The organism is Thermomonas hydrothermalis, assembly GCF_900129205.1.
Taxonomy (GTDB): Bacteria; Pseudomonadota; Gammaproteobacteria; order Xanthomonadales; family Xanthomonadaceae; genus Thermomonas; species Thermomonas hydrothermalis.
This window is the reverse complement of sequence record NZ_FQUK01000012.1, coordinates 1-56,045: the sequence shown is the minus strand read 5'-3', so window position 1 is coordinate 56,045 and position 56,045 is coordinate 1. Positions and strand designations below refer to the sequence as shown.

Genomic DNA, 56,045 nt, shown 5'->3' with positions numbered 1-56,045 from the left:
CGGTTTTCTCAACCTTGCGCTGCTGGAGGGGGTCGTGACCGACACCCATTTCAGTGAGCGGGCTCGGCTGGGGCGGCTGGTTGCGTTTTTGACCAAGAGCGAACAGCTGGCGGGGCGTCCCTTGTTAGGGCTGGGCGTAGATGAGAATGCCGCACTGGCGGTCGAGGCCGATGGGCGTGCGCGTGTGTTCGCTACCGCCCCAGGGGCTGGTGCAATCGTTGTGCATGGTGGCTTCGATCGTAAAGTGAAGGACGGCGCACCACTCCAGATCGAGCAATTGCGGGTGGTCGGGGCGGACACCAATTCGGTCGTGCATCTGCCGTCGGGCGAGGTGGAGCGGCCAGCCTTCCTCCGTCGCTACGCGGTGCGTGAAGGCGTGCTGGTCGCATTGGATCAGTCCACCCTGGTCATCCACGGCGGTGCTGGTGTTGCACCCGGCGATCTCACGCCAGAGGAGGAAGCCCAGGCGCGGGCGGCGCTGGAAGCGGCGCTGCGCGCAGGCTATGCCCGGTTGCAGGGCGGCGGCACGGCGCTGGATGCGGTGACGGCGGCGATCACGCTGCTGGAGGATGCGCCGCAGTTCAATGCCGGGCGCGGTGCGGTGTTCACGCATGACGGCCGCAATGAGCTGGACACTTCGATCATGGATGGTGCCACCGGCAACGCCGGGGCTGCGGCCGGGCTGCATCGGGTCAAGAACCCGATTTTGCTGGCGCGGGCGATCATGGAGAAATCGCCGCACGTGATGATGATCGGCGCAGGCGCCGAGCAGTTTGCCGAAGCGCAGGGCATCCCGCTGGTCGATCCCGCCTATTTCCGCACGGAAAAACGCTGGCAGCAGCTGCAAAAAGCGTTGCAGGCGGAGGCGCGCGCGCAGGCCTCGAACCAGCCGCTGGTGCTGCCGGGTAAGGCCTACTTTGGCACCGTCGGGGCGCTCGCCCTGGATGTGCAGGGGCATCTGGCAGCGGGCACCTCCACCGGGGGCATGACCAACAAGCGCTACGGACGTGTCGGTGATTCGCCGATCATCGGCGCCGGCACCTGGGCCGATACCGGCTGTGCGGTCTCGGGCACGGGCTGGGGCGAGTACTACATTCGTGTCGCTGCCGCGCACGAAATCTGCGCCCGGGTGCGGCTGGCCGGCGAGCCGCTGCCGAAAGCGGCCGAGGCGGTCATCAATCAGGTCATTCCGCGCATGGGGGGCGACGGTGGTGCGATCGCATTGGGTGCCGATGGCGTGTTCGCGTTTCCGTTCAATACGCCAGGCATGTATCGCGGCTGGATCGGCCCCGATGGGGTGCCGCACGTCGCCATCTACCGCGACGACCCACTGCCGATGCCGGTTCGCTAGTGCCTTTGCGGGCAGGCGAAAAAGTGCCCAGGCGGTCAGCGTTCGGAATGGCCGCTTTCGTCATAGCCGCGCGGGGCCAGTGCCTGCGGCTGGATCAGGCCGATGAAGGCACGAGCCTGCGGTGACAGCACCTTGCCGCGGCGAACCACCACGCCATAGCTGCGCGAAGGAAACCAGCGCGCCAGCGAGCGTGCGGCCAGCCGCTGCCGGTCGGCGTCGGTCAGGCAGATGGCGGTCACGATGCTGATGCCCAACCCCATCGCCACGTACTGCTTGATGATCTCCCAGCCGCCGACTTCCAGCGTCACCGTGTAGGGCACCCGGTTCTGCTGGAACACCAGATCGATCAGCCGGTAGGTGGTCAGCCGTTTCGGCGGCAGGATCAGGCCATAGGGCGACAGATCCTCCAGCGCCAGATCGGGTTTGTGGGCCAGGGGATGGTCGGGTGGGGTGATCAGCATCGGCTCGAACCGGTAGGCCGGGCTGTACACCAGGTCGGCCGGCACCTCCAGCATCGACCCCACCGCCAGATCCACCGCGTCGTTGCGCAGCAGATCCAGGCCACTGGCACCGGTGACGTTGTGCAGGGTCAGCCGGACTTCGGGGTGTTGGCGGCGGAACTTTTCCACGATTTCCGGCAGCAGGTAGAGGATGGTGGAGCTGCCGGCGGCCACGTTCAGCTCGCCGGCATCCAGCCCACGGAGTTGCTCACGAAAGCGGGTGTGCAGGCTGTCTAGCGCCTCGACCAGCGGCCGCGCCATCTCGTACAGCAGCTCGCCTTCCCGGGTTGGGGTTAGGCGACGACCACTGCGCTCCAGCAAGGGCACGCCCAGTTCCCGTTCCAGCGCCTGAATCTGCAGCGTGACCGCCGGCTGGCTCAGGTACAGCGCCTCGGCGGCGCGACTGATCGACCCCAGCCGGGCGACCTGGCAGAACGCACGCAGCGGCTTGAGCCGGGAACCCTTGTAGGAAAACCGGGGAGTGGCGTTCTGGCGAGTCATTGGATTCAAGTATTTTCAAAACTAATACTAATCATTGACAAAACTCGTTTGTCAAATACCACACGGCAGCGGATGGTAGCGCCCCACGTGTCACCCAAGGAGCGCATCACGATGTCGGCAGTGCTGAACCAGATCCCACAGGCAGAGTTTGATGCAGGAATCGACGTGACCGGCCGGGTGCAGGGGCAACAGGCCCTGCTCACTCCGGCTGCGCTGGCCTTCCTGGCCGGCTTGCACCGGGCCTTCGAGCCGGCCCGTCAGGCCCGGCTGGCGGCCCGGCAGGCACGCCAGCAGGCGTTCGATGCCGGTGCGCTGCCGCAGTTCCGGGCGGATACCGCGCATCTGCGCGCCGGCGACTGGACGGTGACGCCGGCACCCGCGGCGCTGCGCGACCGCCGAGTGGAGATCACCGGCCCGGTCGATCCCAAGATGGTGATCAACGCGCTGAACTCGGGCGCCAACTGCTACATGGCCGATTTCGAGGACAGCACCAGCCCCACCTGGGCCAACCTGATCACCGGCCAGCAGGCGCTGCGCGCGGCGATCAGCGGCGATCTGGTCCATGAAGCCAACGGCAAGCGTTATGAACTGCGTCCGCAGGCCGAACAGGCGGTGCTGATCGTGCGGCCACGGGGTTGGCATCTGGACGAAAAGCACGTCCTGGTCGATGGCCGACGCATGTCGGCGGCCCTGTTCGATGCCGGCCTGTTCTGCTTCCACAATGCAAAGGCGCTGGCCGAGCGCGACCGTGGCCCCTACCTCTACCTGCCCAAGCTTGAGTCGATGGAGGAGGCAGCGCTGTGGGGGCAGGTGCTGGATGACATCGAGGCCCGGCTGGGGCTGCCGCACGGGCAGATCAGGGTCACCGTGCTGATCGAGACGTTGCCGGCGGCGTTCGAGATGGACGAGATCCTGTACGCCCTGAAAGACCGCATCGTCGGCCTCAACTGTGGCCGCTGGGACTACATCTTTTCCTACATCAAAACCCTGCGCCGGCACCCTGACCGGGTGCTGCCGGAGCGCGGCCAGGTGACCATGACCCAGCCGTTCCTGCGCGCCTATTCCGAACTGCTGATTCAGACCTGCCATCGCCGTGGCGCCCATGCCATGGGCGGCATGGCGGCACAGATCCCCATTCGTGACGATGCGGCCGCCAATGCCGCCGCGCTGGCCCGGGTGCGCGCCGACAAGCTGCGCGAAGTGACCGCAGGCCACGATGGCACCTGGGTGGCGCACCCGGGGCTGATTGCAGTGGCACGCGAAGTGTTCGATGCCCGCATGCCTGGCCCGAACCAGCTCGACAACCGGCGCGAGGACGTCCACGTGGAGGCCGCCGATCTGCTGCAGCCCTGCCTTGGCACGATCACCCGCGCTGGCTTCGAGAACAACGTCGAAGTCTGTGTTCGCTACCTGGCCGCCTGGCTGGACGGCAACGGCTGCGTGCCGATCCATCACCTGATGGAAGACGCTGCCACGGCCGAAATCGCCCGCGCCCAGCTCTGGCAGTGGCTGCATTTCCCCGAGCTCGGCGGCGGCCTGCTGCATCTGGATGACGGCACGCCGGTCGATTTCGCCCTGCTGGAGCGCGCGCTGATCGCCCTGCCTGGCCGGCTGCGTGCCGAGCCCGGGCTCCCTGGCATCGCGCGCGTCAGCGAGGCCATCGGCCTGCTGGATCGGCTCACCCATGCCGAGACGCTGGCGCCCTTCCTCACCCTGCCGGCCTACGAACGGCTGGACTGATCTGTCGATGTCCCTCACCACCACCGCCCATCACGAGGTGCCTGCCATGTCATACCGCCTGCCGACCGCCGAACAACTGCAACAGGACTGGGCCAGCAATCCGCGCTGGGCCGGCATCACCCGCCCCTACACCGCCGCCGACGTGGTGCGTCTGCGCGGCACCGTGCCCATCGAGCATTCGCTGGCGCGACTGGGCGCTGAAAAGCTGTGGCGTTATCTGCACACCGAGCCGTTCGTCAACGCGCTGGGCGCGCTTACCGGCAACCAGGCCATGCAGCAGGTCAAGGCCGGGCTGAAGGCAATCTATCTCTCCGGCTGGCAGGTGGCTGCCGATGCCAACCTGGCGGGCGAGATGTACCCGGATCAGTCGCTGTACCCGGCCAACTCGGTGCCGCAGGTGGTCAAGCGCATCAACAACACCTTGCTGCGCGCCGATCAACTGCATCATGCCGAGGGCGATGACAGCATCGACTTCCTGCAGCCGATCGTGGCCGATGCCGAAGCTGGCTTTGGTGGCGTGCTCAATGCCTACGAGCTGATGAAGGCGATGATCGAGGCCGGTGCCGCCGCCGTGCATTTCGAAGACCAGCTGGCCAGCGTGAAGAAGTGCGGTCACATGGGTGGCAAGGTGCTGGTGCCTACCCGCGAGGCTGTCGAGAAGCTGGTGGCCGCGCGTCTGGCGGCGGATGTGTGCGGTGTGCCGACGCTGATCATCGCCCGTACCGACGCCGAGGCGGCCGATCTCATCACCTCCGACATCGACGACAACGACACGCCGTTCTTGACCGGCGAGCGTACCGTCGAAGGCTTCTACCGCACCAAAAAGGGCCTGGATCAGGCGATCAGCCGCGGCCTGGCCTATGCGCCGTATGCCGATCTGGTCTGGTGTGAAACCGGCAAGCCGGATCTGGCGTTTGCGCGCAAGTTTGCCGAGGCGATCCACGCCAAGTTCCCGGGCAAGCTGCTGGCCTACAACTGCTCGCCGTCCTTCAACTGGAAGAAGCACCTGGACGACGCCACCATCGCCAACTTCCAGAAGGAACTGGCGGCGATGGGCTACAAGTTCCAGTTCATCACCCTGGCCGGCTTCCACAGCCTCAACTACGGCATGTTCGAGCTGGCCCACGGCTATGCACGCCGGCAGATGAGCGCCTTCGTCGAGCTGCAGGAAAAGGAGTTTGCCGCCGCCGAACGCGGCTTCACCGCGGTCAAGCATCAGCGCGAAGTCGGTACCGGCTACTTCGACGCCATCACCCAGACCATCCAGGGCGGACAAAGCTCCACGGTGGCGCTCAAGGGCAGCACCGAGGAAGAGCAGTTCCAGGACGCCCGCCGCGCCGACGCTCGCGTCGCGGCCTGACGCCGCAGCCAGGGCATGCCACGCCGGTGGGCGACACGCCCGCCGGCGGTGCTATGCTTGATCTGCCCGGAATGGGCAGATGCACCGGGGGGGCGTGTGGGCGCAGGGGCGCACGACGGTGAGGCATGGACGCAGGGCGGGGCTGGCATGTTTGCGCTGGAGGATGGCGAGTACGCACTGTTTGCCGAAATGGCGCGGCCCTGCCAGGCCGAGGCCGGGCAGTACCTGTTCCGCCGCGGTGAGTCGGGCGATGTCATGTATGTCATCGGCCGTGGCCGCATCGAGCTGGATTTCGGGGACGACCAGCTACGCAGGTGTCTGGGCGCCGGCGCCTGTTTCGGCGAGCTGGGGTTTCTGATCGGCAAGCACCCGCGCAATGCCGATGCGCTGGCACTGGAAGACAGTGCGCTGCTGGCCCTTGGCCGCGATGTTTTCGAGACGCTGGCCCGCCGCGATCCGCATGTGCTTGCGCAGTTCCTGCGCCGCATCACCTTGCGGATGCTGCTCAACGAACACAAGCTGATTGGCCGCCTGCGCCGGCGCAATCAGGCGTTGCAGGAAACGCTGGATGCGCTGCAATCGGCCAGCCACCGCCTGGATCAGAGCGAAGCCCTGGCGCGCACCGACGAGCTGACCGGGCTCACCAACCGGCGTGGTCTGCTGCTGCATCTGGAGCGGCTCCAGCGCGAAGGTCGGCTGGCCAGTCACGCCTTGATCCTGGTCGATTGCGACCGCTTCAAGGCCGTCAACGACGTGCATGGGCATCTGGTGGGTGATCGCGTTCTGCAGAGCGTGGCCAACCTGCTGCGTGCCGTCGCTGGCAACGACGATCTGGCGTGCCGCCTGGGCGGCGATGAGTTCTGTCTGCTGCTGCAAGGGCATGACCGCGAGCAGGTTGGCCGGATCGCCGGGTATATCGTTGACAGCGCGCGCATGTTGGAGCGCATGCATCGCCATCCGCCGCAGATGGTGACGCTCAGTGTCGGCGTCTGCATGATCGATCCCGAGCATGCCACGAGCTGGGAGCGCTGCTATGCCCGGGTCGATCAGGCGCTGTACCGTGCCAAGCGGCGTGGTGGCGGCCAGGTGCAGTGGCTGGAGTGAGACAGCAGCAAAGGCTGCTTGCGGTCATGCCGCCGGCCGCGCACGGCCGCGCTCCAGGGCGCGATAGCCGATCGCTTCGGTCAAATGCGGGGTTTCGATCGCCGTGCTGCCGGCCAGATCGGCGATGGTGCGGGCCACGCGCAGGATCCGGTGCAGCGAGCGTGCCGACAGTTGCAAGGCATCCACCGCGCGTTCCAGCAGGGCGCTGTCACGGGCGGACAGTCGGCAACAGGCCTGCATTCCGGTTTGATCGAGCTGGGCATTGAGGACGCCGGATCGGGCCAGCTGGTGTTGCCGTGCCGTCACCACGCGCTGACGGACGCTGGCACTGGATTCGCCCGGCGGAGCATCGGTGCGCAGCTGGGCGGGCGGCAGGCGGGGGACTTCGACATGCAGGTCGATGCGTTCCAGCAGCGGGCCGGAAATGCGGGCGCGATAGCGGCGGATGGCCTCGTCATGACACAGGCAGCGCCCGGACGGATCGCCTGCCCAGCCGCAGGGGCAGGGATTCATCGCGGCCACCAACTGGAATCGCGCCGGGAACTGGCAATGGCGGGCCGCTCGCGCGATGTGGACACAGCCGGATTCCAACGGTTCGCGCAGTACTTCCAGTGCCTGCCGGTTCCACTCCGGCAGCTCGTCCAGAAACAGCACGCCGTGATGGGCCAGTGAGATTTCTCCAGGGCGGGGGTCGGCGCCGCCGCCGACCAGCGCCACCGCGCTGGCGGTATGGTGCGGTGCGCGGAACGGCCGCTGGCGCCAGCGCTCGAGGTCCAGCCCGCGGCCGCTGGCCGAGGCAATGCTGGCGGCTTCCAGCGCTTCGGCATCGGTGGGCGGCGGCAGGATGCCGCACAGGCGCGAGGCCAGCAGGGTCTTGCCGCTGCCCGGTGGGCCGATCAGCAACAGATGGTGGCCGCCGGCAGCGGCAATCTCCAGCGCACGCCGGGCCTGGGCCTGGCCGCGGACATCGGCCAGATCCGGCATCGACGCCTCGCTGCAGGGGCGCGGGGTGGGCCGGGGCAGCGGCCGGTCGGCCTGCAGGGCGGCGCAGACTTCCAGCAGTGTGCGCGCGGTGCGAACGTCCACCTGCTGCGCCAGCGCCGCTTCTTCGCCGTTGCCGGGGGCGACCAGCAGGCGACGGCCGGTTTGCGCCACCGCCAGCGCGACCGGCAGCACCCCATCGACCGGGCGCAGCTCACCGGTCAGAGCCAGTTCGGCGACGAACTCCCAGCCGTCCAGCGCTTCGACCGGAAGCTGCCCGCTGGCGGCCAGGATCCCCAGGGCGATGGCCAGGTCGTAGCGGCCGCCATCCTTGGGCAGGTCGGCCGGGGCCAGGTTGACGGTGATCCGGCGCGCCGGAAACTCCAGCTGGGCGCACTGGATGGCGGCACGAACCCGGTCCTTGGCTTCGCGCACTGCGGCCTCGGGCAGGCCGACGATCGACATCGCCGGCAAGCCACCGGCCAGGTGCACTTCGACCCGGACTTCGGGCGCATGCACGCCGACCCGTGCACGGCTGTGCACGATCGCAAGGTTCATGGCCGTTGCCCTGTGTCAGTGCCGTGCGGCGTCGTCGGTGCGGGTGGCGTCCATCAGCTCGGCCAGCTGGCGTTCCAACTGCTCCAGCTTCTGCCGGGTTCGGGCCAGCACCTCCCGCTGGACGTCGAACTCTTCGCGGGTGACCAGATCCAGACGCGCCAGCCCGGCCTGCAGGACGGCCTTGATGTTCTGCTGCAGCTCCTCGCGGCCTTCGCGCAGACCGGGCGGTACCAGGGCGCTGAGGCGGCGGGCGAGGTCGTCGAGTTGGGCCAGGTCGATCATGGGTGCGGGGTTCATGGGATGTCTCCTGCCGGGGTGTGACCAGCATGCGCGCGGCCGATCCGGCAGGCACTCGGCACGCCGCCTGCGCATCTGTCGGAAAATGCCGGCAGGCGTGGTCAGTATGCCCGCAGCGGCCGGGTTATGCTCGACGCCCTGCAACCGGAGGCATGCAAACGATGAAGATGGTGATGGCGGTGATCAAGCCCTTCAAGCTGGACGACGTGCGCGAGGCGCTGGCCGAGGTGGGAGTCACCGGGATCACCGCCACCGAGGTCAAGGGTTTCGGCCGGCAGAAAGGGCATACCGAGTTGTACCGCGGGGCGGAGTACGTGGTCGATTTTCTCCCCAAGATCAAGCTGGAGATCGCGGTCACCGACGACCGGGTGGAGGCGGTCACCGAGGCGATCATGAAAGCGGCTGGCACCGGCAAGATTGGCGACGGCAAGATCTTTGTCTGGGATCTGCAACAGGTGGTGCGTATCCGCACCGGCGAGCTCGACGCCGACGCGCTCTAACGCATGCCAATGCGTGCCGGGTGGCGCAGCCGACAGACTCGCGGGTGGAATCAGGGGGCGCGGGTGCTTCCTCAGGGCGCGACAGCCGAGGCGCGGATGGAGCGGTCGCGGCCGTCCTGTTTGGCCTGGTAGAGCGCCACGTCGGCGCGGCGCAGCAGGCGTTCGCGGCTGTCATCGTGCTGCGCCTGGCTGATGCCGATGCTGGTGGTGATCCGTAGCCCCGGATCGATGGCGGACAGATCCAGGTGGCGGGTGGCGTCAAGCAGGCGGTTGGCGATCACCTCGGCCTGCGCCTCGGTGGCACCGGGGCAGACCACGGCGAACTCCTCCCCGCCCAGCCGGCCCAGGCGGTCGTCGTCGCGCAGCTGGGTCTGCCAGGCCTGGGTCACCAGGCGCAGGACGGTATCGCCGGCGGCATGGCCATGGCCGTCGTTGATCTCCTTGAAGTGATCCAGGTCCAGCAGCAGGACGCTGAGCGGGCGGGCGTGCCGGTGGGCATCGGCCAGTGCGGCATCGAGGATTTTCTCGATCGCCAGCCGGCTGGCGGTGCCGGTCAGCGGGTCGGTCATGGCCAGGGTGCGCAGCTGGCGCGCGCGTTGCCATTGTCGCCAGGCGAGGACGGCCAGTACGCCCAGCAGCAGTGCGCCGAGCAGCAGGGCCAGGCTCTGCCAGCGCCGTTCACGCTGCAGCAGGTTCAGCTGTAGCTGGCGGGACTGTGCTTCCGCCTGCAGGCGCCGGTTCTCGAAATCGCGCCGGCGGATCTCATATTCGTATTCCAGCAGCCGGCTCTGTTCCAGCCGCATCTTGCTCTGCAGCTCGGCGTAGCGCTTGTAATCGGCCAGGGCCAAGGCCAGCTGACCCAGCGCCTCCTCGCTGGCGGCGCGGGCCTGGTAGAGCAGGGCCAGATAGCGCAGGTTGCCGTCCTGCTCGATCTTCGGCAGCGCCAACTGGTAATGGGCCAGCGCCACCCGGTGCTCGCCCTTGCCTGCGTATGCCTGGCCGGTCACCAGCAGCAACAGGCCGTCATTGCCGGCGAACCCTTCTGCCGCAAATGCGGCCCGGGCCTGGGACAGCGCCGTCAGTGCCGCATCGAATTCGCCCTGGGCGATCAGGGCCGAGGCCAGCCCCAGCCGGGCACCCGCCACGCTGAGGCGATCCTCGTGCCGAAGCGCCAGGGCCAGCGCGTCTTCGAAGGCCTGGCGGGCTTTCGGCAGCTGATCGGATTCCTCATACAGATAGCCCAGCTGGGTCAGATCCAGAAGCTGTTGCTCCCAGTCGCCCGCGGCCCGCGCGCGGGCCAGGTCACGCTGGAAATAGACTTCCGCCTGGGCGAAGTCGCCCATGCGGCGGTAGGCCGTGGCGATCTGCACCAGCAGCGCGTTCACCTCGCGATGGATGCCGGCAGCGCGGAATGCCGCCCGGGCGCGCTGGAAGTCCAGCAGGGCGCGTGCCTGCTCGCCCACGTCCGACAGCAGGCTGCCGCGCAGCATCAGGGCCTCGCCCAGCAGCTGCTGTTCGGAGGAATGTTCCAGCAGCGCCACCATGCGGTCGGCGTCTGTGATGGCCTGGCGGGTGCCACGCAGCGTCTGCACGAAATTGGTGCGGCAGAACAGGGCGCGCCCCTGCGAGGCCAGGTCGCCGACAGCCTGGGCGGCTTTGAGGGCTTCATCGCTGTAAGCCAGCCCCTGTTGCGGGTCTTTCCAGCGCGGGCTGGTGCAGTACACCGAGCGGAACTGCACCTCGCGGGTGCGATCACCGGGGGGCAGCAAAACCCGCAGCTGTTCCAGCCAGGCCGCGTAGTCGCTGGTGCTGGCATCCATCGACTCCGGGCCGATCACCTTCTGCAATACCGCGTCGAAGCGGGCGGCGCGCGTGGGTGCGGCAGGTTCGGGCTCCAGCAGCGGGGAAAACGCCGGCGCTGCCGCGGGCAGCAGGGCCAGCAGCAGGGTCAGTGTTGGCAGCCAGCCGGCTGGACGCATCCGGACTCCTTGGGGCATTGCTGTCACTGTAAGACAGCCCGGGCATCGCGATTGTGCCGGATTTCGCGGTTTGTGCGTGCCAAAAGGCCCTTGACCGGATCAAGGGCCTGCCATACGGGAGTGGCCGGTACGGCGAACAAACGCCTCCGTGATGGTTCCGACGCTCGCAAAGAGTCGCAGGCCACCCCTACAGGCCGTATCGTCGCAGGATGCGCGAATGGGTTGGAGCCGCGTGGATCAGCCCTGCAGCGCCTCGGCCACGAACGGCGGCAGGGCCTGCGCGCCACGGTGGACGTCGGCGCTGTAATAGCGGGTGGCAAACGGTTTGGCGCGGGCATCGGCTTCACGGAAGCCGAAATCGGCGTGCGCGGCTTTTTTGGCCATCGTGCAGCTCCACCAGCCGGTGGGGTAGCAGGGCTGCGGGAACGGCAGGGTCTGGAAACTGGCAAACCCGGCCTTGCCCATTTCCGCGCGCATTTCCTTGATCAGTTCCAGCAATGCCAGCGGCGATTCGCTCTGCTGCACCAGAATGCCGTCGTCTTTCAGTGCGCGGTGGCAGCTGGCAAAGAACGCCTTGTTGAACAGCCCCTCGGCCGGGCCGACCGGATCGGTGGAATCCACGATCACGATATCTACGCTGCCCGGCGCACAGTTGGCCATGTAGGCGATGCCGTCATCCCACAGCAGTTCGGCGCGTGGATCGCTGTTGGATTCGCACAGTTCGGGAAAGTATTTCTCCGCCATGCGCGTGACCTGCTCGTCGATATCGCACTGCACGGCTTTTTCCACGCCCGGGTGGCGCAGCACCTCGCGCAGGGTGCCGCAGTCGCCGCCGCCGATGATCACCACGTGCTTCGGGTTCGGGTGGGTGAACAGCGCCGGGTGCGCCATCATCTCGTGGTAGAAGAAGTTGTCGCGGCTGGTCAGCATCATCGCGCCGTCGATCAGCATGAGATTGCCCCAGTCGGTGGACTCGTAGATCTCGATCTTCTGGAACGGCGACTGCACCTCGTCCAGCTTGCGGGTGATGCGAAAGCCGATCGATGAGCCGGTCTTGTCGAACTGTTCGTGCAGCCAGGTGGATGGCGTCATGACGGAAATCCTGTGCGGGGCGCACCGGCGATACGGGCGCGCGGTTGATGAGGGAAAGGCGGGGTGGCATGGCCGGTGGCCGCAGCCTCGCCCGGGGCGGGGCAGCTGGCGCGGCGGGCAACGGCGCGCATTGTAGCGCCGGTAGAATGCGCGCTCTCTCCTCGTTGCCCGGATTTGCGCCATGCCCCACTGGTCGCCTGAACTTGCCCGTAAGACCTATTCGATCCCGCATTGGGCCGACGGCTATTTCGACGTCGATGCGCAGGGGCGCATGGTGGTTCGGCCGCGCGGTGCGGAGGGGCCGGTGATCGCGTTGCCCGAGGTGGTGGACGCCTGGCGCGCGCGCGGTGGCCACCTGCCGGTGCTGGTGCGGTTTCCGGACATCCTGGCCCATCGGCTGGGCAAGCTGCAGGCGGCCTTCGCGCAGGCGCAGAAGGACTGGGACTATGCCGGTGGCTATACCGCGGTGTATCCGATCAAGGTCAACCAGCATGCCGGCGTGGCCGGGACGCTGGCCTCGCACCACGGCGAAGGGTTTGGGCTGGAGGCCGGCAGCAAGCCGGAGCTGATGGCGGTGCTGGCGCTGTCGCGCCCGGGCGGCACCATCATCTGCAATGGGTACAAAGACCGCGAATACATCCGGTTGGCGCTGATCGGCCGCAAGCTGGGGCTTGAGACCTTCATCGTCATCGAGAAGCCGTCTGAACTGCGACTTGCCCTGGAGGAAGCCCAGGCGCTGGGTGTACGGCCGGTGCTGGGCGTGCGCATGCGGCTGGCGTCGCTGGGTGCGGGCAAGTGGCAGAACAGCGGTGGCGACAAGGCCAAGTTCGGGCTCGACCCGCGCCAGCTGCTGACGCTCTGGAAGGAGCTGCGCGATGCCGGCATGGGCGATTGCCTGCAGCTTCTGCATTTCCACATGGGCAGCCAGATCAGCAATGTGCGCGACATTGCCGCCGGCATGCGCGAGGCCACCCGCTATTTCGTCGAGCTGTCGCGGCTGGGCGCCAACATCCGCCATGTCGATGTCGGTGGCGGGCTGGGTGTCGATTACGAGGGCACCCGTTCGCGTTCGTACAACTCGGTCAACTACGGCATTCACCACTACGCGTCCAGCATCGTGCAGCCGCTGGCAGAGGCCTGCCGCGACGAGGGGCTGACGCCACCGCGCATCCTTACCGAGTGCGGGCGGGCGATGACCGCGCACCACGCGGTGCTGGTGGCCAACGTGAGCGAGGTCGAGCGCGCTCCCGAGGGGCGGGTGCCGGAGCCGCACGAGGACGAATCGCTGCCGGTGCGGCGCCTGCGCGAGCTGCATACCGAAATGGCGGAGCGGCCGGCGGTGGAAGTCTTCCACGAAGCCAGCCAGGCTCACGCCGAGGGCTTGAGCCTGTTTGCACTGGGGCAGCTGGATCTGGTGCAGCGCGCCCGTATCGATGATCTGTTCTACGCCATCGCCCATGCCGTGAAAGCGCGGCTGAGCTACGACGAAAAGAGCCATCGCGATCTGCTCGATGAGCTCAACGAGCGGCTGGTGGACAAGTATTTCGTCAACTTCAGCGTGTTCGAGTCGATGCCCGATGTGTGGGCGATCGACCAGGTGTTCCCGATCGTGCCGATCGAACGTCTGGACGAGCCGCCGAGTCGGCGCGGGGTGATCTGCGATCTGACCTGCGACTCCGACGGCAAGATCAGCACCTACGTCGAGAACGAGGATCTCGACTCGGCGCTGCCGCTGCATGAACTGCGCAAGGGCGAAAGCTACCGGCTGGGTTTCTTTCTGGTCGGCGCGTATCAGGAAATCCTGGGTGACATCCACAATCTGTTTGGCGACACCGATGCCATCGAGGTGCGCTGCGACGGCGACGGCTTTGCCATCGGCCCGCAACGTCGCGGCGACACCGCCGACGTGATGCTGGATTACGTGGGGTATCGCCTCGACGACCTGCGTCGGCGCTATCGCGCGCTGGTGGCGGCCGCTGGGTTACAGGGGCCGGAGGCCGAACGCTTGGGCGAGGCGCTGGAACACGGCCTGACCGCCTATACCTACTTAAGCGACGAACCGCTGGACTGACGCTCACTCAAAAGCATCGCGCTGTCCCGCCATGGTCACCGCTGCGCCGCGTCCGGACGTGCCGGGCGTGGTGTCGGCTGACAGCGCCAGGCGGGCGTCGCTCAAGCCTCTGGAGTGCGGTGGACCTGGAAACCGGCAAACGACTGCGAGGTCGGCATCAGCTCCAGCCGATTGACGTTGACGTGCGGTGGCAGGGTGGCGACCCAGAAAATCGCCTCGGCGATGTCCTCGGCGGTCATCGGATGGGCGCCTGCGTAGAGCCTGTCCGAGGCGGCCTGATCGCCGTGGGTACGCACCAGGGTGAACTCGGTTTCGGCCATGCCCGGTTCGATGCTGGTCACGCGCACGCCGGTGCCGTGCAGGTCGCTGCGCAGGCCCAGCGAGAACTGGGTGACGAAGGCTTTGGTGCCGCCATAGACATTGCCGCCCGGGTAGGGGTAGCGGCCCGCCACCGAGCTGAGGTTGATGATCGCGCCCTTGCGGGCGATCAGGGTGGGCAGCAGGGCATGGGTGAGCGTCACCAACGCGCGCACGTTGGTGTCGATCATGGTGTGCCAGTCGACCAGTTCGGCTTCCTGTGCGGGCCGGGTGCCCAGCGCCAGGCCGGCGTTGTTGACCAGCAGGTCGATGCCAGCAAAGCGTTCCGGCAGGGCATCCAGCGCGGCGCGCATGGCGGCCTCGTCGCGGATGTCGAAGCAGGCCGGATGCAGGGCGTCGCCCAGCTCGGCACGCAGGGCGTCGAGACGATCGGCGCGGCGGCCCGTGGCGATCACCTGCCAGCCGGCGGCGATGAAGCGGCGTGCGGCGGCGCGGCCGAAGCCGGCGGTAGCGCCGGTGATCAGGGCGGTGCGGGGTGTGGATGCGGTCATGGACAGCCTCGCAAGACGCGTCATTCGCTGCGGATGGCCGCCGCGGGCAACCCGTTTTCGGCCAGTTTGGCCTTGGCGGCGGCCAGCTCCGAGGCATTGCCGTAGGGGCCCAGGCGGACGCGGAACACGGTTTTGCCGTCGATCTGCGCCGACTCCACCCGCGCACTCAAGCCCAGCAGGGCGATCTTGGCCTTGAGCGCTTCGGCATCGCCGGAGGCAGCAAATGCGCCGGCCTGCAGCACGTAGTGGGTGGGACGGGCCGGCGTCGGCTCCGGCGTGGCAGCAGCGGTTGCCGCATCCGGGCGGGCGGGCGTGGTGGCCGGTGGTGTGGCCGGTGGTGTGGTCGGCGGTGTGGCCGGGGCAGTCGTCACGGGCGCAGGCAGTGCGTCGCCGGTGCCCGGCTGCGGGGGTGTTGTGGCAGGCGGGGAGGCGGGGCGTTCGGCAGCGGCCTCGGCGCGTGCACGTTGCGCCAGCTCAGCATCGCTCATCGCCACTTCCTGCCCTGGCAGCAGGGTGTAGAAGTCGTATTGCGGCTTGGGTTTTTCCGGTGCCGGGGCACTGGCCGGGGCGATATCCGGCGCGATGGCGTCGCCCTCGCTGTTGACCGCAGGCGGCAGCGCGTTCGGATTGGGCGTGGGCCGGAAGAAGTCATGGCCATTGCCCGACTTGAGGTAGCGCGGCACCAGCAGGATGGCCAGCAGGGTCAGTACCACGCCGATCAGCAGCCAGGCCCAGCCGGGCAGGCCGCTTGAACCAGTGCGTCGGGCCTGGGATTTTCCGCGTCGTGCAGCCATCACATCCGCTCCGGGGCCGATACGCCCAGCAGATCCAGACCATTGGCCAGCACCTGGCGGGTGGCGGTGGCCAGGGCCAGGCGGGCATTGCGCAGGGCGGCATCATCCACCAGCACCGGGCTGGCGTGGTACCAGCCGTGGAACGCTTGCGCCAGCTCGCGCAGATACTGCGCGATCAGATGCGGCTCCAGGGTTGCGCCAGCGGCTTCGACCACGTCGGGGAAGCGCGCCAGCTCCCGCATCAGCGCCTGCGCCGGCGCATCATCGAGGCGGTCCAGTGCCGCCAGCCCAGCGGTGGCATCGAATGCCAGCCCCTTTTCGCTGGCCTGGCGCAGCAGGCTGCAGATGCGGGCGTGCGCGTACTGCACGTAATAGACCGGGTTGTCGTTGCTCTGCGAGCGCGCCAGGTCGATGTCGAACACCAGCTGCGAATCCGGCTTGCGGGCGATCAGGAACCAGCGGGTGGCATCGCGGCCGACCTCATCGATCAGATCGCGCAGGGTCAGGTAGCTGCCGGCGCGCTTGGACAGCTTTACTTCTTCGCCGCCGCGCATCACCGTGACCATCTGGTGCAGCACGTAGTCCGGGTACCCCTGCGGGATGCCGCAGCGCAGTGCCTGCAAGCCGGCGCGCACGCGTGCCAGTGACCCGTGATGATCGGCGCCCAGCTCGGTGATGGCGCGCTGATAGCCGCGTTCCCACTTGCTCAGGTGATAGGCCACGTCCGGCACGAAATAGGTGTAGGTGCCGTCGGATTTGCGCATCACCCGGTCTTTGTCGTCGCCGAACGCGGTGGTGCGCAGCCACAGGGCGCCACCTTCCTCGTAGGTGTAGCCGTTTTCGATCAGCCGACGCACGGTGGCCTCGACCTTGCCGTCGGCATACAGCGAGGACTCCAGGAAATACACGTCGAACTGCACGCCGAAGGCCTGAAGATCGGCATTCTGTTCGCGCCGCAGCCAGGCCACCGCAAACCGGCGGATGGCATCCAGATCCTCGACATCGGCAGTGCCGGTGACCACCTGGCCGTCCACCTCCACCCGCTCGCCGCGGAGACAGGCGTCGGCCACGTCCTGAATGTAGTCGCCGTTATAGGCTTCGGCCGGCCACTGTGGGTCGCCGGGTTTGTAGCCCTTGGCGCGGGCCTGCACCGAGCGCGCCAGATTTTCGATCTGCACGCCGGCGTCGTTGTAGTAGAACTCCCGCTTGACGGTCCAGCCGTTGGCGGCCAGCACCCGGGCGATGCAGTCGCCGATCGCACCGGCGCGGCCATGGCCGACGTGCAACGGCCCGGTCGGGTTGGCGGAGACATATTCCACGCCCACTGTGGTGCCACCGCCGCTGTCGTTATGCCCATAGCGGGCGCCCGCGGCGTGGATCAGGCGCACCTGGTTCTGCCAGGCGGCTGCGGAGAGATGAAAGTTGATGAAGCCGGGGCCGGCGATCTCCACCTTGGCGATGGCGTCGGAGGCCGGCAGTGCCTCGACCAGCTGCTGCGCCAGGGCGCGCGGATTGCTGCGGGCGGGTTTGGCCAGCAACATCGCCACGTTGGTCGAAAAATCTCCATGCGCCCGTTCTTTCGGGCGCTCGATCACGTAGTCGGGCAGGGCGAGCTCGGCCGGCAGGGTGCCGGCAGTGCGCAGAGCGGACAGGCCCTGATCGATCAGGGCACGAAGCTGGGCTTTCACGGGAACGGTCAACGGCTCATCGTCGGGCGTGCATTGTACGACCGCCCGCTGCGGCGCCGCAGCATGGGCGATGCGACAATGACGGCCGGTTTCCCGAGCCCCCGAATGGCGCCATGTCCGGCCTTGCCCAGTTTCCGCCACCTCTGACGCCGCTGGCTGGGCTGGATGCGGCCATGCGCAGTCGAGGCCATGCGGTGCTTGCCGCGTCTGATGTGGCCATGCTTGCGGGCGTGTCGTTGCAGGCATTGCAGGCGCTTTCGCCCAGTTGGGCGGATCTGCCGCCGGATACGTATCTCAAGGATGGTGGCCAGTACCGTCAACGTCGGCATGCCTGTTACGTGGTGACGGGGCAACAGGTGCAGCCGGTGCCGCCGCGGCCGCACTGGCAACCGCTGGAATACAACGCCCTGCATGGCGGCATGCGGCGCTGGTTTGCGCCAGTGAGCCAGGCAACTGCCGCAGCATCAGGCTGGCAGGCCCTGCTGTGCGGGCTGGCCCGGGTCTGTGCCCGGTTGCACGGCGATCCACCGCGCTGGCACGTGGAAGCCCACCAGTTCCGCATCACCACCCGGGGCGGGATCGGTCGGCCCACGCCGGAGGGGGCGCATCGCGACGGTGTGGATTTCGTGGCAGTGCTGCTGGTGGCACGGCAGGCAATCAAAGGCGGCGAGACGCGGGTATTTTCTGCGGATGGGCCGGAAGGGCAGCGGTTCACCCTGGAGGAACCCTGGTCGCTGCTGCTGCTCGACGATGCCCGGGTGATCCACGAAACCACGCCGATCCAACCCTGCATTGCCGGTCAGGAAGGCCACCGCGACACCCTGGTGCTGACCTTCCGGGCGGCGGGGTTCCTGGGCGATCCGGTGTGATGCCGTCCGCAATGATTACAATTGCAACCAATCTCGACGCAGCGGTATGAGGCAGACATGAAACTGGGTTCACTCAAGGAAGGCGGACGTGACGGCACCCTGATCGTGGTATCGCGTGACCTGTCGCGTGCGGTGCGCGCCGGAGACATCGCGCCCACCTTGCAGCGTGCGCTGGAAGATTGGTCGCAGGCAGCGCCGCGTCTGAACGCGCTGGCCGAGGCGCTCGAGGCAGGCCAGGCCGACGGCGCCTTCGCGCTGGACATGCAGGCGCTGGCCGCGCCACTGCCGCGCGCCTTCGAGTTCGTCGATGGCAGCGCCTACCTGCCGCATGTGGAGCGCGTGCGCCGCGCCCGCGGTGCCGAGGTGCCCGAGAGCTTCTATGTCGATCCGCTGATGTATCAGGCGGTCAGTGCCGGCTTCTACGGTCCGCGCGATCCGGTGCTGGTGGCCAGCGAAGACTACGGCATCGATCTGGAAGCGGAAGTGGTGGTGATCACCGATGACGTGCCGATGGGGGTCAGCCCGGCGCAGGCGGCCGAACACATCCAGCTGATCGGCCTGGTCAACGACGTTTCCCTGCGCAATCTGATCCCCGCCGAGCTGGCCAAGGGATTTGGCTTTCTGCAGTCCAAGCCGCGCAGCGCGCTCAGCCCGGTGTTCGTCACCCCGGACGAGCTGGGCGATGCCTGGCGCGACAACAAGGTGCACCTGCCGCTGGTCACGCACATCAACGGGCAGTGGTTTGGTGCACCCGAGGCCGGGGTGGACATGCAGTTCGATTTCGCCCAACTGGTGGCGCATGCGGCCAAGACCCGCCCGTTGTCGGCCGGGACGCTGGTTGGTTCGGGCACGGTGGCCAATGCCGACACCACCAAAGGCGCGTCCTGCTTTGCCGAAAAGCGCACGGTGGAAACGCTCGAGCACGGCCGCCCGCTGACCCCGTTCATGAAGTTCGGCGACGTGTTGCGGATCGAGATGTTCGACCGTCAGGGCCGCAGCGTGTTCGGCGCCATCGAACAGCGCATCCAGCAGGCAGTGCCGGCGGCGTCAGCGCAGGGGTGAGCGCTGCCCGTTCGGGCGGCTCTGGAGACGCGCCGGCAGTCGCGCTATGGTGTGCGTATGAACGAACCGCTGCGGCTGTATTCCTACTGGCGTTCCAGTGCTGCCTATCGGGTGCGGATCGGGCTGCATCTGAAAGGGCTGGCGTTCGAGAACGTGCCCGTGCACCTGCTGGAAGGGGGCGGTCAGCAGCATTCCGAGGCCTATCGCCAGCTCAATCCGCAAGGGTTGGTGCCTCTGCTGGTGCATGGCCAGCGTCGGATGAGCCAGTCGCTCGCCATCCTCGAATATCTCGACGAGGTCTGGCCGGAGCCGCCGCTGCTGCCAGCCACTGCCCGCGAGCGCCAGCGGGTGCGGGCGCTGGCCAGTCTGATCGCCTGCGATATCCATCCGCTCAATAACCTGCGGGTGCTCAAGTATTTCGAACACGACTGGAACGTGCCGGCCCCCGAGCGGGAAGACTGGATCCGGCACTGGATCGAAACCGGTTTCAAGGCACTGGAGGCAATGCTGGCCGATCACCCGTCCACGGGTGATTTCTGCGAAGGGGAATTTCCGACCCTGGCCGACTGCTGCCTGGTGCCGCAGGTGTACAACGCTCGGCGTTACGGGGTGGACATGACGCCGTATCCCACCATCCGCCGGATTGAGGCGGCCTGCCTGGCATTGCCGGCGTTCCAGGCGGCCAGCCCGGAACGCCAACCCGACGCCCCCGCCAACGCAGGCTGAGTCGCCCAGCGGCGCGCACGCGATCGCTGGCGCGACGGGGTCTGCCGGCCATCCCTGGCCGGCCAATGCGTTGGGTGTGTGCTGAAGCTGCTTTGCGTCAGTGCTGGGCAAACACGTCAGCGTAGGGGTCGTGCTCGCCGGATGCGCCTTCCGACAGTCGGAACTTCAGTGCCAGACCGTCGCGGGAATCGGCGGCCTTGAGCGCCTCTTCCATGTCGATGCGGCCCTGCTTGTAGAGCCGGAACAGGCACTGGTCGAAACTCTGCATGCCTTCCTGAAGCGACTGTTCCATCGCTTGCTTGATCTCGTGCACCTGGCCGCGGCGCAGCAAATCGCGGATCAGCGGGGTGTTGATCAGCACCTCGGTGGCGGGCAGCCGGCGGCCATCCACGCCCAGCACCAGGCGCTGGCTGATCACCGCCTTGAGGTTGAGCGCCAGGTTCATCAGCACGTTCTTGTGTGCCCCTTCGGGGAAGAAGTTGAGGATGCGCTCGATGGTCTGGTCGGCATTGTTGGAGTGCAGGGTGGCCAGACAGAGATGGCCCGTTTCGGCAAAGGAAATCGCGGCCTCCATGGTCTGGGCATCGCGGATCTCACCGATCAGAATCACGTCGGGTGCCTCGCGCATCGCATTCTTCAGTGCGGCATGGAAGCTGTGGGTGTCCAGCCCGACCTCGCGCTGGTTGACCACCGACAGCTTGTGCCGGTGCAGGTATTCGATCGGATCTTCGATGGTCAGGATATGGCCGGTGGTGGTGCTGTTGCGGTAGTCGATCATCGACGCCAGGGTGGTGGACTTGCCCGAGCCCGTGGAGCCGACGATCAGCACCAGCCCGCGCGGCGCCATGATGATGTCCTTGAGCACCTGCGGCAGCTGCAGTTCCTCGATGGTGGGAATGACGCTGCGGATGGCGCGGATCACCATGCCCACCTCGCCGCGCTGCAGGAACACGTTGATGCGGAAACGCCCGCAGCCGGGCACCGAGATCGCCATGTTGAGCTCCTTTTCCCGCTCGAACTCGGCAATCTGGGCGGCATCCATCAGCCCATAGGCGATGGTTTTGCAGTCGCCGGAGGACAGCGGCACATCGCCAACCGGTTGCAGCAGGCCCTCGATCTTGATGTTGATCGGCGTGCCAGTGGACAAAAACATGTCCGATGCGCCTTTTTCTGCCATCAGCTTGAGGTAATGAACGATATCCATCGGGATTTCCTGTCATGCAGTTTTGCGCATGGGCACCGCCCAGGCGGTCATTGCATCGGTGGCGGCGTCTTCCGACAATGACCGCGACCTTCAAGACCAGGCCGTGCCCCATGCGCTCAAGCTTCGCACACTTCCGCAATGCCCTGAATGTCCTGGTTGTCGCCACTGTGATGCAGTTGGCAACCGGCTGCGCCAGTGTGCCGCCGCCGGCGGCCGAGCTGGGCACCGCACAGCAGGCGCTGGCCCGCGCTGAGGCGGCCGACGCCGACCAGTACGCGGCCGATGTCCTGGAGACCGCCCGACAGGCCCTCCAAGCGGCACAAGTGGCAATGACGCGCGGTCGCAACGAGGAGGCCCGCGATGCCGCCGTGAACGCGGCGACCGCCGCCGATCTGGCCTGGGTGCGCAGCAGCACCGCGCGGGTACGTGCCGACTGGCAACAAACCACACAGTCATTAGATGCCTTGTACCGGCAGCTGCAAATCGCCGCCCCGCCGCCGCCCGAGGATCCGCTGGACATTCCGCCGGTGGCGGGGAGCCCCGCCCAGCGGTTGCAGGCGCTGGAAGCCGATGCCCGGCTCAACGCCTATGCCCAGTACGAGCGCTTGCAGGCCCGGCAGGCGCTGGCCACGCTGGACACGGTGCCGCGCAAGGCGCTGCCAGCGGCACTGGCGCGCGCCCAGCAACGGGTGGAGATCGCCGAGCTGGCGGCGCGGGTGGAGGCCGCCCGACGCGAGCTGGAACGGATGCAGCAGACGCGCAGCGAGCTGCTGCTGGAGGCCAGCCGACGCGAGGCCGAACGCGCCCGACTCGAAGCCGAGCGCGCCCGCTTGCAGGCGCAGGTACAGGCGGAGGAAGCCGAGCGTCTGCGGCAGCAGGCGCAACAGGCCGAAGCCGCCCTGGGCGGGGCGCAGGCAGAGGAGCAGGCCAAGGCGGCGGCCGCCCGCGCACGTGAAGCTGCGCTGGCGCGTAAGGAAGCCGAGCTGGTGGCCGGTGCCAAGTTGCCGCCGATGCAGCAAGACGCCCGCGGGGAAGTATTCATCCTCGCCAGTAACGCCTTCGTGTCTGGTCAGGCCCGACTGACGCCGACCGCGGCGGCCAGCCTCAAGGCGCTGGGGCTGTATCTGGCGGCGCTGCCGGAGCGCACGGTGCAGGTGATCGGCCATACCGACAATCAGGGAACTGCGGCCGCCAACCGCAGCCTGTCCGAGCGGCGCGCCCAGCAGGTTCGGGCGGCGCTGGTGGCCGCCGGGGTGGCGCGCAGCCGGATCAGCGCCGAAGGGCGCGGGGCGGATGCGCCGGTGGCCGACAACCGCACGGCGGCTGGGCGGGCGAAGAACCGGCGGGTGGAGATTGTGGTGACCATCCCGGCACCCGCTGATAACGCCCGTTGAGAGCGAGTCGGCCGGGGCGGTCAGGTCAGTCTGGGTGACGAAAAATTGCGTAACAAATTGATCTTATTGGCTTTGCTCTAGACGTGTTCCGGTCGGAACGGGGTTGAGCGCATTCAGGATGAACATATTCAGGCCGCCGCTTCCGCGGATGCGCCCGGTGCTTGCCAAGCCGATGCGGCAGGCGTAGCGTCGGTATCCCGGGGGTGTGTTCAACCCCCGGCCGGAGACCGGCCGATGCACGTGCGTTCCGTTTCCCAGGTTCGGGCCTTGCCCGGTGTCCGCGCCGCCGTTCGGCGCCGGGCACGGCGCGGAATGGCGCAGGACACGGTCGCCTTTGCTGCACGTTGTTGTATCGAGCCACGCCCCGTGCGCCTGCGCCGGGGCGTTTTGTCATCTGCGCCCGACCCAACGCCCGAACGGGCGCAGCGCCTTTTGCCATCCGCATGGCGGGTGGCAGTCAGCCGGCAGTCGCAACGCTGCCGTTCCCCCTGCCGCGCCCGGCTTGCTGGCTGGGTGCGGTGTCATGTGTCGAGTCAGGAGGTTCCCCATGTTCGAAGGTCAGCCGCAGGCGGAAATCGAGGCACTGATGAAAGCCAATCCGGAGTTCCGGCAGCTTTATTACCGGCACCGGGAACTGAATCAGAAGGTTCTAGATGCGGAACTGGGCGTGCTGCCCATCGATGACAGCACGCTCAGCCAGATGAAACGTGAAAAGCTGGCCACCAAGGAGCGTTTGCTGCAGATGTACGAGCGCGCGCACTGATACGTCGCCACAGGCGCGTGGCGCCATGGATGGCGCCAACCTGGCCGGCAGGTCATGCCGGTATTCCAGAATGCCATGGCCACGCTCTCGGCCAGATGGTTGGGAGCAAGCGAATTCCAGCGAGTTGGCGCCCTTTGCTCTGCCGGGTCGTTGCTAGAATCCGGGGCTGCACAAGACCATACGCCCCGCATGGCCATCCACGATTCCATTCTCGATCTGGTCGGGCAGACACCGATCATCCGGGCCCATCATCTCGACACCGGCCCCTGCACGCTCTACCTGAAGCTGGAAAGTCAGAACCCGGGCGGGTCCATCAAAGACCGCATCGGGATAGCGATGATCGAGGCCGCCGAAAAGCGTGGCGATATCAAGCCCGGCGACACCCTCGTGGAAGGCACCGCCGGCAATACCGGCATCGGGCTGGCACTGGCGGCACAGCAGAAAGGCTACAGGTTGATTCTGGTCGTGCCCGACAAGATGTCGCGCGAGAAGATCTTCAATCTCAAGGCGATGGGCGCGCAGGTGGTGCTCACCCGCAGCGATGTCGCCAAAGGGCATCCGGAGTATTACCAGGACTTGGCGGCGCGCATTGCGGCTGAGACGCCGGGGGCGTATTTCATCAACCAGTTCGGTAACCCGGACAATCCGGCCGCGCACGAGTTCGGCACCGGCCCGGAAATCCTGCAGCAGATGGCCGAGGTGGGTGGCCTGGATGCCATCGTGTTTGGCTGTGGTAGTTCCGGCACCATGACCGGGCTGTCGCGCTGCTTCGCTGTGCAGTCGCCGCACACCGAGCTGGTGCTGGCCGATCCGGTCGGTTCGATTCTGGCCGACTACATCAACCACGGCACGCTCAGCGACAAGTCGGGCAGCTGGCTGGTGGAGGGGATCGGCGAGGATTTTTTGCCCTCGATTGCGGATTTCAGTCGGGTTCGCAAGGCGTATGCGATCAGTGATCGGGACAGCTTTCTGGCAGCACGCGAGCTGCTCAGGAAAGAGGGCATCCTGGGCGGATCGTCCACGGGCACGCTGCTGGCGGCCGCGTTGCGCTACTGCCGCGAGCAGACCACGCCGAAGAACGTGCTGACGTTCGTCTGCGACACCGGCAATCGCTATCTATCGAAGATGTACAACGACTACTGGATGCTGGACAACGGCTTTCTCGAGCGCACCCAGTACGGCGATCTGCGTGACCTGATCCTGCGGCCGTTTACCCAGCGCGACACCGTGGTGGTCGGCCCCAACGATCCGCTGATCATCGCCTGGCAGCGCATGAAGCTGTACGACATCAGCCAGTTGCCCGTGCTGGACGGTGAACGCATCGTCGGCATTCTCGACGAGTCCGACATGCTGTTGCACGTCTATGGCGACGAGGCGCGTTTCCGCGATCCGGTGTCCAGCGCGATGGTGCGCAAGCTTGATCTGGTCGATGTGCGTGCGCCGATCGAGGCGCTGCTGCCGGTGTTCGACCGCGGCCATGTGGCCATCGTGATGGAGGGTGACCGGTTCTTGGGGCTGATCACCCGGATCGACCTGCTCAACTATCTGCGCCGCCGGGTGCAGTGACCGCCACTGAAGAAGGGTTCTGCATGAGTGACAACGCGCAACTGAGGCCTGGCACGCTGGCCATCCACGGCGGCCAGTCGCCGGATCCGTCCACTGGCGCGGTGATGCCGCCGATCTACGCCACCAGCACCTACGCGCAGTCCAGCCCGGGCGTGCATCAAGGCTTCGAGTATTCGCGCACCCACAATCCCACCCGCTTCGCCTACGAGCGTTGCGTGGCATCCCTGGAAGGGGGCAGCCGCGGCTTTGCGTTTGCCTCGGGCTTGGCCGCGCTGGCCACGTTGCTGGAGCTACTGGACAGCGGCGACCACGTGGTGGCGATGGATGATCTCTACGGCGGCAGTTATCGCCTGTTTGAGCGCGTGCGCCGACGCAGCGCCGGGCTGTCCTTCAGTTTCGTCGATTTGACCGACCCAGCCGCGTTCGAGGCGGCGATCACCCCGAAGACAAAGCTGGTGTGGATCGAGACGCCTACCAACCCGCTGCTGAAGATCGTCGATATCGCTGCGATCGCCGCGATCGCAAAGAAGCATGGTGTGTGGGTGGCGGTGGACAACACCTTCGCCTCGCCGATCCTGCAGCGCCCGCTGGCGCTGGGGGCCGACATCGTGATGCACTCGGCCACCAAGTATCTCAACGGCCACTCCGACATGGTCGGCGGCATGCTGGTGGTCGGCGACAACGCCGAGCTGGCTGAGCAGTTGGCTTTCCTGCAGAACTCGGTGGGCGCGGTGCAGGGGCCGTTCGACAGCTTTCTCGCCCTGCGCGGTCTCAAGACCCTGCACCTGCGCATGCGCGCCCATTGCGACAACGCGCTGGCGCTGGCGCAATGGCTGCAAACGCAGGATGCGGTGGCTGAGGTGATCTACCCCGGTCTGCCCGCGCATCCCCACCATGCGCTGGCGGCGCGACAGATGGCCGGCTTCGGCGGCATGCTCTCGATCCGCCTCAAGGGTGGCTTTGCGGCCGCCAAACAGTTCTGCGAGCGTTTACAGCTGTTCACCTTGGCCGAATCATTGGGCGGTGTCGAATCGCTGGTGAACCATCCGGCGGTCATGACCCATGCCTCGGTGCCGCCCGAGCGCCGCGCCCGGCTGGGTATTGGCGATGAGCTGGTGCGACTGAGCGTGGGCGTGGAGGACGTGAACGATCTGCAGGCCGATCTGGCGCAGGCGCTGGCCCGGTGAGCCCGGGCGCAGGGCAGACCATGCCGGGGCGGTGACAGGCATGCGCGGCGGTAATCGCGATCGCTGGCAGATGGTGTGGTTGGCCTGGCAGCTGGCCCGGCGTGACTGGCAGGGGCGCTACCGTGGTGCCCAGTTCGGTGCCCTGTGGGCATTGTTGACGCCGCTGCTGATGCTGGCGGTGTACCTGCTGGCGCTGGGGCCGTTGCTGCAGGGCCGCTGGCCGGGCGTGCAGGGCTGGCCTGCACTGGGCCTGATGCTGTATTCCGGGCTGGCCGTGCACGGTCTGTTTGCCGAATGTCTGGCGCGTGCGCCGCAGCTGGTGGCGGCACAGCCCGGCTATGTGCGCCGCGTGCGGTTTCCGCTGGCATTGCTGGCCTGGCCGGCCTTGCTTGCGGCGCTGGCCCAGTTCGCGATGCAGCTGCTGGTCTTGCTGCTGGTGCTGCCGTTTGTGCACGGGATGAGCCTCACCCTGCTGGCACTGCCAGTGGTGCTGCTGCCGATGGTGCCGCTGCTGCTGGCGGTGCTTTGGGCAGGTGGCGCGCTGGGGGTGTATCTGCGCGATCTCGGGCAGTTGGTGGCGCCGGTGTCCACCGTCACCTTGTTTCTGTCCTCGGCGCTGGTGCCGCTGCATGCCGTGCCGCTCCCTTGGCGCTGGCTGTTTGCGATCAATCCGCTCACCCCGATCATCGACCAGCTGCGGCGCGTGCTGTTCCAGGGGCTGTGGCCGCAGTGGCCGGTGTTGTTGGGGTATCTGGTGTTGGCGTTGCTGCTGGCGATTGCGGCGCGCCTGCTGTTCAATCGTCTGCAGCCGGGGTTTGCCGATGTCGTCTGAGTTGCTGCTGGCGGCGCACGGGCTGGGCAAACGCTACCTGCTGGGCGCGCGCCCCTGGCAGCAGCTCTGGGCGCAACTGAGCGGGCGGGACTACGGCACACCGTTCTGGGCGCTGCAGGCGGTGGATCTGACCCTGCAGCGTGGCGAATCGGTGGGCATCATCGGCCGCAACGGGTCGGGCAAGTCCACCTTGCTGCAGCTGCTGGCCGGCACCCTGCGGCCCAGTACCGGGACGCTGCAGGTGCACGGCCGGGTGGCGGCACTGCTGGAGCTGGGCAGTGGCTTCAATCCCGAGTTCACCGGGCTTGAAAACGTGCGGCTCAATGCCGCGCTGCATGGCCTGACCCGGGCCCAGGTGCAGCAGCGGCTGGACCAAATCCTGGCCTTTGCCGATATCGGTGAGTTCATCCATCGGCCGGTGCGCACGTACTCCAGCGGCATGCTGGTGCGACTGGCGTTTGCGGTGATCGCCCATGTCGATGCCGACGTGCTGCTGATCGACGAGGCGCTGGCGGTGGGGGATGCCTTCTTTGCCCAGAAGTGCATGCGCTTTCTGCACGCGTTTCGTCGCCACGGCAGCCTGGTGCTGGTCAGTCACGACATTGCTGCTGTCAATGCACTGTGCGAGCGCGCCCTGTGGCTGGAGCAAGGCCGGCCGCGCCTGCACGGGCCGGCGCGTGCGGTCAGCGAGGCGTATCTGGAATCGCTGGTGGCCGAGCGCGAAGGGCAGGGTGATCGTGCGCCGATGCCTGTGCCGGCTGCCGTGTCGGTTCCTGACGACGCCGACGATGTGCGTCAGGCCCAGTTTGCCCAGGGCCCGTGGTGCAACCGCATCCAGGTGCCGGTGTTCGATCCGGCGCGCGATCGCGGCTTCGGTGAGGGCAGCGCCCGGCTGTGCGATGTCGCCCTGCTGGATTCCAGCGGGCGGCGGCTGACCCACGTGGTCGGCGGTGAGCGGGTGACGCTGCTGATCGAGGCCGAGGCGTTGCAGCCGCTGCACGCGCCGATCATCGGCTTTTATCTGAAAGACCGGCTCGGCCAGCTGCTGTTCGGTGACAACACCTACCTGACCACCTGCCAACAGCCGCTCACGCTTCCGGCCGGGGCGCGTTACCGGGCCCGGTTCACCTTTCGCATGCCGCGTTTGCAGGCGGGGGATTACATGTTCGCCATCGGTCTGGCCCGCGGCACCCAGGCCGAGCACGTGATCCAGCACTGGTCACACGAGGCGCTGATGCTGCATGCCGAGGGTCAGGGGCTGCCCACCGGCATCCTCGGCCTGCCGATGCTGGACATCGCCCTGGAGGCGCTGGATGGCTGAGCCGCAGCGGCTGCCATGGCGACTGCCCGTGCCTGCCGGCGGGGTTCATCGCGGCGGCTGGTATCTGCTTTCGGGTCAGAGTGCGGGAAGCGGGGTGCTAGCGCGGCTGTGTCTGCGCGTGGAGGATGCCGGCCCGCCGTGTCCGGAGGAGGCCTGCGTGCCGCTGCCGCCGATGCGGCGCGATGGTCGCTGGCAGGCGCTGGTGCGGTTGCGGATGGACACCCACGGGCTGGTGCTGGCGGCGCTTGCGGGTGCCGATGTCAGCGTGCAGGCGGTGCAGTGGCGGCAGATCGGCAAGTTGTCGGCGGGTCTGGCCATGCTGCGGCATCTGGCCATGCAGGCGGGGGTATCGGAAGCATTTGGATGGCTGGTTGGCGTGCTGGCCCGGCTGCGCCGTGGGGCACGGGTGGCTGGCGACTGGGCGTACGCCCGCTACCGCCAACGTCTGGGCGGGACGCTGTCAGCGTATGCCGGCTGGCTGCTGGCGCGCGCACTGGCACCCGAGCGCACCCCGCAGGCCCGGGCCGCACGCCTGGCCGGGTTGCGTACCCGGCCTCTGGTGTCGATCCTGCTGCCGGTGTACGACCCGCCACTGGCATGGCTGCGGGCCTGTCTGGACAGCGTGCTGGCGCAGGACTATCCGGATTGGGAGCTGTGCATTGCTGATGACGCGTCCACCCAGCCCGAGGTGCGCGCCTTGTTGGCGGAATACGCCGCGCGCGATCCCCGCATCCGGGTGGTCTGGCGCCCGCACAACGGCCACATCGTCGCGGCCAGCAACAGCGCCCTGGCGCTGGCGCGTGGTGCCTGGGTGGCCCTGCTCGATCATGACGACCTGCTGGCGCCGCAGGCCCTGCTGGAGATGGTGGCAGCGGCGGAGGCACATCCGCACTGGCGCATGCTGTATTCCGACGAGGACAAGATCGATGCCGACGGGCAGCGCTTCGACCCGTACTTCAAACCCGATTTCGACCCGGCGCTGCTGTTGGGGCAGAACTGCATCGGCCATCTGGCGCTGTACGACCGCGACTTGCTAGACGCCGTAGGCGGGTTTCAGGCCGGCATGGATGGCAGCCAGGACTGGGATCTGGCGCTGCGCTGCGTCGAGCGGCTGTCGCCTGGACAGATCGGCCATGTTCCGCAGGTGCTCTACCACTGGCGTGCGCATCCCGGCTCCAGCGCGGCGCATCCGCAGGCCAAGGCATACGCCACGGCTGCTGCCTGTCGGGCGGTGCAGGCGCATTTGGCGCGTACCGGCCAAGCGGGCGAGGTGATCGCGATCGCGCCGGGCCGCTTGCGGGTACGGCGTGCCTTGCCGTCGCCGTTGCCGTCCGTGTCGCTGATCGTGCCGACCCGCGACCGGCTGGATCTGCTGCGCCCCTGCCTGGAGGGAGTCTTGCAGGGCACCGACTATCCGGCCCTCGACGTTTGGGTGGTGGACAACGGGTCGTGCGAGCCGGAGACCCTGGCCTATCTGGCGCAGCTTGCGCGTGATCCGCGGGTGCATGTGCTGCGCGATGGCGGCCCGTTCAACTATTCGGCGCTCAACAACCGGGCTGCGGCGCAGGCGCGCGGTCAGGTGCTGTGCCTGCTCAACAACGACATCCAGGTGCTGGCGCCCGATTGGTTGCGGGAAATGGTGGCCGAGGCGCTGGTGCCGGACGTCGGCGCGGTCGGTGCGCTGTTGCTGTATCCGGACGGGCGGATCCAGCACGCCGGCGTGATGTTGGGAATCGGCGGGGTGGCGGCGCATCCCTGGTGCGGTTGGCCGGTCGACTGCGAAGGCCAGATGGGCCGGTTGCGGCTGGTGCACTCGCTGTCGGCGGTCACCGGTGCCTGTCTGGTGGTCCGCCGGGACGTGTTCATGGCCGTGGGCGGGCTGGATGAGGCGTTGGCGGTGGCCTTCAACGACGTCGATTTCTGCCTGCGCCTGCGCGCGGCCGGCTACCGCAACGTGTGGACCCCGCACGCTCGTCTGGTGCATCGAGAGTCGGCCAGTCGCGGCCCGGATACCCACCCGGAGCGGTACCAGCGTCTGTTGCGCGAGGCCGCGCTGATGCGTGCGCGCTGGGGCGCACTGCTGGAGGATGATCCGGCCTACAACCCCAATCTCAGCCTGGATGGCGAGGCGTTTGCCTTGGCCGACCGGCCGCGCCCACGGGCATGCGGCCGGTACGGTGCGGCAGCGGGCTGATCAACCCAGCGCTTTTTCCAGTTCCGGGATGATCTGGAACAGGTCGCCGACCAGGCCGATATCGGCCACTTCAAAGATCGGCGCGTCGCCGTCCTTGTTGATGGCCACGATAGTGCCGGCGTCCTTGATGCCGGTCAGGTGCTGGATGGCGCCGGAGATGCCGATCGCGATGTACAGCTCCGGCGCGATGATCTTGCCGGTCTGGCCCACTTGCAGTTCGTTCGGCACGTAGCCGGCATCGACTGCGGCGCGCGAGGCGCCCACCGCGGCGCCCAGCTTGTCGGCCAGGCGGTAGATGATCTGGAAGTTTTCCGCCGAGCCCACGCCGCGGCCGCCGGAGACCACGCGCTTGGCGCTTTGCAGGTCGGGGCGGTCGGACTTGCCGGCCGCCAGGCCAACGAAGCGGGTGTGGCTGGGCAGGGGCACGTCCACCTGCGCGGCTTCCACCGCGGCATTGCCGCCGCGTGCGGCTTCCGGCCAGGAGGCGGTGCGCACGGTGGCGACCACGGTCTGGTCGGCCGGTGCCTGCACGGTGATGATGGCATTGCCGGCGTAGATCGGCCGCTTGAAGGTGTAGGCATCCTCCACCGCCATCAGGTCGGACACCTGGTTCACGCCTAGCCGGGCGGCCACGGCCGGCATCAGATCCTTGCCGAACGTGGTGGACGGGCCGAATACGTGGGTGTAGCCGGCGGCCAGTGCGGCCACCTGCGGCGCCAGCACCTGGGCGATCGGGTGGGCATTGGCCGGGTTGGCAACGGTCAGCACCCGCGCCACGCCGGCGATCTGTGCAGCCTGGGCGGCAACGCCGGCGGGGTCGGCGGCCAGCACGACGATGTCGATACGTTCCGGCGCTAGGGCCTGCGCGGCGCTGACGCACTTGGCGGTGGCAGGGTTGAGAGTGCCGTCGAGATGTTCGGCAACGATGAGAACCTTGGCCATTACAGGAGCCCCTTCTGCTTGAGCGCGGCCACCAGCTCGGCCGCATCCTTCACCATCACGCCACGGCTGCGCTTGGCAGGCGGGGCGTAGTGGAGGGTCTTGAGCGAATCATTGGCCTCCACGCCCAGCTCGGCGAGCGGGATGGTGTCCAGCGGCTTGGTCTTGGCCTTCATGATGTCCGGCAGCTTGATGAAGCGCGGCTCGTTCAGGCGCAGGTCGGTGGTGACCACCGCTGGCAGTTCGACCTCCAGCGTTTCCAGGCCGGCATCGACTTCACGCACCACCGTGGCCTTGCCGGCCTCGATGGTCAGCTTGCTGGCAAAGGTGGCCTGCGGGCGGCCCCACAGCGTGGCCAGCATCTGGCCGGTCTGGTTGGCGTCATCGTCGATGGCCTGCTTGCCCAGGATCACCAGATCCGGCTGCTCGCGCTCGATCAGCTTCAGGAAGATGCGCGCTGCGGTCAGCGGCTGCACCGCCGTCTCGGTGACGACGTGGATGGCACGGTTGGCACCCATGGCCAGGCCGTTGCGCAGATGCGCCTGGGCATCCGCCGGCGCGATGGTGGCGACCACGACTTCGCTGGCGATGCCCTTGTCGCGCAGGCGCAGCGCTTCTTCCAGGGCGATTTCGTCGAACGGGTTGGGCGACAGCTTGACACCGGCGGTTTCCACGCCTGAGCCGTCCGGCTTGACCTGGATGCGGACGTTGTAGTCCACCACGCGCTTGTAGCCGACGAGGATCTTCATCGTGTGAACGTCCAAAAGTGGGGAAAAAAGAACATCCGGCCAGCGGCCGGTGCGGCCATTTTAGCGGATACCGTCGGGCGACTGCCCGAACGTACAGTGAGGACATATCGCACAAGCGGCTAGAATGCGGGCTCCAATCGATCGTGCGAGGAACTGCCCGTGGCTTCCGCCAAGAGCAAGCTGTATCCAAGCGCCGCCGCCGCCCTGCAGGGCCTGATCGCCGATGGCCAGACCCTGGCCGTGGGCGGTTTTGGGTTGTGCGGCATCCCGGAGGCGTTGATTGCGGCGCTGCGTGACTCCGGCGTTCGCAACCTGACCGTGATTTCCAACAATGCCGGCGTGGACGGCTTCGGCCTGGGTCTGCTGCTGGAAACCCGGCAGATCCGCAAGATGATTTCGTCCTACGTGGGCGAGAACAAAGAGTTCGAGCGCCAGTATCTGGCGGGTGAGCTGGAGCTGGAGTTCAACCCGCAGGGCACGCTGGCCGAGCGCCTGCGCGCCGGCGGTGCCGGCATCCCGGCGTTCTACACCGCGACCGGCTACGGCACCGTCGTGGCCGAGGGCAAGGAAACGCGTGAATTCGATGGCCGCATGTACGTGCTGGAAACCGCGCTGAAGGCGGACGTGTCGCTGGTCAAGGCGTGGAAAGCAGACCATGCCGGCAACCTGGTCTTCCGCAAGACCGCACGCAACTTCAACCCGGTCTGCGCCATGGCGGGCAAGGTCTGCGTGGCCGAGGTCGAGCAGCTGGTGGAGATTGGCGAGATCGACCCCGACCAGGTGCACCTGCCCGGGATCTATGTCGATCGCCTGGTGCTCAATCCGCATCCGGAGAAACGCATCGAGCAGCGCACCGTTCGCCAGTCGGAGGGCAACTGAGATGGCCTGGACCCGTGAACAGATGGCCCGTCGCGCCGCCCAGGAGCTGGCCGACGGCATGTACGTCAACCTCGGCATCGGCCTGCCGACGCTGGTGGCCAACTACATCCCCGAGGGCATCAATGTCTGGCTGCAGAGCGAGAACGGCCTGCTCGGCATCGGCCCGTTCCCGACCGAGGACGAGGTCGATCCCGACCTCATCAATGCCGGCAAGCAGACCGTGACGGCGGTGCCGGGTGCCAGTTTCTTCGGCAGCCATGAATCGTTTGCCATGATCCGCGGCGGCCATATCGACCTGGCCATCCTGGGTGCCATGGAAGTCACCGACAAGGGCGACCTGGCCAACTGGATGGTGCCCGGCAAGATGGTCAAGGGCATGGGCGGGGCGATGGATCTGGTGGCCGGCGTGCAGCGCGTGGTGGTGCTGATGGAGCACACCACCAAGGCCGGCACGCCCAAGATCCTGCCGCAGTGCACCCTGCCGCTGACCGGCGTGGGTGTGGTCGATCGCATCATCACCGAGCTGGGTGTGTTCGACGTGACGCCGGAGGGTCTCAAGCTGGTCGAACTGGCCGACGGCGTCAGTTGCGACGAGGTGGCGGCCAAAACGGGCGTGCCGCTGCGCTAAAGATCGCGGAGCCACTGACGCTGACAGGCAAGCCCCTTCCGCGAATGTCCTCCGGCAGCGGCAATGCCACTGCCTCCCCCTTGATTTCGCTACAGGGGTTCGCCTATCGGCGCCCCTGCGCGTTTGCCCGCCTGCGTGAGATGCCGTCAATCAGGAAAAACCGCCTCTCGGGCGGCTTTTCCATGGGTCATCACATGTTCTGGTAGTTCGGCCCGCCGCCGCCTTGCGGCGCCACCCAGACGATGTTCTGGGTGGGATCCTTGATGTCGCAGGTCTTGCAGTGCACGCAGTTGGCAGCGTTGATCTGCAGGCGCTCGGCGCCGGGGTCGCCGACATACTCGTACACGCCGGCCGGGCAGTAGCGGGCCTCGGGGCCGGCGTACTGCTTCAGGTTCACCGCGACCGGGATCGTCGGATCCTTCAGCGTCAGGTGCGAGGGCTGGTCTTCATCGTGGTAGGTGTTGGACAGGAACACCGAGCTCAAGCGGTCGAAGGTGAGCACGCCGTCGGGCTTGGGGTACTCGATCTTCGGCTGCGTCGCCGCCGGTGCCAGGCAGGCATGGTCCGGCGTTTTCCGGTGCAGCGTCCACGGCGGCGTGCGGATGCCCAGCTTGGGCAGCAGCCACTGCTCGATGCCAGTCATCAAGGTGGCGACGGTGCGGCCCTTCTTGAACCACTGTTTGAAGTTCTTGGCCTGCAGCAGTTCTGCATGCAGCCAGCTACGCTCGAATGCGGCTGGATAAGCGGTCAGTTCATCCCGGCTGCGGCCTTCGCACAGCGCGGCAAAGGCGGCTTCGGCGGCCAGCATGCCGGTCTTGATCGCGGCGTGGCTGCCCTTGATCCGGCTGGCGTTGAGGTAACCGGCCTCGCAACCGACCAGCGCACCGCCTGGGAACACCGTCTTGGGCAGGCTGAGCAGGCCGCCGGCGGTGATGGCGCGGGCGCCGTAGCCGATCCGCTTGCCACCTTCTAAGTGCTTGCGGATCGCCGGATGGGTCTTGAAGCGCTGGAACTCCTGGAACGGGCTCAGCCATGGGTTCTTGTAGTCCAGCCCGACCACGAAGCCAATCGCGATCTTGCCGTCCTCGGCGTGGTACAGAAACGAGCCGCCGTAAGTGTCGGCATCCAGCGGCCAGCCAGCGGTGTGCACCACCAGCCCTGGCTGGTGCTTGGCCGGATCGGCCTGCCACAGCTCCTTGATGCCGATGGCATAGCTTTGCGGATCCTTGCCGGCATCCAGTTGGTAGCGGGCGATCAGCTGCCGGCCAAGATGGCCGCGCGCGCCTTCGGCAAAGATCGTGTAGTGCGCGTGCAGTTCCATGCCGCGCTGAAACTGGTCGGTCGGCTGGCCATCCTTGCCGATGCCCATGTCGCCGGTGGCCACGCCCTTGACCGCGCCGGTATCGTCGTAGAGCACTTCCGCCGCGGCAAAGCCGGGGAAGATCTCCACGCCCAGGGCTTCGGCCTGCTGGGCCAGCCAGCGCGTCACCGCGCCCAGACTGACGATGTAGTTGCCCTCGTTTTTGAAGCAGTCCGGCAGCAGCCAGTGCGGCGTGGCCTTGGCGCCGGTTTCATCGAGAAACAGAAACTCGTCGCGGGTCACGGCCTGCTTCAGCGGCGCGCCGCGTTCGGCCCAGTCCGGGAACAGCTCGGTCAGCGCGCGTGGATCCATGATCGCGCCGGACAGGATGTGCGCGCCGGGTTCGGAGCCTTTTTCCAGCACGCACACCGAGACCTCACGTCCGGCGTCGGCGGCCAGTTGTTTCAGGCGGATTGCGGTGGCCAGCCCGGCCGGGCCGGCGCCGACCACGACGACGTCGTAGGCCATGGATTCACGTTCGGCCTGGGTCGCGTTGTGTGCGCTCATGGGGCTCTCCTGTCGCGGGCCCGTGATTGTCCGGGCTTTGCCTGGTGGCGGCAATCAGTGCCGTGCCGGTCGGGGTGTTGGACGAGGCAGCAGGTGGCGTAAGCCGTGCCTGACGGGCGTTTCCTCAAGGCTCGTGGGTGGCCGCCTGGCCGGTCGCAAGGGCCCAGCCGGCGATGTCGTGCCCCAGCTTGCCTAGCGCCTGGCCGAAGGCGTTGACCAGGGCCGGGGCGTCCATGCTGGCCGCGGGCTGGCGCAGTGCGAAGTGGCGGCTGCCGACCAGGCGCATGTCGCGCATCCGCAACAGGCGGGCGGTGACGTCGATCTGCACGGCCGGGGCGCCGTCTTGCTCGGCCTGAAAGCGGGACAGTTCCAGCAACAGGCGGTAATCGGCCGCCATGCCGCTGTCCTGGTGCGCCACCGCGCCGATCCGGCCGCTGGCGTCTAGGGTCTGCAAGACCGTCTGCGTCAGCAGCGCCGGGGGCGGCAGCGCCCAGGTCACCCCCCGGTAGGGCAGCAGTTCGTCCTGGGCGGTGTGCACCAGCAGACGCCGGTCGTCCAGCACGGAGGGCGCCTGTGGCGGTGCCAGCGCCAGCGACCAGCTGACCTCAGGCCAGGCCGGATCGGGCGTGACCGGCACACTGGGCTGGTACATGGCCACGGGCGTGGCCGGGCCACCGAGCAGGCTGCTGCATCCGGGCAGCAGCACCAGCAGTCCGGCGGCGATCAGGGCAGGGAAAGCACCAGGACGGCTCATCGCGGGTCGTACTCCTTGGGCGCGTCGCGCCCCAGCAGGGCGCGGGCTGGGTTGCCTTGCAGGCGCTGGGTCAGTTGCCGCAGGTCGCGGGCCAGCCCGCGCAGTTCCACCAGGGTCGGTTCCACCTGGCTCAAGCCTTGGTGGGTGAAGGCGTTGATCGCCGGGCGGTTTTCGCTGATCAGCGCATCGGCATGGCCGGCCGCGGCATCCAGCTTGGCGATGGTGCCATCCAGCCTGTCCAACAAGGCGGGTAGGCGTTGCACCAGGCCGCGATCGAGCCCGGTCAAAGTGCCGTTGGCGCTGTCCAGGGTGGTTTTCAGCGCGGCGGTGGCATCGCGGGCATTGACGATCAGCTGTTCGATGTCCTGCCGCCGTGTGGCCAGGGCGGCGCTGGCCTGTTCCAGATTGGCCAGGGTGGCGTTGAGGTGGCGAATGTTGTCTTCGCTGAGCAACTCATCCAGCCGCGCCACCAGCCGATTGGCGCTGTCGGCCACGTTCTGCAGCGCCGACGGTTGGGCGCGGATGATGGCAATGTCGCTGCCGGGTGGCGGTTGCAGCGGCGCGGCATCCGGGCTGCCGCCGCTGAGCAGGATGAACGGCACGCCGGTGATGCCTTGTTGCGAGAGCTTGGCGCGGGTATCGACCCGGATCGGTGTATCCGCCTTGAGTTTGAGCAGGGCCAGCACCCGGCGCGGGTCGGCCGGATCCAGACTGAGCTTGTCCACGGTGCCGACGGCGATGCCGTTGTATTGCACGCTGCTGCCTTCGGTCAGCCCGACCACCGGTTCGGTGAAGACCACCAGGTAACGCTGCCAGTTGCGTTCGGCCCCGAACTTGGTGGCCCATAGCACGAACAGCAATAGCAACACGGTCACCAGGATGGCGAAGCCGCCGATCAGCACATGGTTGGCGCGGGTTTCCATCACTTGCGTCCTTGGTCTGAGGGCCTGGCCTGGTGGGCCACCTGCGCCGCCCGGCCACGTGGGCCGTTGAAATACGCCTGCACCCAGGGGTGGTCGAGCGTTTCCAGCACCGGCGGCGGCGCCACCGCGAGGATACGGCGATCGGCCAGCACCGCCACCCGGTCGCAGATGGCATACAACGTGTCGAGATCGTGGGTGATCAAAAACACGGTCAAGCCGAGGGCATCGCGCAGGGTGCGCAGCAGCTGGTCGAAGGCGGCGGCGCTGATCGGGTCGAGCCCGGCGGTGGGTTCATCGAGGAACAGCAGCGGCGGGTCGAGTGCCAGTGCCCGCGCCAGGGCAGCGCGCTTGCGCATGCCGCCGGACAGTTGCGTGGGCAGTTTGTCCAGCGCCTCGGCCGGCAGCCCAGCCAGCTTCACTTTGAGCAGTGCCAACTCATAGCGCAGCGAATCTGGCAGATCGGGGTAATACTCCTTCAGCGGCACCTGCACGTTTTCGCCCACGGTCAGCGAGGAAAACAGGGCGCCATCCTGAAACAGCACGCCGATGTTGCGCTGGATATGGCGACGTAGCACGGGATCGTCGGCACGCGCATCCACACCGAGGATTTCGATCGTGCCGCCGGCTGGCGTCAACAGGCCGAGCAGGGTGCGCATCAGCACGGACTTGCCGCTGCCGGATCCGCCGACCACGCCCAGGATCTCGCCGCGCTGTACGTCCAGATCCAGCCCGTCATGCACCACCTGCGTGCCGAAGCGGGTGGTCAGGCCGCGCACCCGGATCAATGGGGTCGGCGTCGCGCTCACAGGCCCATCTCCATGAACCACAGCGCGGCCAGCGCATCCAGCACGATCACCATCGAGATCGCCTGCACCACGCTGGCGGTGGTGCGTTCGCCCAGCGACTGCGCGGTGCCGCGCACGCGCAGGCCCTGCAAGCAGCCGATCAGGGCGATGACCAGTGCAAATACCGGGGCCTTGGTCATGCCGACCAGAAAATGCCGCAGTTGGAACGTGGCCTGCATCCGGTTCAGGAAGGCCGGTGCCGGAATGTCCAGCGCCAGGCTGGCCACCAGCAGCCCGCCCAGCAGGCCGGCCAGCATGGCGATGAAGGTCAGCAGCGGCAGCATCGCAAGCAGCGCCAGCAAGCGCGGCAGCACCAGCAGATCGACCGGATCCAGCCCGAGCACGCGGATGGCGTCCACTTCCTCGCGATTGACCATCATGCCGATCTGTGCGGTGAAGGCGCTGGCGGTGCGACCAGCCAGCAGAATCGCCGCCAGCAGCACGCCGAACTCGCGCAGAAAGGCGATGGTGACCAGCTCCACCACATAGATCGTGGCCCCGAAATCGGCCAGCACGGTGGCCCCCAGGAATGCGATCACCGCGCCCACCATCAGCGACAGCAGCGCCACCAGTGGCACGGCATCCAGCCCCACCTGTTCCATGTGATGGACGGTGGCAATCGGGCGGAACCGGCGTGGTTCCTTGAACAGACGCAGCAGTTTGACCAGCACCTCGCCAAAAAACCCGACCAGCCCAACCGTTTCGTCGATGCTGCGCGTGATCGCCTGCCCCAATCGTTCCAGCGCGGCCCGCAGGCCGGTTTCGCGCGGCGGCGGCGGACGGTCATCCTGGACGTTTTCGATGGCATTCACCAGCGGCTGGTGCTCATCGCGAAAACAGAACTGGGTGAAGTCCAGGCCGTGACGTTCGGCATACCGCAGCAACTGCAGCGCCCCCAGCGTGTCCAGACGTTCGACTGCACGCGCGTCGATGCGGGTGATCCCCGCCGGCACGGCGCGCAGCACGTCGCCGATCTCGCTGGCGTAGCGCAGCGTCCAGCGCCCGCGCAGACGCAGCATGGTCGGGGCGTCGTCTGTGACCTCGGCAGACGGCGGATGATGGTGAGGCGCCTGGTGCATCGCGGCCAAGCTTACGCAATGCCGTGGCGGCGGTGTGAAACCGGGGCCGGCATGTCATGCTTGCGCGATGCTGCCGCACACCCGTCACGAGCACGAGTCCTACACCGAACGCGTCGCCTTCGTGGTCGATCTGGCCACCCACTTGCATGCCTACGGGACGACCGCACAGCGCCTGGAAGGCGCGATCGTGGCGGTGGCGCGTCGGTTGGGCTTGGAGTGCCAGCCGTGGGTCAATCCCACCGGCATGATTCTGGCGTTCAGCGATCCGCGCCGGCCGCCCGGCGAAACCGACACCACCCGGGTGATCCGTCTGGTCGGTGGCGATACCAATCTCTACAAGTTGTGCGAAGCCGACCGCATCGCCGAAGACGTGCTGGCCGGGCGTATGCAGATCTCGGAAGGCCGTCAGGCGCTGCGCGCGCTGCAGCGCCTAGCCGGCCGGCGCGGGCGAACCATGCAAGTCATCGGGTTTGCCCTGGCATCGGCGGCGGTGGCCGGATTGTTGCGGCTGCCGTGGCTGGACATCGGGGTGGCCGCTGCAATCGGTCTGGTGATCGGTCTGCTCGATCAACTGGCGCAGGCACGCCCGCAGCTGGGCGAAGCATTCGAGGCGGTTTGCGGGTTGGTGGCCGGCGCAGTGGCGATTGCGGTATCGGTCTGGATCGGGCCGCTCAATCTCAACACCGTGATCATTTCCGCGCTGATCGTGCTGCTGCCTGGCATGGCGCTGACCAATGCGATGAACGAGCTGACCAGCCGGCATCTGGTGTCGGGAACTGCGCGCTTTGCCGGCGCATTGACCACCATTCTCAAACTGACCATTGGCACCGCGATTGCGCTGGCAGTGGCCGGGCTGTTGGGCATCGAACCGGCGGTGCGCGCCGCCCGGCCGCAGCCGGACTGGGTGGTTTGGTGCGCGCTGGCACTGGGTGCGTTTGCGTTTGCCGTTTTGTTTAGAGCGCACCGGCGCGATTACCCGCTGGTGATGGCGGCCGCGGCCGGTGGTTATCTGATTTCGCACTATGGCGGGGAATGGTTCGGCGCCCAGGCCGGACTGTTTCTGGCGGCGCTGCTGACCACGGCGATCGGCAATGCCTACGGGCGTGTGCGCAATCGCCCGGGTGCGCTGATCCGGTTGCCCGGCATCATCATGCTGGTGCCTGGGAGCGTGGCGCTGCGCGGCGTTATCACGCTGGTGCAGAGCCAGGATCTGGGGGCAAGTCAGGGGGCGGCGCTGGCGGCGCTCAACACCCTGATGGCGCTGCTGGCCGGGCTGCTGTTTGGCAATCTGCTGGTGGCCGCGCGCCGCAATCTTTGAGTATCAAAAGGCCCGGCAGGGAGATTCCGGCCCATCAGGCAAAAAAACACGCCGGCGCATGCGCCGGCGTGGGCGGATGATTGGCTTGGGGGCTGGCTTACTTCTGGATCAGGAACGATTCCAGCGTCTTGCCGGCGGCCAGTTCGGCGGCCAGCCAACGCGGAGGACGGCCGCGCCCGGTCCAGGTCTCGTTGGGGTTGGCCGGATTCTGGTACTTGGGCGGCACCTTGCCAGTGCTGCGGCGCTTGCCGGTACCCGCCGCCTTGCGCGGCTTGCGTGCTGCCGGGGCGGCCGCAGTGCTCTTGCCAAACAGTTCTTCAAAGGTCCAGCCGTACTGCTTGAGCACTTTGGCGACCGCGGCCTTGGCCTGGGCGGCAGGCTTGCGCTTGGCCAGGATTTTCTTGCGCTTGTTGGCGCGTGCGATCAGGGCGGCCAGTTCCTGCGGGCCGAGTTTTTCGATATCGATGGTCATGGTTGGACTCGTTAATTTGGGAAAATGGGTCAATATCCATTCCATGGATGCGCGAATCATACGCATTCGGCGCGCGCAAGCAAGCGATTGGTACTCCCGGATTCAACCGGGAGATACCATTCGCAGCGACACGGCACTGTGAAAAAAGCGGGCTAGCGCAATCGACGGGGGCGGCAAACCCCCGCCTCAGACCCCGGTGCGATGCGCGGGCCGGTATTTCAGCGCCCGAGCCGGGTCAACAAGGTGACCTTGTCCAGGGTTTCCGATGCGCTGGCCGTGCGCGCCCGGTATTCGTAGTGGCCCGCCTCCAGCCCGCGGGCGGACACCACCACCCGGTGCGGAATGCCAATCAGCTCGATGTCGGCAAACATCGCGCCCGGGCGCAGGCCGCGGTCATCGAGCACCGTGTCGATCCCGGCCGCCAGCAGCTCGGAATACAGTGCCTCCGCGGCGGCGGTCACGGCCGGGTCCTGTTTGGGATTGATGATGCAGACCGCGACCTGCCAGGGGGCCATCGCCTCCGGCCAGCAGATGCCGGCATCGTCGTGATTCTGCTCGATGGCGGCGGCGACGATCCGCGATACCCCAATGCCATAGCAGCCCATTGCGGGATGCACGGCTTTGCCGTGGGCGTCCAGCACGGTGCAGTGCATGGCTTCGGAATATTTGCGCCCGAGGGCAAAGACGTGGCCCACCTCGATCCCACGGGCGATACGCAGCACGCCCTTGCCGTCCGGGGAGGGATCACCCTCGACCACGTTGCGGAGGTCGGCGACTTCCGGTTCTGGCAAATCGCGGCCCCAGTTCACGCCGGCGATGTGGGCGCCAGGTTTGTTGGCGCCGATCACGAAATCGGCCATGGCGGCCACGCTGCGATCGGCGATCACCCGGATCGGTTTGCGGGGATTCAGCGGCCCCAGGAATCCCGGTTCGCTGCCCAGGTATTCCAGAATTTCTGCCTCGTTGGCCAGGCGATACTCCGCCAGCCCAGGCAGCTTGGCCAGCTTGATGGTGTTGACCATGTGGTCGCCGCGCACCAGGGCCAGGGTGAATTGCGGCTGGCCGTCCGGGCCGGTACCGATCACGGCGACCGATTTGACCGTGCGCGCCAGCGGAATCCCCAAAAGCGCCGCCACCTCCTCGCAGGTTTTCTGGGTGGGCGTGGCCACTTCGCGCAGCGGTTCGCTCGGCGCCGGGCGCGGGCCGGGGGCGATGGCTTCGGCCAGTTCGACATTGGCCGCGTAGTCGGAGGTTTCGCAGAATGCCAGGGCATCCTCGCCGGAGTCGGCCAGGACGTGGAATTCGTGCGAGGCGTTGCCGCCGATCGCGCCGGTGTCGGCCGCCACTGCGCGGAATCGCAGCCCAAGCCGGGTGAAGATGCGCGCATAGGTGTCGTACATGTTGCGGTATTCGGCCGCCAGGGACGCATCGTCGATATGGAAGGAATAGGCATCCTTCATCACGAATTCGCGTGCCCGCATCACCCCGAAGCGCGGCCGGATCTCGTCACGGAACTTGGTGGTGATCTGGTAGAAATTCAGCGGCAGCTGCTTGTAGCTTGCGACTTCCTGGCGGAAGAAATCGGTGACGGCCTCTTCCGCGGTCGGGGTAAAGCAGTATTCCTGATCTTTGCGGTCGCGCAGTTTGAGCAGTTGCGGGCCGAATTTTTCCCAGCGCCCGGTTTCCTCCCACAGCTCGCGCGGCTGGATCGAGGGCATCGCCATTTCGATGGCGCCGGCGCGGTTCATCTCCTCACGCACCACGGCCTCGACCTTGCGCAGTACGCGCAGGCCAAGCGGCGTCCAGGTATACAGGCCGGCGGCCAGCTTGCGGATCATGCCGGCCTTGAGCATCAGCTTGTGGCTGACGATCTCGGCTTCGGCGGGGGTTTCTTTTTCGGTATGAAGATGGAAACGCGACAGACGCATGGGGGACCGGCGGGCAACGGAAAGCAGGCATTGTGCCATGCCTGGCCTTGTGCTTACTGGCGCCGGCCGTCCACCTCAATGCCCTCGCGCGGGGTCTTGCTGATGCGTTCGTAGCGTCGGCCCTTGGGTGGGCTGTCGCTGACGTGCAGGTGACCGTCCTCGTCGCGCCAGCGATACAGGCTGTTGGCACGCGCGGCCTGGATCGCCGCGGCTTCGGCGGCGGCTTCACGTTCGCGCTCGCGCCGCGGCATCTCGGTGGTGAACCACCACCAGGCGGCCGCGGCCGTGGCCAGCGCCAGCACCAGCAGGGCGAGCTGCCTCATGGGCTGGCAGGCGGACAGAACGCCTTGACTGCCGCCGCGTTCAGCTCGGTCTGCGCCTTGCGTTCATCGGTGCTGAGGTTGCGGTCGGGTTTGCCGTCGCCATTGGTGTCGATGCCGATCGGCTCGCCGCTCTGCAGGCGCTTGAGGTTGGCGCGGGCATTGGTGCACTGCTCGCTTTCCGGCTGCTTGGCGGTGCTGGCCGCAGGCGTGCCGGTACGCACGTCGATGTCGCGGGTGGTGTGACGGGCTGCCGGTGGGGTGTCGGTATAGTGGGTGACGCCGTTGGCGTCCTTCCACTGGTAAACCCGCTGCGATTGCTGGGCGAGGACCGGCACGGCCAGGCAGGTCATGATCAGGGCGGAAACGAGATGAACAGGGCGCATGATGGGCTCCGGGGGAATGCCGGTTGATTGCAGCACCGCGCGGCTCCGGCTGCAAGCCCGTAAACTGAGAGGATGGATCAGACTCCGAATCTCCAACCCCACATGCGCGGTCGCGGGATTTACCTGCTGCCCAACCTGTTCACCACCGGCGCCCTGTTCGGCGGGTTCTATTCGATCATCGCGGCGTCGCAGGGACGGTTCGAGATCGCCTGCATCGCCATTTTCATCTCGGCGGTGCTGGACGGCCTGGATGGCCGGGTGGCGCGGTTGACCAACACCCAGAGCGAGTTCGGGGTGCAGTATGACTCGTTGTCCGATCTGGTCAGCTTCGGCATGGCGCCGGCCATGCTGATGTACCACTGGGCGCTGGTGACGCTGAAACTGGATGGCCCGACCTGGGGCAAGGTCGGCTGGCTTGGGGCATTTCTGTACGCCGCCTGTGCGGCGCTGCGGCTGGCCCGTTTCAACAGTCAGGTCGGCAAGGTGGACAAGCGCTGGTTCATCGGTCTGGCCAGCCCGGCCGCCGCCGGGCTGATCGCCAGCTTCGTCTGGGTGTGCCATGAGTTCCACCTGCCTGGCCAGCAGCTGCGCTACCCGGCGCTGGCACTGACGGTGCTGGCCGGGCTGCTGATGGTCAGCCGGATCCGCTACAACAGTTTCAAGGGCAGTCGGCAGGGGCCCAAGGCCGACCGGGTGCCGTTCTTCGTGCTGGTGCTGGTGCTGGCCGGGCTGATCGCGCTGTGGATTGCACCAGCGATCACCCTGCTGGGCGCCAGCACCTTGTATGCCCTGTCCGGCCCGCTGTTGTGGTTCCGGCGGCGTCGGCTGCCGGTGGAGGATGTGGATTGAGTTGGGATGCCTTCCAGCAGGCGGTGCTGGCCGAGCTGGGGTTGGTGCCGTACCAGGTGCGCGTGCCTGGCGTCAGGCCCACCCGGCCTGACCCGGTGCCTGCCGCATCGCCGCTGGACGTGTCCGATGACGAGCGGATGCTGGCGCGGCTGGCTTACGCGGCCGCTTGCCCGGTCGAGGTCGTGCAGGGCCTGGCGGTGGTGCAGGCGCTATTGCCCAGGCTGCGTCAGGAACCGCAGGTCAAGCGGGCCTTGTGGCCGCATTTGCGGGCGTTGCGACGGGAACGGCGATGAGCGTGGCGACTTATCTCGAAGCGCGTCAGCCCGGCCTGCGGCCGATGCGCGAGGCGGATCTGGACGCGGTGATGGCGATCGAGCGGCGTGCCTACGCCTTTCCCTGGACGCGCGGCATCTTCCTCGATTGCCTGCATGCCGGCTATGCCATGTGGGTGCATGACTATGGCGAGGGCGCCCTGGCTGGCTACGGCGTGCTCAGTATCGCGGCGGAGGAAGCGCACCTGCTCAATCTGTGCACGGCGCCCGGATACGAGGGCCGTGGGCTGGGCCGGCGCATGCTGCAGGCGTTGCTGAAGATTGCCCGCGCCGGTGGCGCGCAGCGGGTGTTTCTGGAGGTGCGGCCGTCCAATCCGCGCGCGATCGCCCTCTACCAGCAGACCGGCTTCAACGAGATCGGCCGGCGTCCGCGCTATTACCCGGCGCCCGGCAATACCCGCGAGGACGCCATCGTGATGGCGATGGAGCTGTTGGACTGACGCCGCCGGCCCGTCCATGGCCGGCGGGCGGTGGGCAGCACGTCAGCCCAGCCGTGCCCGCTGCGCGCGCTGTTCAACGAAGAACTGGGCGCGGTGGTGCAGGTGCCGCTGGCCGAGCGCGCCGCCTGTCCCGATCTGGTGGCCCGACACGGGCTGGTGGAATGCGTCCAGCGGATCGCGGTACCACTCACGACGCCGGTGATCCGGATCGCCGACGGTGATCCGGAGCTCTGTCCAGTCGTGATGGGTGAAGGCCGGCGGGTGGCCGCCGGCTTCATCCATCCTGGCTGATCGCGCCGGGATCAGAACGTCAGGGTCACCGCTGCGTACAGCGAACGCCCGGGCCCTGGCACCTGTGTCCCCCACTGCGGATAGTTCGGCACCGGCGGATTGATCGACATTGTGGTGCCCTGGCCGACGTAGGCACCACCCGTCGGGAGTGCGTAGAGGCGGTCGAACAGGTTTTCCACCCCGAAGTCGAGCCGCAGCGCCGACCACGCCCGCGAGAATCGCAGGTTCAGCAAGCCGTAGCCCGCGGTTTCCAGTTCGTTGCGGACCTGCGAGACGTCGTTCTTGCGGGCCACGGCCACCAGCTCCAGCGCATTGTCCCAGCCGCCAAGCCGCTGGGTCAGCGACACGCGCGCGTTGGTTGGCATGCGGTTGTAGAGGCCATCGCCGGTGGTCCGGTTTTCGCCATGCATCCACGACAGCGTGCCTTGCAGCGCGAACACCCCAAGCCCGCTCTCCGCCAGGCGCGCCTTGCCGGAGAGATCCATGCCGTACAGCCGTGCGTCCTGGTTCACATACTTCAGCACGGTGAAGGCATTGAGCACTGGAGTGCTGCGGGGGGCGTTGGTGCTGGGGTCCCACTGAATCGCGTCGATGTAGTTGGTGACCGAGGTCACGTAGGGCGTGATCTGCAATTCCCAGCGACGGTCAGCGCCGTGCAGGTCGAAGGTCACCGAGGCGGTAAGCGCGCGTTCCGGCGCCAGCGCGAGGTTGCCGACGTAGCCATTCCCGTCGCCGACGAAGTTGTTCATGATGGCTGCCATGGTCCAGGTGGACCACGGGAACACTTCGTACAGGCCGGGCGAACGCGTCTTGCGGGCCACCCCATACGCGATGTCCATGCGATCCGAGACCGACTGGCGCAGGATCATGGTGGCATCCCAGTTGCCATCCGAGCGTGAGCGGTTGGCTGCGTTGAATAGCGCAGCATCGCGCATCTGCCAGGAGCCCATCATGTTGGTCATGGGGTTGTAGCCCTGCACCGGGCCGGCATTCATCCGGACGCGCTCGTAGCGCACGCCAAGCTCGGCGATCCAGCGCGGAGCGAGGTGGTGTTCCCATTCGGCGTAGACCGCGCTGCGGTCGCGCTTCCCATCGTGGATGTTATAGAACTCACCCGGCCACATCATCGCGCCTGACGGCGGCCACCAGTCGTTCAACCGATAGGCGCGCTGCTCCAGTCCCAGCCGCAGGTGATCCTGCCCTTGCAATGCGATGTCCGCATCCAGCATGAAGGCGGTGGTGTTGCTCGAGGTCAGCATCGGCATGCCGGCCGCGCAGGTCGACCCGATCGGTGCGCACGGGGTCGCCTGTCCACCCGGCGGGTTATTGCCGCCCGATGCCGAGCCGTACCAGAACCGCTTGTCCGGGCCGAAATCCATCGCGTGGTTGAGCAGCTCGCGATACGCTCGTGCCTCCAGCCGTCCCCAGCTGAACTGCCCGAGGTAGCGCAGGTTGGCGCTGCGCTGGCGGTTGTGGGTCATGTCCATGCGCTGGTTCGGATAGCCTTGGCGCGGGATCTGTTGCCAGCCAAGGCGCGCCTCCAGCAGGTGGTCGCCGTTGGTGTAGGCCAGCTGCAGGGACTGGTTGTGGGAGACGTAGCCGGTCGAGCCCACCTCGTCCCTGGCCAATACGTGGCCCGCACGGCCAGTGAAATCGTAGAGCTTGAAATCCCCGCCCGCACGATAGTTGTCGGCCCGCGCCGTCGAGCCGGTGTAGCGCATGCTGAAGTGCTCGCTGGCGACGTTCAGCGAGACATTCGCCCCGTAGGCATCGCCATTGCTGCGGTAGTAAGTCCCCAGTTCGCCTGACAGCGCAATGCCCGTGCCCGGAGCCGCGAAGCTGGGTTGGCTGCGCTCGACGGCGATGCTGCCGCCGATCGAGTCACCGCCCTGCGAAACCGGGGTGATGCCCGGATACACCACGATGCGGGCGACATCCGACGGCGCCACATAGGACAGTACCGGATTCATGTGGTTGGGGCAGGATGCGGTGATGTCGGCGCCGTCCAAGCGGATGCGCAGGCGATCGTCGGCGAGGCCGTGGATCGAGGGCAGGCCGGAGACACCGCCGGCGGGATTGACCCACAGGCCGGGCTGACTTTTGAGCAGCGAGGCGGTATCGCTGGTGGCGGCGGCAGCGGCAGCGAGGGTCTCGTCGTCGATCGTGCGAGCCGGTGCGATGTCGGTGCGGGTGCCTTGCACGACAACCTTCGGCAGGACGGTGTCGCCGTCGGCGGCGGGCAGGTCGGACGCGTGGGCGAGGGTGGGCAATGCAGCGAGGATCGCGGCCGCGAGCGGCGCGACCAACAGGGAATGAGGACGCATGGGAACTCCAGAATGGGATGAGGCCGGTGCTGGGCTGCACGGCCAAGGGAACCCGGCGCATCGCGGCTGGCGAGCACCCGGGCAGGTGTCGGTGAAACGGCAGTCGGGCTCAGCCCGCGTTCGACATCGGCGGCCCGCGCGGGGCCCATCCCATCAGGTGACGTTGCGGCAGGCGCGGTTGCACGCGCAAGGCGGCGCGGGTCTGCGGCAGCGGTTGCGCCGGTGGCACCGACAGACCTGCCAACGGCAGCGCCGGGGACACCAACAACGGGCAATAGGCGCAATCATCAACGGGCGCCCGCGGTGCGGGATCGTTGGTACCACTCGCCCGCCAATGCGGCAGGTCGGCACCCTTCACTAGGCCGTCGCTGGAGCAAAACAGCCCAAGCGGGCTGGCCAATGGATCCTGCGCGAAGGCCTGGTACATCCGCCCAATGCTGGGCACCAGGGCCAGCAACAAGCTGCCTGCGAAGGCAAGCGAAAGCAGCAGGCGGTGGCAACGTCGCGCAGTCATCAGGCCGATATTATGGGCGACCCCGTACCGATTGTCTGCGTTGGATCAAATCCGCAAGGCATCCGAACCTGCCGGAACACCCATTCAGTCCGGTCCGTGTTCGAACCGTCGTTTGTGCGCTCGCCTTTCGGACAGGCGGCCTGGGAACGCCGACGGAATTTTCCGTACAAAGCAATTTCCCGCGGTTGACACGGGCGAAAACCGAGCAGCGACGCAGGGTTTTCGCGAATGCGCGGGGTTGCCGACGGAAGTCAGCCGCATGAGCGGCGTGCGGGTCTTCCCCGCACGCCTGACAGCAGCCTTGTGCGTTTTTATCCGAGCCGTGCGCGTTGTTCGGTCAAGGCGGCCAGCTTGGCGCTCCAGTCGGCCAACCGGGTTTTTTCCTGTTCGACTACAGTGGCGGGCACGCCAGGGCCGAACTTGGCCAGCTTGCTGGCGCTCTTGTCTTTCTCGGCGGCCACCTTGGCGATTTCCTTGTCGAGACGGGCGCGCTCGGCATCCAGATCGACCAGCCCGGCCAGTGGCACGAACAGCTGCAGGCTGCCCACCACCGCGGCGGCAGCGGCGGGCGGCTCGCCGGTGATCGTCTCGACATGCTCGAGCTTGCACAGGAAGCGCAGCGGAGCGTCGAACCGGGCCAGCCGCGTGCTGTCGTCGGTGCTGGGGCCGCGCACCAGCAGGGTGATCTGGCGGGCGGGGGAGACGCCCAGCTCGCTACGAATGCGGCGCACGGCGGTCACCATCGCCTTCAGCCACTCGATGTCGGCGTCGGCCTGGGCGTAGGCGGTGGTGTCGAGCATGCCCGGCTGCGGATAGGGCTGGGTCATGATGCTGCCGGACTTGCCCAGCCGAGGGGCCACGGCCTGCCAGAGCTCCTCGGTGATGAACGGGATCAGCGGGTGCAGCAGTCGCAGGAGTGCTTCCAGCACGTACACCAGCGTGTGGCGGGTGCTGTGGGCTGCAGCGACATCGTCACCATGCAGGGCGGGCTTGGCCAGTTCCAGGAACCAGTCGCAGACCTGGTTCCAGGTGAACTCGTACAGGCACTGCGCCAGCAGGTCGAAGCGGTAGCTGGCGAAATGCCCGGCCGCCTCGGCGCTGGTGCGTTCGAGTTGGGCCAGGATCCAGCGCTCGGCGTCGGTGCTGGGCTGCGGCGCCCCCGTAAAGGTGGCATCGCCGATATTCATCAGCGCAAAACGGGTGGCATTCCACAGCTTGTTGCAGAAATTCTTGTAGCCCTCGCAGCGGGCCAGGTCGAACTTGATGTCGCGGCCGGGGCCGGCCAGGGCCGCCATGGTGAACCGCAGGGCATCGGCGCCATGCGGCTTGATGCCTTCCGGGAACTCCTTGCGGGTGGCCTTTTCGATCTTCTCGGCCATCTTCGGCTGCATCAGCCCGGTGGTGCGCTTGGCGACCAGGGCATCGGCATCGATGCCGTCGATGATGTCCAGTGGGTCGAGGATGTTGCCCTTGGACTTGGACATCTTCTGGCCGTCCTTGTCGCGCACCAGGCCGGTGATGTAGACGTCGCGGAACGGCACCCGGCCGGTCAGGTGGTCGGTCAGCATGATCATCCGCGCCACCCAGAAGAAGATGATGTCAAAGCCGGTCACCAGCACGTTGCTGGGCAGATGCTGGTCGAAGCCACGTTCGGCCATCGCCTGCGGGTCTGGCCAGCCCATGGTCGAGAACGGGAACAGCGCCGAGGAGAACCAGGTTTCCAGCACGTCCGGGTCCTGACGCAGCGGTGTATCGCCCAGGTCGTGACGGGCGCGCACCTCGGCTTCGCTGCGGCCCACGTACACGTTGCCGGCGGCATCGAACCAAGCCGGGATGCGGTGGCCCCACCAGAGTTGGCGGCTGATGGTCCAGTCCTGGATGTTGTCCAGCCAGTGGCGGTAGGTGTTGACCCAGTTGGGCGGCACGAACTTCACCTCGCCCGACTCGACCAGCGCCAGTCCGCGCCGGGCCAGGCCGTCCATCTTCACGAACCACTGGTCGGTGAGGAAGGGCTCGATCACTTGCCCGCTGCGGTCGCCGCGTGGCACCTGCAGCTTGTGTGGCTTGATTTCCACCAGCAGGCCGGCGGCCTCCAGGTCGGCGACGATGGCCTTGCGCGCCTCGAATCGGTCCAGACCGTGGTAGCGCGCCGGGATGTCGGCTGCGGCCACGATCCGGGCGTCGTCGGTGAACACGTTGCGCAGTGGCAGCCCATGGCGCTGGCCGACCGCGTAGTCGTTGAAGTCGTGCGCCGGAGTCACCTTCACCACACCGGTACCGAAGCTGCGATCGACGTAGTCATCGGTGATGACCGGAATACTGCGGTCGGTCAGCGGCAGTCGCACCGCCTTGCCATGCAGGTCGCGATAGCGCGGATCGTCCGGGTGCACCATCACCGCGGTGTCGCCCAGCAGGGTCTCCGGGCGGGTGGTGGCCACCACCACGTAGTCGCGCACCTCGCGCAGGATTTCATTGCCGTCGGCGTCGTGCTCGACGTATTCGAAGGTGGCGCCGTCGGCCAGCGGGTAGCGGATCGACCACAGGTGGCCGTTTTCTTCCTCGCTGATGACCTCCAGGTCGGAGATCGCGGTCTTCAGCACCGGGTCCCAGTTGACCAGGCGCTGGCCGCGGTAGATCAACCCAGCCTCATAGAGCCGGACAAAGGCTTCGGTCACCGCGGTCGAGGCCATCGGGTCCATGGTGAACACGCTGCGCGACCAGTCGCCAGAGGCGCCCAGCCGGCGCATCTGCCGTTCGATGGTGTCGCCGGAGTGCTGCTTCCACGCCCAGACCTTTTCGATGAACTTCTCGCGGCCCAGCGAGTCGCGCGTTTCGCCCTTGCCTTCGAGCGCCAGGTTGCGGCTCACCACCATTTCGGTGGCGATGCCGGCGTGGTCGGTGCCCATCTGCCACAACACCCGAAAACCACGCATGCGGTGATAGCGGATCAGCGCATCCTGCAGGGTGTGCTGGAAGGCGTGGCCCATGTGCAGGGTGCCGGTGACGTTGGGCGGCGGCAGCAGGATGGTGTAGGCCGGGCCATCGCCTTGCGGGGTGAACAGGCCGGCGGCCTCCCACTGGGCATACAGGCGGGATTCGAAGGATTTCGGGTCGTAGCCGGAGGCGAGGGCGGTCATGGCAGGGAGGTCACATGTCGTATTTGTTCAAGGTCAGCCCGAGGCGCTGGTAATGGCGCCAGCGCTCGCGCAGCGGGCCGCGGGCGGCCGGGTCGGCCGGCACCACTTCCAGGACGCGCTCGAACGCGCCCTGCGGGGCCTGATCGCGCAGGTTGATCAGCAGCGGCCGCAGCGGAACGTCGATCTCCGGCGGGGCGATCAGGATCGGCGTGTCCTCGTCGTCCTCGTCCTGGCCGGCGATCTGGTGCGGCAGGTAGTCATCCGGGTCGAATGCCCAGAGCAGATCGTCCAGCGCTTCGGCCTGGGCACGGTCGCGCGCCAGGATCAGGGTCGGCTGCCCGGTGGCATAGGCCTTGCGCGCCAGCTCGCACACCAGCAGCAGCGGCTGCTGGCGAAAGCGCGGCTTGTCGATCAGGTAGAAGTCGGCGCGCGCCATGCCGATCGGTCAGCGTGCGCTCTGATCGAGCAACCACTGGCACAGCATGCCGACCGGGCGGCCGGTGGCCATGCCCATCTTGCCGTCACTGTTGGCCACGCCGGCGATGTCCAGATGCGCCCAGCGCTGGCCTTCGGTGAAGCGTGACAGGAAGCAGCCTGCGGTGATCGCGCCGGCCCAGCGGCCGCCGATGTTGTAGACATCGGCAAAGGCCGAATCCAGCAGCGGCTGATACTCGTCCCACAGCGGCAGCTGCCAGCCGCGGTCGCAGGCCTGCTCGCCGGCGCTCAGCAGCTCCTGCACCAGGTCCTGGCTGCTTCGGGTCATCACCCCGGTCGCTTCGCGGCCCAGTGCGATCATGCAGGCCCCGGTCAGGGTGGCCACGTCGATCAGCGCGGCCGGCTGGAAGCGCTGGGCATAGGTCAGTGCATCGCACAGGATCAACCGGCCTTCGGCATCGGTGTTGCCCACTTCGATGGTCTTGCCGGACATGCTGGTGATCACGTCGGACGGCCGGTAGCTGTTGCCGTCGATGGCGTTTTCCACCGCAGCGGCGATGCACACCAGATTGATCGGCAGCCGCATGGTCACCGCCGCCAGGAACGTGCCCAGCACGGTGCCGGCGCCGCACATGTCGTACTTCATTTCCTCGATGCCGCCCTGGGTCTTGAGGTTGACCCCGCCGGTATCGAAGGTGATGCCTTTACCGACCAGCACGTAGGGCTTGGCCTGAGCGCCGCCGTTGTACTTCAGCACGATCAGGCGCGGACGCTGGGCGCTGCCACGCGCGACGGCCAGCAGTGCGCCCATCCCCAGCGCCTGCATGGTGTCCTCGTCGAGCACCTCGCACTCCACGCCGGGCTGTGCCGCCGCCAGCGCCTGAGCCTGCTCGGCCAGATAGGCCGGGGTGCACAGGTTGGGTGGCAGATTGCCCAGTTCGCGGGTGAAGCGCACCCCGGCGGCGATGGCGATGCCCTGGGCCAGTGCAGTGGTGTCGCTGCCGGTAATCGCCAGCTGGCGCAGGCCCGATTCCTCGCGCTTGGGATTTTTCGCGCCCAGGGTGGCGGTGTAGCGGTAGCAGGCGTGGTCGGCAGCGATCACGGCCTGACGGATCGCCCAGGCCGGGGTCCGGCCGTCCGGCACGCATTCGCTCAAGGTGAGCAGGGCAGTGGCGATGGCACCGGTCTTGAGGGCACCGGCAGCGTGGCCGACGGCCTTGATGTACTGGGCGGCGCCGAACTTGCCGGCTTCGCCCAGGCCCACCACCAGCACGCGCGGGGCGGTGACCCCGGGCAGATCGTGCAGCAGGGTGGTCTTGCCGAGCTTGCCGTCGAGGTCGCCGCGTGTGGCCAGCGCGCTCAGGCGGCCGCCGCTGGCGTCATCGAGTGCCTGTCCGGCAGGGCTGAGGTGGCGGTCGGCATACACGCCGACGATCACGCAATCGACCGTGGCGCTGGCGGCAGGGGTCTGGTTCAGGCTGAATTCGAGGCTCATCGATCAGGGTACCCGTGGCGTAGGGAGAGGAATGGCGCAGGGCAGCGGCGGGCAGAGCGCCTGGCTGGCATACAATGCGCGGCCTGCGCCCGGGCGGCGGTGCCGCGCGGAGTGAACCTTCGATTCTAAAGCAACCGGGCCCGATGCCGAAGCTGGACCGCTACCTGAGTGCCGAGTTTGCACGTGCCGTACTGGCGGCGCTGGTGGTGCTGGCCATGGTCAGCCTGGGGGGCGTGTTTGCCGATGTGATTGCAGAAATGGCGCGCGGCAAGCTGCCGCCGTCGCTGCTGCTGTCGCAGCTGGGGCTGCGCCTGCTGGGCCATCTGCCGATGATCCTGCCGCTGGCGCTGCTGCTGGGCGTGTCGCTGGCGGTCGGCCGGCTGTATCGCGATTCGGAGATGTTCGTACTGACGGCGATCGGGGTGGGTCCGCAGCGCCTGCTGCGCCCGCTGCTGTGGGTGGTGGTACCGGTGCTGGTGGTGATTGCGCTGTGCTCGCTGTGGCTGGGGCCCATGTCAATCCGGCTGGCCCGCAGCATGGTGGCCGAGGCCAACCGCAATCTCCTGGTGGCCGGGCTGGAGCCGGGCCGCTTCACCGCCCTGGCCAACGGCGGGGTGGCCTATGTCGGCCAGATGTCCGCGGACGGCACCCGCTTGCAGCGGGTGTTCCTGTTCCACGAGCGCAACGACCGGATCGACGTGGCCACGGCGCAAAACGGCGAGCTGAGCCACGACCACGGTGAGCGCCTGCTGACGCTGCTGGATGGCTTTCGGGTGGAAGGCCCGGCCGCTGGTACGGCGCTGGATTACCGGCTGATGCGGTATCGCCGCAACGAGCTGGTGCTGCCGCCGGCAGATGCAGGCAGCCGCAGCGACGCGCCCGAGTTGCAACCAACCTCGGCTCTGCTGCGCGATCCCTCGCCGCCGGCACGCGCCGAGCTGCACTGGCGGCTGGCTTCGCCGTTGCTGGCGCTGGCGCTGGCGCTCTTGGCGGTGCCGATGGCGCGCAGTCTGCCGCGGCAGTCGCGGCACGGGGCGATCTTGCTGGCGTTTCTGGTGTATCTGGTCAACCTGATGCTGATCATCCTCGGCACCCGCTGGCTGGCGGAAGGGCGTCTGCCGACGGCGCTGGGGCTGTGGTGGCTGCTGCTGCCGCTGCTGGCGGTGGCGGTCTGGCGCTATGTCCGCGATGGCCAGCTGCCGCGGCGCAGGGGGCGGCGATGAAACGCTGGCCGCGTTTGCACGATCTCTACCTGGCTCGCAGCGTGCTTGCCAGCATCCTGCTGGCGTGGGCGGTGTTGCTCGGGCTGGACGTGGTGCTGGCGTTTGCTGGCGACATGGACGAGATCGGCCGCGGCGGCTACACCCTGGGCCATGCCATTGCCGCCACCGGATTGACCATTCCTGGTCGGATTTATCAGCTGTTTCCGACCGCGGCAGTGATCGGCACCCTGCTGGCACTGGGCCAGCTGGCCGCCAGCGCCGAGCTGACCATCCTCAGCGCGGTGGGGGTCTCACGCGCCCGTCTGGCCGGGGCGGTGCTGGCGCTGCTGGGGTTGATCACGGTGTTGATGCTGCTGGTTGGCGATACCCTGGCCCCCTGGGGCAATGCCCGCGCGCGTGAGATCAAGTCGCTGCGCTACGGTGACATGGCGCTGTCGCGCTACAGCGGGTTGTGGGCGCGCGAGGGCAACATGTTCCTCAATGCCCGCGACGGCCAGGAACGCCGGCAGGGCGATGCCCGCTGGCTTGAGCTGCGTGGGGTGCGGCTGTTCGAGTTCGACGGCGATGGCAGGCTGCGCTCGATTGCCCACGTGGCGCGTGCCGAACACCGCGACGGTGCCTGGCTGCTGCACAACGTTGAGCGCGACGTGTTCGCCGCGAAGTCGGTGCAGCGGAGTCGGGTGGCACAGGAACGCTGGGCGTCACAGCTGGATGCCACGGTGCTTTCGGCCAGCATCGCCCGGCCGGGAACGTTGCGCAGTGCCGAACTACGCAATGCCATCGAGTACCGCCGGCGCAACCAGCTGGATGCGTCCGAGTTCGAGAACGAGTACTGGAGCCGCTGGTTCTACCCGTTCAACGTGCTGGCGCTGGTGCTGGCGGCGCTGCCATTTGCATTCGGATCGCTGCGCAGCGGCGGCTATGGCAAGCGCCTGTTCATCGGCATCGTGTTCGCCCTGGGCTTCTGGGTGCTGCAGATGATCTCGTCACGGCTGGCCGGGATCTATCACATCGATTTCCGTATCGCCTATGCCCTGCCGCCGATCATCATGCTGACGGTGTCGTTCCTGATGTTCCAGCGGCGCAGCTAGGGAAGGTCTGAACAACCCGCCCTGACGCCTCGATCCCGGCCTTCCAAGGCAGATTTTTGTCTCGAATGCCGTTCCAATGCCCTGTATACGCGCCGTTTCCGGCGCTTTCAGGCGGGTTTCCCCGCCTTACAGGCGCACCAACCCTGTCGCCGGCATCAACTGCCGGCGCACCATCCACAGATTCGACAGCGCAAACAGCGTCAGCACCTGGGCCGCGTTCTTCGCGATGCCGCGGTAGCGCACCTTCATGTAGCCGAACTGCCGCTTGATCACCCGGAACGGGTGCTCCACCTTCGCCCGCAGGCTCGCCTTGTAGCGCTCCCA

51 protein-coding genes and 1 pseudogene (1 of these 52 running past the window's edge) are annotated in these 56,045 nt (G+C 67.2%); 26 read left to right on the top strand and 26 right to left on the bottom strand.

Features of this window, described 5'->3' with window-relative positions:
* Positions 1-160: pseudogene (locus tag BUA29_RS12420) on the top strand (cyanophycinase); its annotated part reaches 590 nt to the left of the window's first position; the annotation flags it as partial.
* A gap of 204 nt (positions 161-364) precedes the next feature.
* Positions 365-1,351 carry an isoaspartyl peptidase/L-asparaginase family protein gene (locus tag BUA29_RS12415; RefSeq protein ID WP_245770513.1) on the top strand — a complete coding sequence of 329 codons (987 nt, stop codon included), beginning with the start codon at positions 365-367 and terminating at the stop codon, positions 1,349-1,351.
* A 35-nt stretch (positions 1,352-1,386) separates the two neighbouring features.
* On the opposite strand, the gene BUA29_RS05065 is transcribed toward BUA29_RS12415, so the two are convergent.
* On the bottom strand, positions 1,387-2,352 hold the full coding sequence (locus tag BUA29_RS05065) for a LysR family transcriptional regulator (RefSeq protein WP_072755528.1): 966 nt from the start codon (positions 2,350-2,352) through the stop codon (positions 1,387-1,389).
* Positions 2,353-2,463: 111 nt separating this feature from the next.
* Here BUA29_RS05065 and aceB point away from each other — a divergent pair, with 111 nt between their 5' ends.
* From aceB to BUA29_RS05050, 3 genes are all read left to right on the top strand, one after another.
* A complete protein-coding gene (aceB, locus tag BUA29_RS05060) occupies positions 2,464-4,092 on the top strand; it encodes a malate synthase A (protein WP_072755540.1) in 1,629 nt (542 codons plus the stop codon).
* 46 nt (positions 4,093-4,138) lie between these two features.
* Positions 4,139-5,452 (top strand): isocitrate lyase, encoded by a 1,314-nt coding sequence (aceA, locus tag BUA29_RS05055; protein ID WP_072755539.1) that lies wholly within the window; start codon positions 4,139-4,141, stop codon positions 5,450-5,452.
* A 147-nt stretch (positions 5,453-5,599) separates the two neighbouring features.
* Positions 5,600-6,556 (top strand): GGDEF domain-containing protein, encoded by a 957-nt coding sequence (locus BUA29_RS05050; RefSeq protein ID WP_072755527.1) that lies wholly within the window; start codon positions 5,600-5,602, stop codon positions 6,554-6,556.
* 24 nt (positions 6,557-6,580) lie between these two features.
* Here BUA29_RS05050 and BUA29_RS05045 read toward each other — a convergent pair whose 3' ends face one another.
* On the bottom strand, positions 6,581-8,095 hold the full coding sequence (locus tag BUA29_RS05045; RefSeq protein WP_072755526.1) for a YifB family Mg chelatase-like AAA ATPase: 1,515 nt from the start codon (positions 8,093-8,095) through the stop codon (positions 6,581-6,583).
* A gap of 15 nt (positions 8,096-8,110) precedes the next feature.
* On the bottom strand, positions 8,111-8,377 hold the full coding sequence (gene ubiK / locus BUA29_RS05040; protein WP_072755538.1) for a ubiquinone biosynthesis accessory factor UbiK: 267 nt from the start codon (positions 8,375-8,377) through the stop codon (positions 8,111-8,113).
* 176 nt (positions 8,378-8,553) lie between these two features.
* On the opposite strand from ubiK, the gene BUA29_RS05035 reads away from it, so the two are divergent.
* On the top strand, positions 8,554-8,892 hold the full coding sequence (locus BUA29_RS05035) for a P-II family nitrogen regulator (RefSeq protein ID WP_072755525.1): 339 nt from the start codon (positions 8,554-8,556) through the stop codon (positions 8,890-8,892).
* A 71-nt stretch (positions 8,893-8,963) separates the two neighbouring features.
* Here BUA29_RS05035 and BUA29_RS05030 read toward each other — a convergent pair whose 3' ends face one another.
* Together BUA29_RS05030 and speE are read right to left on the bottom strand one after the other, a co-directional pair.
* Positions 8,964-10,871, bottom strand: a complete 1,908-nt coding sequence (locus tag BUA29_RS05030) for a diguanylate cyclase (protein WP_072755524.1) — start codon at positions 10,869-10,871, stop codon at positions 8,964-8,966.
* A gap of 237 nt (positions 10,872-11,108) precedes the next feature.
* Positions 11,109-11,963, bottom strand: coding sequence for a polyamine aminopropyltransferase (speE, locus tag BUA29_RS05025; RefSeq protein ID WP_072755523.1), 855 nt, complete (start codon positions 11,961-11,963; stop codon positions 11,109-11,111).
* 181 nt (positions 11,964-12,144) lie between these two features.
* Here speE and speA point away from each other — a divergent pair, with 181 nt between their 5' ends.
* Positions 12,145-14,034: an arginine decarboxylase gene (gene speA, locus BUA29_RS05020; RefSeq protein ID WP_072755522.1), complete on the top strand. Its 1,890-nt coding sequence runs from the start codon at positions 12,145-12,147 to the stop codon at positions 14,032-14,034.
* 101 nt (positions 14,035-14,135) lie between these two features.
* On the opposite strand, the gene BUA29_RS05015 is transcribed toward speA, so the two are convergent.
* From BUA29_RS05015 to argS, 3 genes are read right to left on the bottom strand one after another with little or no spacing between them, the layout of a single operon-like run.
* The gene (locus tag BUA29_RS05015; protein WP_072755521.1) at positions 14,136-14,903 is read right to left on the bottom strand and encodes an SDR family NAD(P)-dependent oxidoreductase; all 768 of its coding nucleotides are present in this window, start codon (positions 14,901-14,903) and stop codon (positions 14,136-14,138) included.
* A 20-nt stretch (positions 14,904-14,923) separates the two neighbouring features.
* Positions 14,924-15,697, bottom strand: a complete 774-nt coding sequence (locus BUA29_RS05010) for an SPOR domain-containing protein (RefSeq protein ID WP_072755520.1) — start codon at positions 15,695-15,697, stop codon at positions 14,924-14,926.
* A complete protein-coding gene (argS, locus tag BUA29_RS05005) occupies positions 15,697-17,385 on the bottom strand; it encodes an arginine--tRNA ligase (protein WP_072755519.1) in 1,689 nt (562 codons plus the stop codon). Before argS ends, BUA29_RS05010 begins: the two co-directional genes overlap by 1 nt.
* A gap of 113 nt (positions 17,386-17,498) precedes the next feature.
* On the opposite strand from argS, the gene BUA29_RS05000 reads away from it, so the two are divergent.
* Genes BUA29_RS05000 through maiA form a run of 3 tightly spaced genes read left to right on the top strand, consistent with a single transcriptional unit; the run spans position 17,499 to position 20,042 of the window.
* On the top strand, positions 17,499-18,254 hold the full coding sequence (locus BUA29_RS05000; RefSeq protein ID WP_072755518.1) for a 2OG-Fe dioxygenase family protein: 756 nt from the start codon (positions 17,499-17,501) through the stop codon (positions 18,252-18,254).
* Positions 18,255-18,311: 57 nt separating this feature from the next.
* Positions 18,312-19,316 (top strand): fumarylacetoacetate hydrolase family protein, encoded by a 1,005-nt coding sequence (locus BUA29_RS04995; RefSeq protein WP_072755517.1) that lies wholly within the window; start codon positions 18,312-18,314, stop codon positions 19,314-19,316.
* A gap of 57 nt (positions 19,317-19,373) precedes the next feature.
* Positions 19,374-20,042, top strand: coding sequence for a maleylacetoacetate isomerase (gene maiA / locus BUA29_RS04990; protein ID WP_072755516.1), 669 nt, complete (start codon positions 19,374-19,376; stop codon positions 20,040-20,042).
* A 97-nt stretch (positions 20,043-20,139) separates the two neighbouring features.
* Here the strand turns inward: maiA and BUA29_RS04985 are convergent, their stop codons facing one another.
* On the bottom strand, positions 20,140-21,246 hold the full coding sequence (locus BUA29_RS04985; protein WP_072755515.1) for a PilT/PilU family type 4a pilus ATPase: 1,107 nt from the start codon (positions 21,244-21,246) through the stop codon (positions 20,140-20,142).
* A gap of 110 nt (positions 21,247-21,356) precedes the next feature.
* Between BUA29_RS04985 and BUA29_RS04980 the strand changes: the two genes are divergently transcribed.
* From BUA29_RS04980 to BUA29_RS04950, 7 genes are all read left to right on the top strand, one after another.
* On the top strand, positions 21,357-22,640 hold the full coding sequence (locus BUA29_RS04980; RefSeq protein WP_178137891.1) for an OmpA family protein: 1,284 nt from the start codon (positions 21,357-21,359) through the stop codon (positions 22,638-22,640).
* A 547-nt stretch (positions 22,641-23,187) separates the two neighbouring features.
* Positions 23,188-23,403, top strand: coding sequence for an HP1242/YdcH family protein (locus BUA29_RS04975; RefSeq protein ID WP_072755514.1), 216 nt, complete (start codon positions 23,188-23,190; stop codon positions 23,401-23,403).
* A gap of 189 nt (positions 23,404-23,592) precedes the next feature.
* The gene (locus tag BUA29_RS04970) at positions 23,593-24,969 is read left to right on the top strand and encodes a pyridoxal-phosphate dependent enzyme (RefSeq protein WP_072755513.1); all 1,377 of its coding nucleotides are present in this window, start codon (positions 23,593-23,595) and stop codon (positions 24,967-24,969) included.
* 23 nt (positions 24,970-24,992) lie between these two features.
* The gene (locus BUA29_RS04965; RefSeq protein WP_072755536.1) at positions 24,993-26,156 is read left to right on the top strand and encodes a cystathionine gamma-synthase; all 1,164 of its coding nucleotides are present in this window, start codon (positions 24,993-24,995) and stop codon (positions 26,154-26,156) included.
* A 40-nt stretch (positions 26,157-26,196) separates the two neighbouring features.
* Positions 26,197-26,988, top strand: coding sequence for an ABC transporter permease (locus tag BUA29_RS04960; RefSeq protein ID WP_084602355.1), 792 nt, complete (start codon positions 26,197-26,199; stop codon positions 26,986-26,988).
* Entirely contained in the window at positions 26,978-28,309 is a 1,332-nt protein-coding gene (locus BUA29_RS04955) for an ABC transporter ATP-binding protein (protein ID WP_072755512.1), read from the top strand. Before BUA29_RS04960 ends, BUA29_RS04955 begins: the two co-directional genes overlap by 11 nt.
* Positions 28,302-30,503 (top strand): glycosyltransferase family 2 protein, encoded by a 2,202-nt coding sequence (locus BUA29_RS04950; protein ID WP_084602354.1) that lies wholly within the window; start codon positions 28,302-28,304, stop codon positions 30,501-30,503. The genes BUA29_RS04955 and BUA29_RS04950 overlap by 8 nt, the downstream gene beginning before the upstream one ends.
* On the opposite strand, the gene BUA29_RS04945 is transcribed toward BUA29_RS04950, so the two are convergent.
* The gene (locus BUA29_RS04945) at positions 30,504-31,445 is read right to left on the bottom strand and encodes an electron transfer flavoprotein subunit alpha/FixB family protein (protein ID WP_072755511.1); all 942 of its coding nucleotides are present in this window, start codon (positions 31,443-31,445) and stop codon (positions 30,504-30,506) included.
* Complete coding sequence (locus BUA29_RS04940; protein WP_072755510.1) at positions 31,445-32,191, bottom strand: electron transfer flavoprotein subunit beta/FixA family protein; 747 nt, start codon at positions 32,189-32,191, stop codon at positions 31,445-31,447. Before BUA29_RS04940 ends, BUA29_RS04945 begins: the two co-directional genes overlap by 1 nt.
* Positions 32,192-32,350: 159 nt before the next feature.
* Between BUA29_RS04940 and BUA29_RS04935 the strand changes: the two genes are divergently transcribed.
* Both BUA29_RS04935 and BUA29_RS04930 read left to right on the top strand, forming a co-directional pair.
* Entirely contained in the window at positions 32,351-33,070 is a 720-nt protein-coding gene (locus BUA29_RS04935; protein ID WP_425443766.1) for a CoA transferase subunit A, read from the top strand.
* A gap of 1 nt (position 33,071) precedes the next feature.
* Positions 33,072-33,698: a CoA transferase subunit B gene (locus BUA29_RS04930; RefSeq protein WP_072755508.1), complete on the top strand. Its 627-nt coding sequence runs from the start codon at positions 33,072-33,074 to the stop codon at positions 33,696-33,698.
* Positions 33,699-33,888: 190 nt separating this feature from the next.
* Here BUA29_RS04930 and BUA29_RS04925 read toward each other — a convergent pair whose 3' ends face one another.
* From BUA29_RS04925 to BUA29_RS04905, 5 genes are all read right to left on the bottom strand, one after another.
* Positions 33,889-35,565 (bottom strand): electron transfer flavoprotein-ubiquinone oxidoreductase, encoded by a 1,677-nt coding sequence (locus tag BUA29_RS04925; RefSeq protein WP_072755507.1) that lies wholly within the window; start codon positions 35,563-35,565, stop codon positions 33,889-33,891.
* A 124-nt stretch (positions 35,566-35,689) separates the two neighbouring features.
* Positions 35,690-36,319 carry an ABC-type transport auxiliary lipoprotein family protein gene (locus BUA29_RS04920; RefSeq protein ID WP_072755506.1) on the bottom strand — a complete coding sequence of 210 codons (630 nt, stop codon included), beginning with the start codon at positions 36,317-36,319 and terminating at the stop codon, positions 35,690-35,692.
* Complete coding sequence (locus tag BUA29_RS04915) at positions 36,316-37,242, bottom strand: MlaD family protein (protein ID WP_072755505.1); 927 nt, start codon at positions 37,240-37,242, stop codon at positions 36,316-36,318. The genes BUA29_RS04920 and BUA29_RS04915 overlap by 4 nt, the downstream gene beginning before the upstream one ends.
* Positions 37,242-38,048, bottom strand: coding sequence for an ABC transporter ATP-binding protein (locus tag BUA29_RS04910; RefSeq protein WP_245770511.1), 807 nt, complete (start codon positions 38,046-38,048; stop codon positions 37,242-37,244). Before BUA29_RS04910 ends, BUA29_RS04915 begins: the two co-directional genes overlap by 1 nt.
* Positions 38,045-39,166 (bottom strand): MlaE family ABC transporter permease, encoded by a 1,122-nt coding sequence (locus tag BUA29_RS04905; protein WP_084602353.1) that lies wholly within the window; start codon positions 39,164-39,166, stop codon positions 38,045-38,047. The genes BUA29_RS04910 and BUA29_RS04905 overlap by 4 nt, the downstream gene beginning before the upstream one ends.
* Positions 39,167-39,233: 67 nt before the next feature.
* On the opposite strand from BUA29_RS04905, the gene BUA29_RS04900 reads away from it, so the two are divergent.
* A complete protein-coding gene (locus BUA29_RS04900; protein WP_072755503.1) occupies positions 39,234-40,484 on the top strand; it encodes a threonine/serine exporter family protein in 1,251 nt (416 codons plus the stop codon).
* A gap of 97 nt (positions 40,485-40,581) precedes the next feature.
* Here the strand turns inward: BUA29_RS04900 and BUA29_RS04895 are convergent, their stop codons facing one another.
* From BUA29_RS04895 to BUA29_RS04880, 4 genes are all read right to left on the bottom strand, one after another.
* On the bottom strand, positions 40,582-40,956 hold the full coding sequence (locus BUA29_RS04895; RefSeq protein WP_072755502.1) for an H-NS histone family protein: 375 nt from the start codon (positions 40,954-40,956) through the stop codon (positions 40,582-40,584).
* Positions 40,957-41,174: 218 nt separating this feature from the next.
* Entirely contained in the window at positions 41,175-42,884 is a 1,710-nt protein-coding gene (locus tag BUA29_RS04890) for a proline--tRNA ligase (protein ID WP_072755501.1), read from the bottom strand.
* A 53-nt stretch (positions 42,885-42,937) separates the two neighbouring features.
* Positions 42,938-43,207, bottom strand: a complete 270-nt coding sequence (locus BUA29_RS04885) for a DUF4124 domain-containing protein (protein ID WP_072755500.1) — start codon at positions 43,205-43,207, stop codon at positions 42,938-42,940.
* Complete coding sequence (locus BUA29_RS04880; protein ID WP_072755499.1) at positions 43,204-43,590, bottom strand: DUF4124 domain-containing protein; 387 nt, start codon at positions 43,588-43,590, stop codon at positions 43,204-43,206. Before BUA29_RS04880 ends, BUA29_RS04885 begins: the two co-directional genes overlap by 4 nt.
* Before the next feature lie 72 nt (positions 43,591-43,662).
* Here BUA29_RS04880 and pssA point away from each other — a divergent pair, with 72 nt between their 5' ends.
* Genes pssA through BUA29_RS04860 form a run of 4 tightly spaced genes read left to right on the top strand, consistent with a single transcriptional unit; the run spans position 43,663 to position 45,502 of the window.
* The gene (pssA, locus tag BUA29_RS04875) at positions 43,663-44,439 is read left to right on the top strand and encodes a CDP-diacylglycerol--serine O-phosphatidyltransferase (RefSeq protein WP_072755498.1); all 777 of its coding nucleotides are present in this window, start codon (positions 43,663-43,665) and stop codon (positions 44,437-44,439) included.
* On the top strand, positions 44,436-44,732 hold the full coding sequence (locus tag BUA29_RS04870; RefSeq protein ID WP_072755497.1) for a hypothetical protein: 297 nt from the start codon (positions 44,436-44,438) through the stop codon (positions 44,730-44,732). The genes pssA and BUA29_RS04870 overlap by 4 nt, the downstream gene beginning before the upstream one ends.
* The gene (rimI, locus tag BUA29_RS04865) at positions 44,729-45,211 is read left to right on the top strand and encodes a ribosomal protein S18-alanine N-acetyltransferase (RefSeq protein ID WP_072755496.1); all 483 of its coding nucleotides are present in this window, start codon (positions 44,729-44,731) and stop codon (positions 45,209-45,211) included. Before BUA29_RS04870 ends, rimI begins: the two co-directional genes overlap by 4 nt.
* 30 nt (positions 45,212-45,241) lie before the next feature.
* Positions 45,242-45,502 (top strand): hypothetical protein, encoded by a 261-nt coding sequence (locus BUA29_RS04860; RefSeq protein WP_072755495.1) that lies wholly within the window; start codon positions 45,242-45,244, stop codon positions 45,500-45,502.
* Positions 45,503-45,513: 11 nt separating this feature from the next.
* On the opposite strand, the gene BUA29_RS04855 is transcribed toward BUA29_RS04860, so the two are convergent.
* From BUA29_RS04855 to BUA29_RS04835, 5 genes are all read right to left on the bottom strand, one after another.
* Positions 45,514-47,826: a TonB-dependent receptor gene (locus tag BUA29_RS04855; RefSeq protein WP_072755494.1), complete on the bottom strand. Its 2,313-nt coding sequence runs from the start codon at positions 47,824-47,826 to the stop codon at positions 45,514-45,516.
* Between the two features lie 109 nt (positions 47,827-47,935).
* Complete coding sequence (locus BUA29_RS04850; RefSeq protein WP_072755493.1) at positions 47,936-48,340, bottom strand: DUF2946 family protein; 405 nt, start codon at positions 48,338-48,340, stop codon at positions 47,936-47,938.
* Between the two features lie 311 nt (positions 48,341-48,651).
* Positions 48,652-51,477, bottom strand: coding sequence for a valine--tRNA ligase (locus tag BUA29_RS04845; protein WP_072755492.1), 2,826 nt, complete (start codon positions 51,475-51,477; stop codon positions 48,652-48,654).
* Between the two features lie 10 nt (positions 51,478-51,487).
* On the bottom strand, positions 51,488-51,913 hold the full coding sequence (locus BUA29_RS04840; RefSeq protein WP_072755491.1) for a DNA polymerase III subunit chi: 426 nt from the start codon (positions 51,911-51,913) through the stop codon (positions 51,488-51,490).
* Positions 51,914-51,922: 9 nt separating this feature from the next.
* A complete protein-coding gene (locus BUA29_RS04835; protein WP_072755490.1) occupies positions 51,923-53,407 on the bottom strand; it encodes a leucyl aminopeptidase in 1,485 nt (494 codons plus the stop codon).
* A 143-nt stretch (positions 53,408-53,550) separates the two neighbouring features.
* On the opposite strand from BUA29_RS04835, the gene lptF reads away from it, so the two are divergent.
* A complete protein-coding gene (lptF, locus tag BUA29_RS04830) occupies positions 53,551-54,630 on the top strand; it encodes an LPS export ABC transporter permease LptF (protein WP_072755489.1) in 1,080 nt (359 codons plus the stop codon).
* On the top strand, positions 54,627-55,721 hold the full coding sequence (gene lptG / locus BUA29_RS04825; protein WP_072755488.1) for an LPS export ABC transporter permease LptG: 1,095 nt from the start codon (positions 54,627-54,629) through the stop codon (positions 55,719-55,721). Before lptF ends, lptG begins: the two co-directional genes overlap by 4 nt.
* A gap of 126 nt (positions 55,722-55,847) precedes the next feature.
* On the opposite strand, the gene BUA29_RS04820 is transcribed toward lptG, so the two are convergent.
* Positions 55,848-56,045 (bottom strand): transposase (locus BUA29_RS04820; protein WP_143148810.1); only part of this gene is annotated, 198 nt, incomplete at its 5' end.

Coding starts and splice junctions, on each gene's coding strand:
- BUA29_RS05065 (WP_072755528.1), bottom strand. CDS start 2,352: ATGACTCGCCAGAACGCCACTCCCCGGTTTTCCTACAAGGGTTCCCGG.
- aceB (WP_072755540.1), top strand. CDS start 2,464: ATGTCGGCAGTGCTGAACCAGATCCCACAGGCAGAGTTTGATGCAGGA.
- aceA (WP_072755539.1), top strand. CDS start 4,139: ATGTCATACCGCCTGCCGACCGCCGAACAACTGCAACAGGACTGGGCC.
- BUA29_RS05050 (WP_072755527.1), top strand. CDS start 5,600: ATGTTTGCGCTGGAGGATGGCGAGTACGCACTGTTTGCCGAAATGGCG.
- BUA29_RS05045 (WP_072755526.1), bottom strand. CDS start 8,095: ATGAACCTTGCGATCGTGCACAGCCGTGCACGGGTCGGCGTGCATGCG.
- ubiK (WP_072755538.1), bottom strand. CDS start 8,377: ATGATCGACCTGGCCCAACTCGACGACCTCGCCCGCCGCCTCAGCGCC.
- BUA29_RS05035 (WP_072755525.1), top strand. CDS start 8,554: ATGAAGATGGTGATGGCGGTGATCAAGCCCTTCAAGCTGGACGACGTG.
- BUA29_RS05030 (WP_072755524.1), bottom strand. CDS start 10,871: ATGCGTCCAGCCGGCTGGCTGCCAACACTGACCCTGCTGCTGGCCCTG.
- speE (WP_072755523.1), bottom strand. CDS start 11,963: ATGACGCCATCCACCTGGCTGCACGAACAGTTCGACAAGACCGGCTCA.
- speA (WP_072755522.1), top strand. CDS start 12,145: ATGCCCCACTGGTCGCCTGAACTTGCCCGTAAGACCTATTCGATCCCG.
- BUA29_RS05015 (WP_072755521.1), bottom strand. CDS start 14,903: ATGACCGCATCCACACCCCGCACCGCCCTGATCACCGGCGCTACCGCC.
- BUA29_RS05010 (WP_072755520.1), bottom strand. CDS start 15,697: ATGGCTGCACGACGCGGAAAATCCCAGGCCCGACGCACTGGTTCAAGC.
- BUA29_RS05000 (WP_072755518.1), top strand. CDS start 17,499: ATGTCCGGCCTTGCCCAGTTTCCGCCACCTCTGACGCCGCTGGCTGGG.
- BUA29_RS04995 (WP_072755517.1), top strand. CDS start 18,312: ATGAAACTGGGTTCACTCAAGGAAGGCGGACGTGACGGCACCCTGATC.
- maiA (WP_072755516.1), top strand. CDS start 19,374: ATGAACGAACCGCTGCGGCTGTATTCCTACTGGCGTTCCAGTGCTGCC.
- BUA29_RS04985 (WP_072755515.1), bottom strand. CDS start 21,246: ATGGATATCGTTCATTACCTCAAGCTGATGGCAGAAAAAGGCGCATCG.
- BUA29_RS04980 (WP_178137891.1), top strand. CDS start 21,357: ATGCGCTCAAGCTTCGCACACTTCCGCAATGCCCTGAATGTCCTGGTT.
- BUA29_RS04975 (WP_072755514.1), top strand. CDS start 23,188: ATGTTCGAAGGTCAGCCGCAGGCGGAAATCGAGGCACTGATGAAAGCC.
- BUA29_RS04970 (WP_072755513.1), top strand. CDS start 23,593: ATGGCCATCCACGATTCCATTCTCGATCTGGTCGGGCAGACACCGATC.
- BUA29_RS04965 (WP_072755536.1), top strand. CDS start 24,993: ATGAGTGACAACGCGCAACTGAGGCCTGGCACGCTGGCCATCCACGGC.
- BUA29_RS04960 (WP_084602355.1), top strand. CDS start 26,197: ATGCGCGGCGGTAATCGCGATCGCTGGCAGATGGTGTGGTTGGCCTGG.
- BUA29_RS04955 (WP_072755512.1), top strand. CDS start 26,978: ATGTCGTCTGAGTTGCTGCTGGCGGCGCACGGGCTGGGCAAACGCTAC.
- BUA29_RS04950 (WP_084602354.1), top strand. CDS start 28,302: ATGGCTGAGCCGCAGCGGCTGCCATGGCGACTGCCCGTGCCTGCCGGC.
- BUA29_RS04945 (WP_072755511.1), bottom strand. CDS start 31,445: ATGGCCAAGGTTCTCATCGTTGCCGAACATCTCGACGGCACTCTCAAC.
- BUA29_RS04940 (WP_072755510.1), bottom strand. CDS start 32,191: ATGAAGATCCTCGTCGGCTACAAGCGCGTGGTGGACTACAACGTCCGC.
- BUA29_RS04930 (WP_072755508.1), top strand. CDS start 33,072: ATGGCCTGGACCCGTGAACAGATGGCCCGTCGCGCCGCCCAGGAGCTG.
- BUA29_RS04925 (WP_072755507.1), bottom strand. CDS start 35,565: ATGAGCGCACACAACGCGACCCAGGCCGAACGTGAATCCATGGCCTAC.
- BUA29_RS04920 (WP_072755506.1), bottom strand. CDS start 36,319: ATGAGCCGTCCTGGTGCTTTCCCTGCCCTGATCGCCGCCGGACTGCTG.
- BUA29_RS04915 (WP_072755505.1), bottom strand. CDS start 37,242: ATGGAAACCCGCGCCAACCATGTGCTGATCGGCGGCTTCGCCATCCTG.
- BUA29_RS04905 (WP_084602353.1), bottom strand. CDS start 39,166: ATGCACCAGGCGCCTCACCATCATCCGCCGTCTGCCGAGGTCACAGAC.
- BUA29_RS04900 (WP_072755503.1), top strand. CDS start 39,234: ATGCTGCCGCACACCCGTCACGAGCACGAGTCCTACACCGAACGCGTC.
- BUA29_RS04895 (WP_072755502.1), bottom strand. CDS start 40,956: ATGACCATCGATATCGAAAAACTCGGCCCGCAGGAACTGGCCGCCCTG.
- BUA29_RS04890 (WP_072755501.1), bottom strand. CDS start 42,884: ATGCGTCTGTCGCGTTTCCATCTTCATACCGAAAAAGAAACCCCCGCC.
- BUA29_RS04885 (WP_072755500.1), bottom strand. CDS start 43,207: ATGAGGCAGCTCGCCCTGCTGGTGCTGGCGCTGGCCACGGCCGCGGCC.
- BUA29_RS04880 (WP_072755499.1), bottom strand. CDS start 43,590: ATGCGCCCTGTTCATCTCGTTTCCGCCCTGATCATGACCTGCCTGGCC.
- pssA (WP_072755498.1), top strand. CDS start 43,663: ATGGATCAGACTCCGAATCTCCAACCCCACATGCGCGGTCGCGGGATT.
- rimI (WP_072755496.1), top strand. CDS start 44,729: ATGAGCGTGGCGACTTATCTCGAAGCGCGTCAGCCCGGCCTGCGGCCG.
- BUA29_RS04855 (WP_072755494.1), bottom strand. CDS start 47,826: ATGCGTCCTCATTCCCTGTTGGTCGCGCCGCTCGCGGCCGCGATCCTC.
- BUA29_RS04850 (WP_072755493.1), bottom strand. CDS start 48,340: ATGACTGCGCGACGTTGCCACCGCCTGCTGCTTTCGCTTGCCTTCGCA.
- BUA29_RS04845 (WP_072755492.1), bottom strand. CDS start 51,477: ATGACCGCCCTCGCCTCCGGCTACGACCCGAAATCCTTCGAATCCCGC.
- BUA29_RS04840 (WP_072755491.1), bottom strand. CDS start 51,913: ATGGCGCGCGCCGACTTCTACCTGATCGACAAGCCGCGCTTTCGCCAG.
- BUA29_RS04835 (WP_072755490.1), bottom strand. CDS start 53,407: ATGAGCCTCGAATTCAGCCTGAACCAGACCCCTGCCGCCAGCGCCACG.
- lptF (WP_072755489.1), top strand. CDS start 53,551: ATGCCGAAGCTGGACCGCTACCTGAGTGCCGAGTTTGCACGTGCCGTA.
- lptG (WP_072755488.1), top strand. CDS start 54,627: ATGAAACGCTGGCCGCGTTTGCACGATCTCTACCTGGCTCGCAGCGTG.